This is a genomic window from Epibacterium sp. ABZ3_068, assembly GCF_056159265.1.
The window spans coordinates 3,765,200-3,820,348 of record NZ_JBSWUV010000001.1 but is presented as its reverse complement, the minus strand read 5'-3'; the positions used below and the strand labels follow the sequence as shown (position 1 = coordinate 3,820,348).

Genomic DNA, 55,149 nt, shown 5'->3' with positions numbered 1-55,149 from the left:
ATCGGTCACTCTGATATGGCACCAGGACGCAAGTCTGACCCTGGTCCCAAATTTGACTGGCCGCGGCTTGCGCGTCAGCAGATGGCCTCCCTCTCTGGTGGGGGGACCACCCAAAAGCCGGACTGGACCAGCTTTCGTGCTGCCGCGCAACAGGCGGGATTTACCGCACCTTGTGACGATCAAACTCTTTTGGCAGCCGTGCGTCTGCGCCATCGCCCTTATGCCAGCGGCCCTCTGACAGGTGCGGACTTCACGGCTCTGCCAATCGTGTAACAGCTTTCATCTTTTTAAAAATACTTTGGGGTGAATGCGTGCAGCGCACGCAGAGGGGCAAAGCCCCAACGACCCCTGATCCGCATTGACCCCACTTGAAATTGCGCGTAGTCCAGCCCTCGCACAGAAGGCCGGACGGCCGCGTTGCAGCAATGCGCGAGGAAAGTCCGGGCTCCACAAGGCAACGGTGCCGGGTAACGCCCGGGCGGGGTGACCCGACGGAAAGCGCCACAGAAAACAGACCGCCCTGCATGTCAGGGTAAGGATGAAACGGTGGGGTAAGAGCCCACCGCGCTTGTGGTAACACAGGCGGCACGGCAAGCCCCACCAGGAGCAATGCCAAATAGGGTCCCCGCGCGGGCAGGTCGGGCAACCGATACCGACGCTAGGTATGCTTTGACCGAGAGGGACCGGGTTGGCAGCTAGAGGCGTCTGGCAACAGGCGCCGCAGATGAATGGCCGTCCAGGGGCGTTTTGCGCCCCGGACAGAACCCGGCTTACAGGCCTTCTGTGCTTTATTCCGCTCGATCAGAGCCCCGGCAGGGCCATGTGGGAGATGTGGCCATAACAATGCCCTGTCCGGGGCCCGAATCTGACGCGAAGTGTGCATACCATTCCCACAATTCCTTCAAACATTTGGATAAAGAATGCGCCCCATACTTTTGCTCTTTGCAGCTTTTCTAACAGGCTGTACCCAAACATATGCGCCCACACAAAAGGCGCCACAATCACTGTCCAGCGCTAGTAAACTGCATACCCCGCTGTCAAACCGCAGTTGGCTGTTCTACAAAATTTCGGCACCCGCTCTGCAAGATCGGCAAAAGGTGGTGGAAGTAGAAATTCTTTACCGCGAAAATTACACGCGGAGCGTCAAAAGCCCGGCGGTACCGGTTTTGGCCGAACATCTGGCAGCCTTTCGTGCAGCGCGACAGACTGGTACCGGAATGGAACAGGCAATTGTCGACATGGCCAGCCGCATTGCGCGCCTGACCCGCTGCTCAGAAGGGCAAATTGAGTTGGCGCGACCAACCACACGCTATCGAGTGCCACCAGAGCATTTTGCAGATGTGCTGGGGTCTGATGCCAATGTCTTCAAGGACATAAAAGGCAAGAGCACGCCTATTCCGGTTCCGCCAATTAAGGCGCACTCGGCCGGTGGAACCGTGCGTTTGGTGTGTGACTTCACCAAATCCGAAGTGGCCAAAGCGGCAGTTCGGCCCAATGTGTCCCCCGCTGATCTTAAAGCCTTGGTGGCAGGGCGGACCCATCGCAGTTACAGTACAGCCCATGGCACTCAGATTGAGTATCTGTCTGCCGATGGCACAGCTTACCTGTGGTACCCAGGGAATACGCGCGCCGTTGTTGGCAACTGGCAGGTCGAAGCCAATGATGCCAATCCCAAAGAAGGCGTCATATGCTTTGTCTATCATAACGCATATAACCCGGTTTTGGGCACCAGCGGTAAGAGGCATTGTCTGAGGGCCACGACTTTTACTAGGCAACATCCTGAGTCCCGAATTGGTGATGTCTTTCACCTTTCCTCCGGACAACTTCCATATGTGATGCCGAAGCGAAATTTGTCTTTTGAGGCCTTGGCGCGCATGCAAAAACAATAGCCTGTGCATATGTGTTGGGTTTGTGGATGAAACGGTGGAAATTACGCCTTACCCCTATTGACTCCGCGCCCGCTTCCCTTAAAAGCGCACGCTCATATGGAATTTACCGAGAGGCCCCTGCCTTTTCGGACGCAGGAGAAGCACCATGGCGAAGCCGACGACCATTAAGATCCGCCTGAACTCGACCGCGGGCACGGGCCACTTCTACGTGACCAAGAAAAACGCACGCACCATGACCGAAAAAATGGTTGTGCGTAAGTACGACCCGGTTGTGCGTAAGCATGTCGAGTACAAAGAAGGCAAAATCAAATAAGCCTTCTGATCCGGTCAGGATTAAATAGAAAAGGGTCGTGCCTCTGGCGCGGCCCTTTTTACATGCGTAGCCATACTGAAGTTCAGTGATGCCTAAAATGCACTTCATTAATACATCGCAAACGCAAGGGAATAGCAGCTAGTTTCAGGCATGCTTTCGCCAGCTGTGCAGATTTCTCGGCCTTCGGGCGACGGAAATTGGGCGCAGCAACGTGGAGTAGATGTTATGAGACGATTGACTGTTTTTCTTGTTCTGGTTGCCGCCGTGATGGTGGCAGAGGCCTCGTTGATCCGACATCCGCGTGCGACCTCTGTGGTGCCTGCGGCCTTGCAACCAACCTCTGTCACCGTTCGCCCCTTGCTGGGGGAGGGCGCTGCTAAAGTTGTAGCTCTGCCTGGATAAGGCTGGGCGTGAGCCCCATGGCCTGCATCAGCCTGGCAGAGGCCGTATTAAACGGCGCATAGGTCGTCACCAGTGTTGTGGCACCTGAAGCTGCTGCCGCGTGCTTTACGGCCGTGACAAGCGCCTTTGCGATCCCCATTCGGCGCATCGCACCTGCAACCGCAATATGATGGAGCATGACACGCGTACCACCCAGCGTGACCGGCAGTTTGGGGCGCGCCTGCACCTCATATATCGTGTACCCCAACAGGGCTCCCGTGGGGCTTTCTGCGACCAACGCGTGTACGGTGTCCTCGGCCAGCCAGCTCTCTAGCCAAGCTTGTAGATCGGCTTCATTTGGATTGGCTGGGTGACGTTCAGGTTGATGTTCTACATGCAGTTGGTGCAATTCCTTTAACAACGGCACCAACCGAGCTGCATGTTCTGCGGGAAGCTGTGTGATCTTCATTCGTATTTCAAAAGCGGTGCTTCTGCTCCTTGGAGTTCTTTGTTCAAACAAAAGAAAAGGGCGGGTCCAACTGGCCCGCCCCTCGCTGATCCGAATTTTATGGTCGCTTATTCGCGGCTACCAAACAGCTGGAGCAGGAACATGAACATGTTGATGAAGTCCAAATAGAGGCTCAGCGCGCCCATGATGGCCGCTTTGCCCAGCCACTCCTGATCGCTGGAATGCGCCATCTGCAGGTAAGTGTTCTTGATGTTCTGAGTGTCATATGCGGTGAGGCCCGCAAAAATCAGTACGCCGATTGCAGAGATTGCGAACTGCAGACCGGAAGACTGCAGGAAGATGTTGACGATAGATGCAACCACCAGACCAATCACACCCATGATCAGGAAGGTGCCCATTGCAGAGAGGTCTTTCTTGGTCGTGTAACCCACCAGTGACAGGCCAGCAAAAGCGATCGAGGTGATCAGGAAGACCTGAATGATAGACGCACCGGTAAAGACGAGGAAGATCCAGGAGATCGACAGGCCCATCACGGCTGCAAAGACATAAAATACCAGCTGTGCAGAGGCGGCTGACAGGCGGTTGATGCCTGCGCTGAAGCCAAACACAAAGGCCAGCGGGGCAAACATGATCACCCATTTCAGGGGAGATGCAAAAATTGCATAGCCCAGGCTGGTCAGGTACGTGTCCGCGTTCAACTGCGCCGCGGCAGCCGAAGGATCGCTGGTTACGGCCAGATTGGAGATCGCCCATGCCGCAGCAAAGGTGATCAGCATGCCAATCGACATGGTGCCGTAAACTTTGTTCATGTGGGCGCGCAGGCCCTCGTCGATCTCAGCCGCGCGTGTGCCCGCGGCGGACCGGATGTGGTCAAATTGTGCCATGTTCAATGGTCTCCGTCGCATAAAAATTCTACTACGCGGGGTCCCGCGCAGCGTTACGACAGATATTGGGTGAACAGGGCCAAGGTTCAAGTGTTTTCCGCAGGTCTGCGGCATCAAAACACTCAAAAGATATGCAAGTTTGCGCAACGGCTCACAAAAGCCGGGGTGACCTTTGATGTCACCCCTTGGAGCGCACTTCTTTTTCAGTCACTTAGCGGCAGGGCAGGTCCCAGATCGGGCGCGCCGCTTCGGCCAGGGCTTCTGTCCGGCTTATCCCGATATCGGCCAGCTCTGCATCGCTCATGCGGGCCAACTGGGCGCGCTGACGGCGCAGGGCCGCAAGTTCTCCAAAAATCGCAAAGATGGAACGCCGGGCAGGGCGCAAAGATTGAGCAGTCGACAAATAAGCCATGGTTAACTCCTGATTTAAGATTTGATGAATTTCGTCCTTTCATCAATTTGCTTGATACATATGGCAAAACATGACAGATTTTAAAAACGAATGTTTTTGATGGTTTTCATCAGGGGGCGTGATGGTTCGGAATTTAGATATCACTACACTTCGGTCTTTTGTCGCTGTTGCGGACAATGGTGGTGTGACACGGGCGGCGGGGTATTTGCATCTCACGCAATCTGCGGTTTCGATGCAGTTGAAACGTCTTGAGGAGCTGTTGGATCTGCAGCTTCTGGACCGCAGCGGGCGCACCATTGCCTTGACGTCGGCCGGGGAGCAGATGCTTGCCTATGCCCGGCGTATGGTTGCTCTGAATGACGAGGTCATGGCCCGGCTGACGGATCAGGCGTTCGAAGGAGAAGTGGCATTTGGTGTGCCCCATGATGTGGTTCACCCGGTCATACCGCGGGTGCTGAAATTGTTTAATGCCAGCTATCCCCGGGTGCGTGTGAATCTGGCCACTTCAAACACCCGCCATCTAAAAGAAGAATTCGCCAAAGGTGCGTATGATCTGATCCTGACAACAGAGAGTGGCGCGCGCGAAGGGGCTGAGACCATCCACGACATGCCTTTGCGTTGGGTGGGAGCTCCGGGCGGTACAACTTGGCGCCAACAGCCTTTGCAGCTTGGGTTCAGCCGAAACTGTATTTTTCGCGGTGTTGCAGTCAAAGCGTTGGACGAGGCCGGGATTCCCTGGGAAATGGCACTCGACAGTGAATCTGATCGTACGGTCGAAGCAACAATCAGCGCCGACCTTGCGGTGGGGGTTCTGCTTGAGGGAATGCAACCGGATCATCAGGAGTTGGTTGATTCAAATGGGGCGCTGCCAACCTTGCCCATCCAGCACATAAATCTTTATGGCGCGGACAAGGTTCGTGCTCCCTATGTGGGTGAACTGGCCAAGCTGGTTCGCCAGGGATTCGGCGATATGCGCCCGGCCTCTTTGCGGCTGGCAGCCGGGTAATTCAGAGATCAGGGGGCTTCGGCCCCCTCCATCGTGATGACAACTTTACCTGTGGATTTCCGGCTGCGTAACAGTTCAAGCGCCTCTTCAACCTGTGCCAACGGAAGCTGGTGGCTGACATGCGGGCGCAACGTGCCGTCCGCAAACCAGTCAAACAGCTTACCCAGGCAGCCTTGCACCACGGTCGGGTGGGATTTGAGGAGCCCCCCAAAGTAAAGACCAATTACGGTGAGATTCTTGACCAGCAGGTGGTTCGCAGGGATCTGAGGCACATCCCCGCCCGCAAACCCTATGGGCAACAGGCGGCCTCCGGGATTGGTGGACCGGAACGCGGCGTTCCATACGTCTCCGCCGATGGTTTCGTAAACCACATCTGCTCCGCCGAGCTCCTTGACCGCGGTCCGTAGATCTTCGGAGGCATCAACCAGAATATCCGCACCCGCGGCCTTGGCCACTTGCAACTTTTCTTCTCCGCGCGCATGCGCAATTACGCGCGCGCCCATTCGCTTGCCAATTTCTACTGCAGTTAAACCAACGCCTCCGGCCGCACCGGTTACCAATAAGGTTTCTCTCGGTTGCAAACGCGCACAATGGTCAAGGGCGAGTAAACTTGTTCCATAAGCGATTTGAAATCCGGCAGCCTCAGCGAAACGCATTGCATCCGGAAGTTGAACGGCTCGCTTCGCATCAAACACACCAAATTCTGCCAGACCGCCTTGCCCGCCGAATACCGCCACCCGCATGCCAACCTTAAAATCGGTGACGTTTTTGCCAACCGCGTCCACCCATCCGGCAATTTCCAACCCGGGGACAAACGGAAGGGGAGGCGTGTCCTGATAAGTACCCTTAATCATAAGGAGATCTGCGAAGTTTAATCCGCATGCCGCAATCTTTACGCCGATTTGTCCTGGTCCTGGCTTTGGTGCTTCCAGTGTGGTCAAATTCACTGTGTTTGGCGCTGTGACTTGATAGGCATGCATCATTATTCGTCCTAGGGTTGCGTTGATGTCGCACGGAAAGTGATTCGTAAAAAGGTTATCAGACCATCTACCTTTTTGCGCTGCGGCAAACCGTAATCTGCTTGTCATACTTAAATAGCGCTACGAGATATCGAAAAAATTCCCATGCAAAATCATTATCTTGTTGTGCTCACCCGGCATGGGGAGCCATCCAAGCTTGAATTCAACCGTAAAGAGCGTAAACTCTGCCGCGTGGTATGCTCAGATTAGGGAATATGGGGAATTCCTAGTCGACGGCGTTAGTTCGGGTGTGGGTCCGAGGTGGCGAGCTTCGGCTGTGATCTGAGCTTCTGCGGTGGAAAACGACTAGGAGAAACCCATGGCTCACCCTGTGGATGTACATGTAGGAAAGCGAATCCGTCATCGCCGATGGCTTATTGGCATGACGCAACAACAATTGGCCGAGAAGGTCGGCATTAAGTTTCAACAAATTCAAAAATATGAAACTGGCGCAAACCGCGTCAGCGCATCTCGACTTTGGGATATTTCCGATGCGCTGGACGTGCAAGTCAGCTTCTTCTTTGAAGGTCTTCAAGATGATCAGCAAGCCTCCGGTGGTGGTTTGGTTCCTGACGATCTGATGACAGACAAAGAAGCGCTGGACCTTGTCCGTTCGTATTATGCAATTCCTGAAAATCAGCGCCGTCGCTTGTTTGAGCTGGCGCGGGTTCTCAGCGACGTTGCTTAATTCGCGCTAATTACTGCACCCCCGATTAATTCACTTACACTTCGGGGATAAGACACTTGAAAATTGGGCGGTTCGGTGGCACCCGTTGGTGCATGACCCGAGCCGCCCTTTCTGATCTTGAGATTGCGCACAAACTGGCCGATGTGGCCCGTGCTGCAATCCTTCCATCCTTTCGCAACCTTGGCGAAGAAGCTGAAAACAAGCTGGACACTGGCTTTGATCCAGTCACTGCGGCTGATCGTGCTGCGGAACAGGCAATGCGTGCTGTTCTGGCAGAGTTTCGTCCCCAAGACGCTATACTTGGCGAAGAATTTCCAAATGTTGACGGCACATCAGGGCGCACCTGGGTTCTGGACCCGATCGACGGCACCCGAGGGTTTATCAGCGGTACTCCGACTTGGGGTGTGTTGATTGCTCTGTCGGATGCCAACGGGCCGTTTCTGGGAGTGATTGATCAGCCCTACATCGGTGAACGGTTTGTCGGCACGCCGGATCTTGCTGAGATGAGTGGCCCCTTTGGTATACGTGGGCTGAAAACGAAACCCACCCAGGATCTGGCACAGTCCATCCTGTTCACGACATTTCCAGAAGTCGGTACAGTGGATGAACGCGCGGCGTTTGAACGCGTTTCTGAACAGGTGAAACTGACCCGTTATGGCATGGATTGCTACGCCTATGCTCTGTTGGCGGCAGGGCAGGTGGATCTGGTGATCGAAGCTGGCCTGAACGCCTATGACATTCAGGCACCCATCGCGGTCATACAGGCGGCAGGCGGTGTTGTGACGGACTGGGAGGGCAATCCGGTGCATGACGGAGGTCGCGCTTTGGCGGCGGCTTCACCTGAACTGCATGCCGCAGCGCTGAAGCTCTTGCAAAAGGCTTGAGCCGGGCAGCCGTTGCGCTACGATATCACTGATCTGAGTCCTTTGCCCGTCTTCTGTCGGATCGTCATCACACTTCTTTACCGAAGCGGGCGTTGCAAAGGAGTGTAGCTATGCGCAATGCAGCGCCATCTGAAATTCTATTGAAGAACGCTGATGTGGTTGTCACGATGGATGACAATCGCCGCATTCTGCGATCAGCAGATATCCTGATCGAAAACGGTGCGATTGCGGCCATAGGGCAGGGGTTGTCGAGTTCTGGAACCGTTGTTTCAGCCCAGGGCTGTGTTGTGACGCCTGGTTTGGTCAACACCCACCACCACCTCTATCAGAACCTGACCCGTGCGGTGCCTGGCGCACAGGATGCGCTGCTCTTTGGCTGGCTGCAGCGACTGTACCCGATCTGGTCACGCCTCACGGCCGAGGATATGTTTCTGTCCACCCAACTGGGGCTTGTGGAACTGGCGCTGTCTGGCTGTACACTGTCTTCGGACCACCTTTATCTGTATCCCAACGGCGCGCGTCTGGATGACACCATCGCCGCCGCTCGGGAGGTTGGCCTTCGGTTTCAGCCCACACGCGGCGCTATGAGTATTGGCGAAAGCGATGGAGGTCTGCCTCCTGATGCATTGGTGGAACGCGAAGACGCGATTCTGGAGGATATGATCCGGGTTGTGGATGCCTTCCATGATCCGAGTGAAGCCTCGATGGTCCGTGTCGGCCTTGCGCCTTGTTCTCCGTTTTCCGTCAGCCGTGATTTGATGCGGGATACCGCCCTTCTGGCGCGTGACAAAGGTGTGATGCTGCACACCCATCTGGCTGAAAACGAAGAGGATATTGCCTATTCCCTCGCCAATTTTGGTTGTCGCCCCGGTCAGTACGCCGAAGATCTGGGCTGGACCGGCAGTGATGTCTGGCACGCTCATTGTGTCAAACTCGACGGACAAGAGATTGATCTTTTTGCCCGAACCCGCACCGGTGTGGCCCATTGCCCCTGTTCGAACTGCCGCCTTGGCTCTGGTATTGCTCCTGTACGCGCGATGCGCGATGCCGGGGTTAACGTGGGATTGGGCGTCGATGGATCGGCCAGCAATGATATGGCGAGTCTGATCGGCGAAGCCCGTCAGGCCATGCTGTTGCAGCGGGTCCAGAATGGTGCCGACGCGATGAGCGCCTATGAGGCGCTGGAACTCGCGACCCGCGGCGGAGCTGATGTTTTGGGGCGGCCAGAATGTGGCCGCATCATGCCAGGAAAACGTGCGGATCTGGCCGTCTGGGACACTAAGACTGTTTCAGCCAGCGGGAGCTGGGATCCCGCAGCCCTGGTCCTTGCGGGGGCTGCCACGGTCAAACACCTGTTTGTCGAGGGGCGACAGATTGTCGATGACGGGCAGATCACAACCCTCAATCTTGACGATCTGGTGGCGCGCCATTCCACCCGTGCAGAAGAACTGGCGAGGCTTAGCGGCTAAGTCAGCGGCTTCGTTCTGCGCAAATCAGGATGCCAGATCTAAAGCAGCGGTCCTATATTGGCTGCCCTGCGACATAGACCTGTGCAATGGCACGATCGTCACCCATCATGATGGTTGCAAAGACGGCCTCCCAAAGATCCTCGGCGCGGGTGCTGCGCTGCGCAATCGCTGGCGTGGAGGCGAGATCCAGCACCACAATATCAGCCTCCATACCCGGTGCGATATTGCCGATCTTCTCTTCCATCCGCAAAGCACGGGCCGAGCCTTGTGTCGCCAGCCACAGCAGTTCCGCGGCATGAAGGGGACGCCCGCGCAGTTGCCCGATCTCATAGGCAGCAGCCATCGTGCGTAACATGGAAAAGCTGGAACCGCCGCCTGTATCCGTGGCCAGTCCAATGCGCTGCCCTTCGGCCATCAACCCGCCCATGTCAAACAGGCCAGATCCGATAAAGGTGTTCGATGTCGGGCAATGCACCAGTGCCGCGCCAAACTCTCGCAGCCGATGGCGTTCGCGATCTTCGAGGTGGATTGCATGGCCGTAAATCCCTTTTGCGCCCAAAAGGCCAAACATTTCATAGGTATCCAGGTAATCGCGCGCATTGGGGAAGAGCGATTTCACCCAATCGATTTCATCCGTCTGCTCGCTGAGATGTGTCTGCATCAGACACTCCGGATGCGCGCGCCACAGGGCGCCTATCGCCTCGAGCTGTTCAGGTGTGGAGGTTGGAGAAAAACGCGGCGTGATTGCATATTCCAGCCTGCCGACCCCATGCCAGCGCTCGATCAGCGCGTTGCTTTGATCATAGGCGCTTTGGGCTGTGTCACGCAAACCCTCGGGGGCATTGCGGTCCATGCAGGTCTTGCCTGCCACCGCGCGCAGTCCGCGTGACTGTGCGGCGGTAAAGAACGCATCAACGCTTTCGGGATGGATTGTACAAAAGCTGCAAACTGTGGTGGTGCCATGCGCAAGTGTCAAATCCAGATAGCGCCCGGCGATGTCATCGGCATAGGCACGATCCGCGAATTTCATTTCCTCTGGAAAGGTATAACTGTTGAGCCAGTCTATCAGGCGCTTGCCCCAGCTGGCGATCATCGCGGTCTGCGGATAATGGACATGGGCGTCAACAAAACCAGCCATGACCAGATCGTTGCCGTGATCCTTGACCACCGCTTCCGGAGCCTGCGCCTTCAGGAAATCCAGATTGCCTACTTCCGCAACATGGCCATCGCGCAGCAGGACCGCCTCATGCAGTTGCGCGGCATCAGAAGGTTCATCCCTGTCAAAGGGTGAGGCCGTAAATGACAGCACCTGACCCTTTATGATAAATTCTTTGCTCATCGCCATATGACCTTTCCTTGCCAAAGCGCGGTCCACAGGATACCTCCGACACTGTTGCTGGTAAATCGTGGTATTGCCATTGTTTTCCGGTAACTGCTTCTTCTATCCTCTACCAAAGACAAGCGGGGGCAGCGCGAATGAGCAGCAACAAGGAAACAGCCGTTTTCGATGACGTGAGCGAAGAGCCGTTCGAGCTGAGTCGCAAGCTTGTGGCTGGGATCCTCTATGCTGTGGATGCCAAGGATCGCGAAACGCTGATCCAGTTGATGGAGCCGCTTCATGCAGCGGACATTGCTGACCTTCTGGAGCAGATCAACGCCTATGACCGCCGTCGTCTGATCCAGCTATATGATCGCGAATTCGACGGTGAGATCCTGTCGGAACTTGATGAAAGCATCCGCGAAGAGGTTATCTCCCTTCTGCAGCCGCATATTCTGGCGGAAGCGGTTCGGGAATTGGAAAGCGACGATGTCGTCGACCTTCTGGAGGATCTGGAAGAGCCGCAGCAAGAGGCCATTCTTGGCGCGCTTGAGGATTCCGACCGGGTTGCTGTTGAACAGTCGATGGCCTACCCGGAGAACTCCGCTGGCCGGTTGATGCAGCGCGAGGTGGTCATGGCTCCGGACCATTGGACCGTGGGGCAGGTGATCGATCACATGCGCGCCAGTGAGGAGCTGCCGGAGCAATTCTATCACGTGGTGGTGGTGAACCCGCGTATGCATCCGGTGGGCAATGTGACCCTGGGACGGATCATGGCCACCCGCCGTGACGTACCGCTGATGGATCTGACCGAAGAAACCTTTGAAATCTTCCGCGCCGATATGGATGAGGAAGACGTGGCTTATGCCTTTAACCAATACCACCTGATTTCTGGTCCTGTGGTGGATCAAGAGGGGCGTCTTGTCGGGATGATCACCATCGACGACGCCATGGTTGTTCTGGATGAGGAACACGAAGAGGACATCCTGCGTCTGGCCGGTGTGGGTGAGGAAAGCTCCCTTTCGGACAAAGTGGTTGAAACCACGCGACGACGTTTTCCGTGGTTGGCGGTCAACCTGGTGACGGCGGTTCTGGCATCCATGGTCATCGCCCAGTTTGAGGAAACCATCGCCGGTTTTGTCGCTTTGGCCGTTTTGATGCCAATTGTTGCCTCTATGGGCGGAAATGCGGGCACCCAGTCTCTGACCGTGGCTGTGCGCGCACTAGCCACCCGCGACCTCACGGGCTCTAACGTCTGGCGGGTTATCCGGCGGGAGGCTCTGGTCGGGCTTGTAAACGGGGTGATATTTGCGGCCGTAATGGCGGTTGTCGGCATCATCTGGTTCAACTCTCCAGCTTTGGGAGGTGTGATCGCCGTCGCAATGGTCATCAATCTGGTCGTCGCCGGCCTTGCCGGAACCGTGATCCCGATCATATTGGAACGGCTCAATGTTGATCCGGCCTTGGCCTCCGGGGCCTTCGTGACCACGGTGACCGATGTGGTTGGTTTCTTTGCCTTCCTGGGCCTCGCTGCACTAGTGCTGATTTAGGAGAGTGGGATGACATACGCTTCTGAAGATCTGAGAGCGCAGAAAACCGCTGCACGCAATTCTGCGTTTGCCCGCCGCAAGGCTGCGCATCAGAACCACCGTCCCGGGGTTGCAGGGCATCTGTCGGAAGTGCTGGCAGGGTATCGCGGTGTCCCCTTGGCTGGTTATATGCCAATCCGGACTGAGATCAGCCCCTTGGCGGCCATGGCTGAAGCCGCCGCGCATGGCCCTGTTGGTGTGCCGGTTATTACCGGGGAGGGGCAGCCCCTGAAGTTCAGCCGCTGGGAGCCTGAAGGTGAGATGCGCGATGGCCCCTTTGGGGCGCAGATCCCGATGGTAGATGATTTTTTCGAACCGGAAATCCTGATCGTACCTCTGGTGGCCTTCGATCTGAAGGGGGGGCGTCTGGGGTATGGGGGAGGCTTTTATGACCGAACGCTGGAGGCCCTGCGCGCCAAGCGCCCGACACTCGCCATCGGCTTTGCCTATGGGGCGCAGGAAGCAGCCGATCTTCCCCTTGAAGGGACAGATCAGCCGCTGGATATGATCGTGACGGAAGCGGCGATCCATGATTTTGCCCGCAACAGCCCGGTTTGGTGCGAAAAACTCCCTTAAAGCCAAAGCCAGCCCTTGCCGCCTGCCGCCTCTCTCCGTAGGGAAGGGGAATGCGTATTTTGTTTCTAGGCGATGTGATGGGCCGCGCGGGGCGCAAGGCCGTCATCGAGGGGCTTCCCAAGCTGCGGGAAGACTGGAAATTGGATTTTGTCATTGTGAACGGCGAAAACGCCTCCAATGGCATGGGGCTGAATGGTGAGCACGCCAAGGCGCTTTTGGCGGCTGGGGTGGATTGCCTGACGCTTGGAGATCATGCCTTTGACCAAAAGGACATGTTGCAGTTCATCGAAAGTGAAAGCCGTATCATCCGGCCCCTGAATTTTGCCAAAGGAGCGCCAGGGCGCGGGCATCGCCTGTTTACGGCTCCAGGAGGGCGTAAGATTCTGGTTCTGCAGGCGCTGGGGCAGGTCTTTATGAAGCGGGCCTTTGATGACCCTTTTGGGGCGGTGGAGAGCGTGCTGAAGTCACACCCCCGCGGCGGTCTGGCTCAGGCGATTGTTGTTGACATGCACTGTGAGGCCACGTCGGAAAAAATGGCGATGGGACATTTCTGCAATGGCAAGGCCTCGCTTGTGGTGGGCACCCACACCCATGTGCCCACAGGTGACGCGCAGATCATGTCAAACGGCACGGCCTATATGACGGATGCTGGTATGTGCGGCGATTATAACTCTGTGATTGGGATGGAAAAGGGCGAACCCATGCGCCGGTTCCTGACAGGCATGCCAAAGGGGAGATTTTCTCCAGCCGAAGGGGAGGCGACCCTGTCTGGTGTCTATATTGAAACTGACGATCGCACAGGTGCAGCCACCAAGGTTCGGATGGTTCGCCAAGGCGGGCTTTTGCAAAGCGCAGGTGCACAGGATTAAGCCATCGCCATGACCGTCAGAAACAGGGGGGCGCTCCCGCCCGTGTCGGACCATTCACAGAATGATCCTCCCCCGTTGGGCCGAGCGCCGCGCTGGTGCGCGGCGCGGCAGCACACGCCTGTAGCGCCTTGCCGCAGCCGTGGAAAACCATTCGCCCATTCTGTGCGGAACCGCTTGCTCTGGACGGCCGGATCCGTCACTGTTCTGGACGGCCTATATGATACCTATGCTCAGCCCAGCGGCGTCGCTGGGCCACAAGATGTTCAACTATTTGGGCGATGTGACGCGACATGACTTTCCTTCAGTTTGGTGCCTCGGGTGATGCGATAATCGCGCTGGCGATTGTGCTGATCATGTTCATTGGGTTCCTGCGTGAGATCTACCCGACGGAGGTTGTCGCGCTGCTTGGCGTATCGCTGATGCTCTTGACCGGCGTGCTGCCCTATGAGGCCGGGATAGCGGTGCTGGCGAACCCGGCCCCCTGGACCATTGCCGCGATGTTTATCCTCATGGGGGCATTGGTGCGCACCGGTGCCCTTGAAGCCTTTACACAAGTGGCGCGCAGGAAGGCAGAAGTCAGCCCCAAGATGGCGATTGCTATGTTGATGGGGTTTGTGGTTGCGGCTTCGGCCGTGGTCTCCAACACCCCTGTTGTTGTGGTGATGATCCCGGTCTTCATCCAGATCGCGCGTACGCTTAATGTTTCGGCTTCCAAACTGCTGATCCCCCTGTCTTATGCGGCGATCCTTGGGGGGACGTTGACGTTGATCGGCACTTCCACCAACCTTTTGGTTGATGGTGTGGCCCGTGCGCAGGGCCTGGAGCCGTTCTCGATCTTTGAGGTGACCCCGCTGGGCATCGTCCTTGTGGCCTGGGGCATGATCTACCTGCGCTTTGTTGCTCCCCGGCTGTTGCCTGATCGTGACAGTATGGCGATGCTGCTGAGCGACCGGTCAAAGATGAAGTTCTTTACCGAGGCGGTGATCCCGCCTGACAGTAACCTTGTCGGGCGTGAGGTGACGGGGGTTCAGCTTTTCAAACGCCAAGGCGTGCGCCTGATCGATGTTGTGCGTGGTGATGTCTCATTGCGCCGCAACCTCAAAGGGGTGGAGCTGCAGGTGGGCGACCGGGTGGTTCTGCGCACCCAGATGACCGAGCTTTTGAGCCTGCAACGCAACAAAGAGCTGAAACGGGTGGATCAGGTGTCCGCAGTCGAAACCACCACGGTGGAAGTCCTGATTACACCCGGCTGTCGCATGGTTGGGCGTTCCCTTGGGGCGCTGCGCCTGCGTCGTCGCTATGGTGTTTATGTGCTGGCAGTTCACCGGAAGAACCAGAACATCGGTGTGCAGATTGATGATCTGGTGGTGCGAGTGGGGGATACGCTGTTGTTGGAAGGCGCGGCTTCCGATATTCAGCGCCTTGCGGCCGATATGGATATGGCCGAGGTCTCGCAACCTTCGCAGCGGGCTTACCGGCGCAGCCATGCTCCGATTGCAGTGATTTCTTTGTTTGCCATTGTCCTTCTGGCGGCCTTTGGCGTTGCGCCGATCCTGATGTTGGCGGTGCTGACTGTGGCCGCGGTGCTGGCAACCCGCTGCATCGACGCGGATGAGGCGTTCTCTTTTGTCGACGGGCGGCTCTTGGCACTGATTTTTTCAATGCTGGCCATCGGAGCGGCGCTGGATCATTCGGGGGCGGTCAGCCTGATAGCAAATGCCATCGCGCCGGGGCTTTCGATGCTCCCACCTTTCCTTGTTGTCTGGGCAGTTTATCTGTTGACCTCGGTCCTGACCGAACTTGTGTCCAACAACGCGGTGGCTGTGGTGGTGACACCCATTGCAGTTGGATTGGCGCAGGCGATGGGGCTGGACCCGCGTCCCCTGGTGATTGCAGTGATGGTTGCGGCGTCCGCCTCGTTTGCAACGCCTATCGGGTATCAAACCAATATGCTGGTTTATGGCCCGGGTGGTTACCGTTTCTCGGATTTCCTGCGCGTTGGTATCCCTCTGAATTTCAGCGTCGGGCTGCTGGCATCGCTGCTGATCCCATTTATCTGGCCGCTTTAAGCAAAAAACCAAATTAAATTCCCCGTAAAAACACAGTGAACGTCTGGAATACCTGCCCCTGAAATTGCACATTTTCGTCCTATATGAGGGTCAAGTGTGTGTTGAGTGGGAAAACGAATATGAAATCGATACCGTCTTTTGTCGCTTTGGTTATCAGCGGCGGGTTGGCAATTGCGTTTGCATCGCTTCTGTTCTGATCTACAGGTTTGAACGCAAGGTGCAGAGCGTGATTGTGACGCAAAGATGTTTGGATTGTGTCTGATCCAATCGTTCCGCCACCTGGGGAGGTTTGCGGACTTAGATCACATTGGCCAGAATACTAAATTGGCCAGAATACCAAAATTGCGGGGATGGTGACTGTCACCACCAGGATCTCTAGCGGCAGGCCGATACGCCAGTAATCGCCAAAGCGATAACCACCGGGGCCCAACACCAGCGTATTGTTCTTGTGTCCGATTGGGGTCAGGAAAGCGGCAGAAGCCGCAACCGCAACAGCCATCAGGAACGGATCGGCAGACACGCCCAGTGAATTTGCCATCTGAATACCAACCGGCGCTGCCACAATGGCCGTGGCCGTATTGTTGAGAACATCCGACAGCGTCATCGTCACGACCATCAACACCGCAAGGATTCCCCAGGCCGGCAGGCCATCGGTCAGCGTGATCAGGCCCTGGGCCAGAATCTCGGTCCCGCCAGACGTCTCCAAAGCCGCACCCAGCGGGATCATTGACCCCAAGAGAACCACAACCGGCCACTCCACATGGTCATAAAGCTGGCCAATCGGCAGGATACCCGTCAGAACATAGGCCACCATAACCAGCCCAAGAGCGACCGGCAGATAGACGACACCAAGCGAAGCCGCCAATACCGCCGCGCCAAACAGGCCTATGGCCAGCCAAGTCTTATCGTTTGCGGTCACATCCAACCCGCGGTTGGCCAGGGGCAGGCAACCCAACCACTCTATCACGTCCCGTGCCTGTCCACGTGGGCACAGCAACAGCAAAATGTCTCCGGCCGCAATCTCGCTCTGGCGGATGTGGCCCCTGATCCGTTTGCCCTGACGGGAAACTCCCATCAGAACCGTGCTTTGACGCCAGGCCAAGCCCACGGACTGAGCTGTACGTCCGGTGATGCGCGCGTCTTCCGTTACCACCACCTCCACCAACTCCAGACCTTCGCCTGCCGCGTCCAGTTTTTCTTGCCGCGCGGCATCCGAAAAATCGAGCGCAAGGGCGGAGCGGAACTCGTCCAATGCCTCGGGTGAGGCTTCAAGCACCAGCGTATCCCCGTCCTGAAGCACTGCCCCAGCCGCCCGGCCATACCGCCGCTTGCCCTGGCGGATCAGACCCAGGATGGCCACATCTGCCTGTTCCGCCTCAGGATAAAGCGTGCCCAGTCGCTTTCCAATCAATGCTGAACCTTCGGGGACCGTGAGCTCGGCCATATAGGGTGCAATATGGGTCGCATCGCTTTCGCCGTTCTCGCGCTGGGGAATCAAACGCCACCCGACCAGCGCCACAAACATCAGGCCCACTATAGCCGCGATGCCCCCCACGGGCGCAAAGTCAAACATGTGAAACGGCGTGCCCAGCTGTTCCTCGCGAATGCTGGCGATGATGATATTGGGCGGCGTCCCGATCAAGGTAACCATACCGCCCAGAATGGTCGCAAAGGACAGCGGCATCAGTGACAGACCTGGTCCACGACCTGCTTTGCGCGCGGTCTGAATGTCCACCGGCATCAACAAGGCCAGCGCCGCCACGTTGTTCATAAATGCCGACAGAACCGCGCCGACACCGCCCATGATCCCGATATGCGCGCCCAGACTGCGGCTGGCATCCACCAGACTGCGGGTTATCAGATAGACCGCGCCGGACCGCACCAGCCCGGCCGAGACGATCAGAACCAACGCCACCACCAGCGTCGCCGGATGGCCAAAACCCGCAAAGGCATCCTTGGTGGGAACCAGTCCCAGCACCACCGCCACCATCAGCGCTCCAAAGGCGACCAGGTCGTAGCGGTAACGCCCCCACAGCAGCAAGCCAAAGACAACGCCAAAAAGGCCGAACAACAGGTATTGATCAAAGCTCATGGCGTCACCTTACGCATGCCAAACGGGGGGGCAAGGGGACAAACTCGGTGTTGTCACCATCGAACTGGGGCAGGGCGGCTTGAAACACCCGGCCAAGGGCGGCTATATGAACGCCAATTCGGATAAATCTGACTATCAACGCAAGGATGCACCATGGCAGGCCACTCCAAATGGGCAAACATCCAGCACCGCAAAGGTCGCCAGGATGCCGCACGTTCCAAACTCTTCTCCAAACTGGCCAAAGAGATCACCGTCGCCGCCAAGATGGGCGACCCGGACCCTGACAAAAACCCGCGCCTGCGTCTGGCCGTCAAAGAAGCCAAAAGCCAGTCGGTGCCCAAGGATGTGATCGAACGCGCCATTAAAAAGGCCGTTGGCGGAGATGCGGAAAACTATGACGAGATCCGCTATGAAGGGTACGGCCCCAATGGCGTTGCCGTCATCGTGGAAACCATGACCGACAACAAGAACCGCACAGCATCGGTTGTGCGCTCCACCTTCACCAAAAACGGCGGCAACCTGGGTGAAACCGGCTCGGTGGGCTTTATGTTCGACCGCAAGGGTGAGGTCACATACCCCGCTTCTGTAGGGGATGCCGACACTGTGATGATGGCGGCCATCGAAGCGGGTGCCGAAGATGTCGAAAGCTCTGACGAAGGGCACATCATCTATTGTGCGGATACGGACCTGAACGAGGTGTCCAACGCACTGGAAGCTGAGCTTGGCGAATCTGAATCCACCAAGCTGATCTGGAAGCCGACCACCACAACCGAGCTGGGTCTGGAAGACATGCAAAAGCTGATGAAGCTGGTGGACGCTCTGGAGGACGACGATGACGTCCAGCGGGTCACCACCAACTTTGAAGCCTCTGATGAGGTAATGGAACAGCTGTAAGCCGTTTCCGTAGATTCGAATTCCTTGAAAGGCCTGCGTTTTTACGTGGGTCTTTTTTGTTGCAGACGGGCCGCCGACCGGGCTTGGCGCGTTCCACATTGTTCAATACCGCCGCAGGGCCTGTTTCAGCCGCAAATCCGACGAAAGGAAACGGGCCTCTCCAATCCGGCGGTGCGGTCAGCTGAAAATCACTTCGGGCGCGATGACCTGACTGATCAGCCCGCCCGTGTTCACCGAGCTATAGATCGACCTGGGCGGACGAGCCGCGCCGTCCACACTGCGGCATACCCATTTTCTTTCTTCCATTGATTTCAACGATTGAGACAGCGCCCGATCTGTAATTGTCGGCAGGTGGCGTTTGATCTGGGTGAAATGGCTGGGGTGATGGAGCGAGGTCAGAACCGGTAATGTCCATGATCGGCGAAGCAGGGGCCAATCTTGCGCAGGGGAGACTTCGTATATTTTATTGGCGACGGCTGCCACTGTCCGCCCCAGCTCCGTCAGCCGAAATTCTGGCCGCAGCGGATGGCCGTAACCGGGGTTGCGTTCGATCAAGCCCAGCTCGATCAAATGTTCCATGCTTTGGGCAAAGGCCGTCCTGCCTGCGCCCGTCGCAGCCAAAAGAGGTGCCTGCCGCCCGGCGACACCTGAATGGAGGCTCGACAATATGGGCATGGCCCAAGCCTTCGAGGTGATGTTGACAAAGGTCGTTATGTCCATAAAGTATAGTTAGTATATTTTTAAAAAATAGGGAAGACCATGTCACTTGTTTCTGTAGATCAGACCATCACCATCGCGCTGTCCGTCAAAAATCGTCACGAAAGCGCGGCATGGTATGACGCCATGCTTGGATTTGAGCTGATGTACCACGCCGATGACGCAGGCTGGTCCGAGGTTCGGACAAACACGCCCGGTGTCACCATCGGTCTTGGAGAACACACCAAACCAGCCCCCGGCAATTGCGTGCCAGTTTTTGGGATCGCCGATCTGGATTCTGCCCGGGAGAAGCTGGAGCAGGCCAAAGTCAAATTTGATGGCGAAACGGATGTCGTTGAGGGCATGGTCAAAACCGCAACTTTTTACGATCCCGATGGCAATGCGCTGATGCTTGCGCAGGATTTGTCCGGAGCGAGCGCCTAAAGCACTGTTGTCATGCGGCCTTTCCCGCGGACATTGTATCAGGCAGGCGGGGTGTCAGCTGTGCTTGCCGATACTGCCTTCTCGCTGTCCTGTACCGCCTTGGATCACTTTTTACACAGCCAACCGTGCGCGGGGAGGCGAACCCTCTGCGATTCCCCCGACGTTTCGATTTCGCGATGCGTTGGCGCTTGATCTGGATCCGATGTATGTTGTTCCGGAAAGCCCGCAAAAACCACCTCAGACATGGATGTGTAGAACGCGACAATGGACAAGCTCTCGGTCATGAATGCCTTCCGCCGGATTGTCGAGCGCGCCAGCTTTGCGCGGGCGGCGGACGATCTGGGGGTTTCGCCTGCTCTTCTTAGTCGCGAGGTCAAACTGCTCGAAGAAAGCCTGGGCACGGTTTTGCTCACTCGCACGACGCGGTCAATGTCACTGACGGACGCTGGGCGGCTTTATTATGATGAAGCGACCAGTATCCTGGATGCAGTGTCTCGGGCTGAGGCACGCATACGCGACGGGGTGGGCGCGGTGCGCGGCCATCTCAAGGTGAACGTCTCCAGTTCTTTTGGTCAGGCCGTCATTGCACCGATGTTGCCCGGTTTTTTCGAAGAGTATCCTGAGCTGCGACTTACATTGTCGATGGATGACAGGGTGGTCGACATCGTCGAGGGTGGCTTTGATGTTGCCATTCGCATCCGGGCCGAGATGCCAGATTCAGCCCTAGTGGCCCGCAAGATTGGCACGATGCGGCAGAAAGTCTTTGCTGCGCCCTCCTATCTGGAACGGTTTGGTGTTCCAGAGGCCCCACAGGACATAGAAAACCACCGGGTCATCGGTTTTCTGTTGGCCCATCACCTGACCAGTTGGACCCTTTGCGGGCCATCCGAAACGGTCACAATAGAGCTGGATCCGCCGGTTCGGGTCGGCAACAGCCTTGTTCTGCGTGATCTGCTGATTGCGGGGCAGGGCATCGGCACCTTGCCTGAGTTCATCTCAAACGGTGCGGTCGAAAGGGGCGAACTGGTTCCTGTGTTGCCCGACTGGGAACTGCCTGCGCCGGATATTTTTGCTGTCACCGCTTCGCGCCTTAGTGTGGACGCCAAGGTAACGGCGTTTCTCGACCATCTGAGCGCGGCGGTTCGTGCCTGACATTATTCAATCAGCGTAAAGAATGAAGTCAGCGCGGGATGGTTAATCTGGGCGGCGTCATCCGCCATTTTCTGGGGCAACGAAACACAATGCCCTGAGAGGTTCCCATGACACGTATTCTCGTTCTCTACTACTCCAGCTATGGCCACGTTCGCGCACTTGCCCAAGCCGAAGCGGATGGCGCGCGCTCTGTAACTGGAACACATGTCGATCTGCGCCGTGTACCGGAAACCGTTCCCGAAGATGTCCGCCAGAACGCAGGCTTTCTGGAAGACGATACACCGGTTGCCGCGCCTTCTGACCTTGAATCCTATGACGCGATTATCTTTGGGACCCCGACATGTTTTGGCATGATGGCAGGTCAGATGAAGTCCTTCCTTGATCAGGCGGGTGGTCTTTGGGCGCGTAATGCACTGGTCGGCAAAGTGGCGGCGGTCTTTGCGTCGACCGGATCCCAGCATGGCGGTCACGAGGCAACGTTGCTGTCCACCCAGATCCCGCTCCAGCACTTCGGAATGATGATTGCAGGAATGCCTTACACGTTCGCGGGCCAAAAAACGGCTGAGGCAATCATCGGCGGTGCGCCCTATGGTGCGGGCACAATTGCCGGTGCGGACGGGTCGCGTACGCCATCCGAGACGGATTTGGCAGGGGCACGGTTTCAAGGTGCCTATGTCGCCCGGATTGCTGCGCGTCTGGCCGGGGAAGACTGGAAGGCAGCGGCCGCGTAATGCCCGTTGTGGTCCTTGAATTCTGCCCCCGATACGAGCCGCCGTGCGGTCAACATTTTATCAGGGGCGCGATCAAGGTCGGCAGAGATGCCCCCCATGGGCTTATCGGCCCATTGGGCCGGGGGTGGAAATTGGGACCTGCCAAAATCCACGCCGCGGTCCCGTTCACCGATTTGCGGTGACTCTCAAAAGGAAAAGACCCCATGACACGCAGCAGCGATATTCTTCTTACGGCGCTTGCCCCAGCCATTTGGGGAAGCACCTATCTCGTTACAACCGAAGCCTTGCCTGCGGGCTATCCGGTGACCCTTGCGGCCTTGCGTGCCCTGCCTGCCGGGCTCTTGTTGCTGGCTATCACCCGGTGCCTGCCGCCCCGCGAATGGCTTGGTCGCGCCTTTCTGCTGGGGAGCTTCAATTTCGCGGTGTTCTGGGTGCTTCTTTTTGTTGCGGCCTATCGGCTACCTGGTGGGGTCGCGGCGACACTTGGCGCGTTACAGGCGATGATGGTTATTTTTATGGCGCGGGGGTGGCTTGGCACTCCGGTCAAGGCGGGGGCGGTTGCTGCGGCGGCTACAGGAGTTCTCGGCGTGGCATTACTGCTGATCGGACCCGAAGCCGCGCTGGACCCCATCGGCATTGCTGCCGGTCTGGGCGGAGCGGCCTCCATGGCGGCAGGCACCGTTCTCAGCAGGAAGTGGCAGCCGCCGGTGTCCGCGCTGAGTTTCACAGCCTGGCAGCTGACTGCGGGTGGTCTTCTGCTGTTGCCGCTTGCGCTGATCATAGAGCCGCCTTTACCACCCCTTTCGGCGCTGAACATAGCTGGCTTGGTCTGGTTGGGTCTTATCGGCGCGGCGGCAACCTATGCGCTGTGGTTTCGTGGGGTCGCCCGGATCGAACCCGGCGCGGTCTCTATGCTGGGTATGATGAGCCCGGTGACGGCGGTGCTGCTCGGCTGGGCGGTCCTGGGGCAAGCTCTTACGCTTTTGCAGATGCTTGGTGCAGGGGTCGTGCTTGTCTCTGTCTGGGCGGGGCAACGTGCAAACCAAAATCTTGATAGTGTTAGAAGAAAGCGACAAGATCCAAGGCATGCGGGTTTGATGCGCGATGTCTGAATTGAGGAGGTACCATGTCTGAACGCGGCTTTACTGTGCGTGCGCTGGGCGAGATTGCAATCCGGTGTATCGACCTCAACGCGATGGTTGCTTTCTATCGGGATGTGATTGGGCTCGACCTGATGAACGACCCGGCGAGCAGCAGTATCGTGTTTTTTCGGATCTCTGAGGGGTTTGCCGGCCATACCGCCGTGCTTGCCCTGTTCCGGCATGACATCGAAGGGGCAGGGAACACACAGGCGGCAAACCGGCCCCCAGCCACCGGACCCGGATCCTCGCTCCATCACATCGCGCTCAGCTTGCCCTGGGACGAGCAGGACGCGGTGATCTCCTGGTACAAGACGCTGGGACAGGAATACCAAGTCGAGACATTCGATTGGGTCGGGTGGCGGGGTGTCTTCACCAAAGACCCGGACGGCAACACGGTTGAACTTGTCGCAAAGTCACCGGAGCCAAGCGCAGGGTGACGCATCATTCCATGGGGCCAACCTGCGCTCTGAGAAAGTCGATCATGGCGCGGACCTTCTGTGGCAGGTAGGTTCGGTTTGCATAAAGCATCCAGCCGGCCGTGTCGAAATCCATCAGGGCACATTCATAGTCCGGGAAGAGGTCTATCAGAGTTTTATCCCGAATGTCCGGATCAATCAGCCAGTTTGCCAAGAGTGCGACGCCAAGCCCCTGTTGGGTCGCGCTGCGCAGCGCCAGAGCATTGGAAACCTGCACGTTGCCATGAACGGCGACCTCAAACGGGTCTTCTCCCTTGGCTCGAAACCGCCATGTGTTTGCCATGCCAGGCAGCGCAAAACGCAGACAATTGACCTTTGCCAGATCTGCGGGATGTTTCAACGGGCCGTGTGCGGCGATGTAATCCGGGCTTGCAACGACGCGGTAGCGTGTTGTCATCAGACGTGTCGAGACCAGATCGCCCTTTGGTGCGGGGGCCAGGCGGATTGCGAGGTCAATGCCATTTTCAACCAGATCCAGATTGGCGTCACTGCTCTGCAAGTCGATCGAAATATCCGGATATTGTGCCTGAAACCCCGGCAATAAAGGCACAATGACCCGTTCAGCAAAAGCAACCGAAGCAGTCAGGCGCAAAAGGCCTGTGGGCTTGCCGCGCATGCCGCGTGTCTGCTCACGCGTTGCCTCAAGCTCCTCGATCAGCGGTTGGATACGTGTCAGATAGGTTTGCCCCTCCTCGGTTACCGTTAGCCGACGGGTGGTGCGCTGAAAGAGCCGGATGCCCAGATCAGCCTCGACGGCCGCAACGGTGCGAGACACAGAAGAAGGGTCAACGTCCAGGGTGCGGGCTGCTCCTGCGATACTGTTGTGTCGTTGTACAAGCAGAACTGTTCTGAGAGATGTGAGATCCATTCATGTATTTTGCGCATGAATATCCTGTTGCATCAATCATTTTTGGAAGTTTCCGCAGGCTCTAAACCCGCCTTACGCACCCGTCTTATGCATTGGCAGGAGGTTAGAATGCCCACAGGTCTTCGTTTCCAAAGCAGGTCTCTGAAGGCCTGTCGAAGCCAAAGCAGTACGGATGCCGGTGACAGCCTGTCTTTCATTCCCTCGAAAAGGAAAACCCCATGAAAAGATTCATAAAAACCGCATTCGCATGCACGCTGATCTGCGCCGCGTCTCTGGCTCAGGCTGAGCAACAGGAATGGACGCTTGATCTTGGCCATGCCTATATTGGCTGGGAAATTGACCACATGAACATGTCCAACACTGTCGGCCGTTTCAACGATTTTGACGGGACGTTTCTGATTGATGAGGCGGATCCTGCGAATTCTGAAATAACGTTCCAGATCCAGGCTGCGTCGATTGACACGAACCACAACGGTCGCGACAACCACCTTCGCAATGCCGATTATCTGGATGTCGCAAAGTTCCCGGAAATCACCTTTGCGTCCAAGGACATTCAGATGCTGACACCAACGACGGGTATCCTTGTCGGGGATCTCAACATGCTTGGCGTCACGGCACCAGTCGAGCTTGATTTTGAAATGGTCAATCGCCGCAAGTATCCCGATTTTATTCCCAATTACGATGAGGTCGAAGTTGTCGGTTTTCACGTGACCGGGGACGTGATGCGCCTTGATCACGGGATGGATTTCATCGCGTTTCTCGGCTCTCCGACGGGCTTTAAGATCACGCTTGATGCGCGGTTCGATCTTGTTCGCTGTGACAGCGTGCCAGAGACCAATGTCCCCTGCCACTGGGGGCGAGTTGCCGGGTTCAAGGGACCAAGCGAGTAACTTTCTAAGGCAGCATCGGGTGCACCTGTGTGCCTTTCAGAGCTGCGGGGCGGACTGCCGAAAATGGCCCAGTGAATGTCCGGCACCTCAACCGTTGATCGCGCTTACGAATGCCGCCGCTTTGGCGCATTCCCAGGCGCGATCAATGAAGCGGGCTTCAAGCGCAGCACCTGTTCAAGACAAACGCAAAAGGAGATTGGAATGGAATACCTCAGGAACAAGGTCGCCGTTGTAACCGGCGCAAGCCGCGGCATCGGCGCGGCTGCCGCACGCTATTTGGCTCAAAATGGCGCGCAGGTCGTGCTTGCTGCTCGATCGCAAAACGCGATTGAGGGCATCGCCGATGCCATTACAAAGAATGGCGGAACCGCACGTGCATTTGCCTGCGATGTCAGCGACCCCAAGGCCGTGGCTGCCCTGATGGAGTACGCGCAGGCGACGTTTGATCGCATCGACATACTGGTGAACAACGCAGGCCTTATTGATCCCATTGCGCGCATCGAGGACAGCGACCCCGAGGCCTGGGGCACTATCATCGATGTGAACGTAAAGGGCGTGTATCATGGTCTGCGTTACGCGCTTCCGGTCATGCGGGCGCAAGGGAGCGGGACAATCATCAATATCTCTTCCGGCGCGGCCAATTCCTTCCTTGAAGGCTGGTCGCATTATTGCGCAAGCAAGGCTGCGGTCTTGCGGCTGACGGGCGTGGCGCACAAGGAACATTCAGGGCATGGCATCCGTGTGCTTGGCCTCAGCCCCGGTACGGTGGAGACGGACATGCAGGTTTCGATCAAGCTATCCGGTCTCAATCCGGTGAGCCAACTTGACCCGGCATCTCATATACCGCCCGAGTGGGTGGCGCAGGCAATTGCCTATCTCTGCGGACCAGATGGTGCGACATACGCAGGACAGGACTTTTCACTCAAGACCGAAGAAGGCCGCCGCGCGGCCGGGCTGCCCGGCCTTTGAGCTTTATGCGGCAAGCGGCCATTTGCGAGAAGGTTCTGAATGGCCGCATTGTCAAACATGCAAACAAAACACCGCAAGTGTCGGCTCACTCATAAAAGTGCGAAATCTCCGTCAGTGGTTTCTTGATCTTTGCCACGGCTGGAACTGTTGCATCTGCGGCCGGGTGGCCAACAGCGATGATCATTGTGGGTTTTTCCGCCTCCGGCCGCCCAAGGGCCTCGTTGAGGAATTTCATCGGGTTGGGCGTATGGGTCAGCGTGGACAGTCCCGCCGTATGCAAAGCTGTCAGCAGCACACCTGTTGCGATTCCAACGCTTTCAGGAACATAATAATGTTTGTACCGCGTGCCGTCGTCAAAAGTGCCCCACCTCTGTGCAAAGACGACAATCAGCCAGGGGGCTGCGGTCAGATGTGGTTTTTCCGCCGTTGTGCCAATGGGTTCCAGCGCCTTGATCCATTCATCCGGCGCTCCACCCTCATAGAAATTGCGTTCTTCCTCCTCTGCCTCGGCGCGGATCCGCGCTTTTAGGGTCGGGTCCGAAATCGCGGCAAAGAACCACGGTTGGTGATTGGCTCCGGACGGGGCCGAGCCAGCAGCGCGGAGGCAATCGGCAATCACCTCACGCGGGACCGCTTGGTCGCGAAAGGACCGGATGGAATGACGTTTTTGCATATGAGCCAGAAATTCGCTGGCACGGGCGCGCATTTCCTCATTGTTATAGTCAAGACGATCCGGCAGCGGCACCGCCTCATAGGTCAGTATGTCCTTGGAAAACATCCGGCGTCTCCTCCTTCGCTAGATCTGCTCCAATCGCAGTTTTGCAGACTTCAACACGGCTTTTGTCAGAGGCGCAAGGGCAGGGGCCATCACCCGGCTGACTTGCCACGTCAGGTTGATCGCCAGGGTGCTGTCGGGTTTCAGCGCACACAGATCCCCACGTGCCAGAAGATCCCGCACCAGAGGTTGGGGGTTCATGCCCCAACCGACCCCGGCGCGGGCAGCGTCGATAAATGCCTGTGTCGACGGAAGGTAATGTTCCGGCGGTGTCAGGCCCGAGCCCAGATTTACCTCCATCCAACGCCGTTGCAGCTGGTCCTTCTGGTTAAAAACCAGGCAGGGTGCATGTCCGATCGACTTGGCCGTCACCCCGCTCTGAAACCACCGCGCCATGAACTCCGGGCTTGCGGTCGCCTCATAGGGCAGCGCACCAAGAGGGCGCATGTCGCACCCCGTCACTGGGGTTGTCAGTGCCGTTACCGCCGCAGAGACCTCGCCCCGGCGCAGCCAGTCAGCACTGTGATCCTGATCATCGATCACAAGATCAAACAACAGCCCTTCCACACCAGCCATGGCATGCACAAACCAGGTCGCCAGACTGTCAGCGTTCACCGCGATGCGAATGCGGGACGGGCGTCGCCCCGGATCAAATCCCAGATCCCGCCTGAGGGCGGCCGCCAGCAGCCCCACGTCTTCGGCGTGTTTGGCCAATCGCGCGCCCACAGGGGTCGCTGTGCAAGGCTGTCCGCGATGCACAACGCTTGCGCCCAGACTTTCCTCTAACGCTTTGATCCGCTGGGAAATGGCTGAAGGCGTCACATGCAGATCCTGCGCAGCCATTTCGAACGACCCCAGTCTAAGAACAGCGGCCAGGGCATCCAGTTGATTTTGATCGAGCTTCATTAGTATAACTTATTTAAGGTTAGGAGTATTAATTGGATTAATTTTATCCCAGGCAATAGTCAAATCCAGACACTCGCAGCTCAGGATACAGACATGCCCCCAAGCCTTTATGCCGGATTTGCCCTTGGCCTCAGCCTCATTGTTGCGATCGGCGCGCAGAACGCTTTTGTGTTGCGGCAGGGCTTGCGGCGGCAGCATGTGCTGCCTGTGGCGCTGACCTGCGCGGCTTCTGATGCAATCTTGATTACTGCCGGTGTTCTTGGCTTTGGGTCATTGGCTAAACTGGCCCCCTGGTTTGAACCGGCCATGCGGTTTGGCGGGGCTGCGTTTCTGTTGTGGTATGGGGCACGCAGCTTTTTGGCTGCCTGGCGTGGTGGCGAAGCCTTGACGGCGCAGGACGGCGAGCAACAGCGGCTCTGGCCCGTTCTTGCGACCACATTGGCGCTGACGTGGCTGAACCCACATGTCTACCTGGATACGGTTGTGTTGCTTGGCGCGATCTCTGCCCAATATGATGACCCCATCAGCTTTGGCATCGGGGCGAGCGCGGCCAGCTTCGCCTTCTTTATGTGCCTTGCCTTTGGTGCGCGGCTTGCCGCACCGGTTTTTGCCCGGCCTCGGGCCTGGCAAGCGCTTGATCTTCTGGTGGGGATGGTCATGTGGGCCATCGCGCTGCGCCTTCTGATGGGATGAACCAAAGCGCTGGCGCGCGGGGGCTCAACTCCCGCACCAACGGATACTGTATTGTATCGAAACACGACGATCCATTTCCTGAAATTTGTAAGGATGTTAACAATCTGGGCATTCCTCCCACTGCGAGTCCCCCATGACACTGACCGCCGACACCTCGCCCGAAAATGCCCCCATGCGCGGGGTCTTCTGGATGTTGGTCACAGGGTTGCTCTTTGTGGCGGTGACGGTTCTGATCAAGACAATGCACGGGCGCATCCCACCTTATGAGAGCGCTTTTCTGCGCTATGTGCTGGGCCTGGTCTTCCTTTTGCCAATGGCGCGGACGCTGTTGACTGCAAAATGGAGCCCACGTCTGCACGTTTTCCTGGGCGTGCGCGGCATCCTCCATGCGATCGGCGTTGGCGGCTGGTTTTTCGCGATGGCCCAGATCCCGCTGGCCGAGGTGACTGCCATTGGCTATCTCACTCCGATCTTTATCTCAATTGGTGCTGTTTTTCTGCTTGGGGAGTCCATGGCTCTGCGCCGGATCGCTGCCATCTGCGTTGCGTTTATAGGTGCGCTGGTCATCCTGCGGCCCGGCGTGCGGGAGATTTCGCCTGGGCATCTGGCCATGTTGGGAACCGCGCTGGTCTTTAGCATGTCACATCTGATGGCAAAAATGGCCATGCGGGATGCTACACCTGCGATGGTGGTTGGTATGCTGTCGATCTGGGTGCCCATCGCTCTTTTGCCACTGGCGCTTGGCAATTGGGTTACCCCCACGCTTCATGATCTGGGGCTTTTGTTCCTTGTGGCCTGTTTTGCCACCGGTGGTCATTATACGATGATGCTGGCTTTTGCCGCAGCGCCAGTGACCGTGACCCAGCCGGTTACCTTTCTTCAACTGATCTGGGCGACCCTGATCGGTACCCTCTTCTTTGGAGAAGGCGTGGACATCTGGGTGGTTTTGGGTGGTTTGATGATCCTTGCGGGTATTACCTATATCAGTTGGCGCGAAGCGGTTCTGAAACGTCGCGCACTCACCCCGCCTGCGGCAACGGCAGAGTTGCCTTGACGAAAATTTTATGAAGATCCATACGTTATGGAAAGAATTTAAGCTATAATGTTTATCTATACCAATTGTCTGCGTCTTATACTTGTTACAAAAAATCGGTAACGTCCCATCCTGCCGAGGAGGGTGCAATGCGTTGTTTTTTCAGGAAAATGATTCTGTTGACCGCGATGCTTTTTCCGGGGGCGGCATGGGCTGGATTTCACGTTTGCAATGACACAGGCGCCGAACAAGCCATTGCCATATCTCACAAACAAGGCAAGAATTGGCACAATCAAGGCTGGTGGACGGTAGAGGCGGGCGCTTGCGTTTCTTTGCTGACCCACGATCTGACGTCCCGCTTTGTTTATCTGCGCCTTCGGGATCGGGGCGAACGGTTCCTGCACAACTCTGTCAAATTCTGTGCCTCTGATACGGATTTCTCCGGAACGGGCAGCGATCGTTGTCCCGCGCAGCGTCTGCTGCCGTTGGAATTTGCGCGCGTGGATGTCGGGCGCGGTGTCTCGGATGCAACGGTGCAGATTTCATCACTATTGCGTGATGTTGAAAAGCAGGACAGTAAAATCCTTGCACTGGAAGCAGTCTTTGAATCCTGCCGTCCGATCCCAGGCTCTGCCGGTGCGATCTGTTCCTTTGTCGGCCGCGACCGGGAGATCTTTACCCGATTAACGGATGAGACACCGCGGGTCGCGCACCGGACCTTGATGCATATGCACCCGGGGGCGCCGGTCCGGTTGAAGGGGCGTAAAGTGCAAGAATATCTGAAAACGCTGGAAATCGCCGTTCTCTCGGTTGATCGCCGCCCTGCGGACGCAGCGCATGAGCTTCTCATCAATTTGCAGGGCAGTTGGATTTCGGATAGCGATCCCAATGACAGCTTTACCGTCGATGGGGCGACCCGGTCGAGCTTTTACCTCGGGGCGGTGACCACGCGGGAATTCATCTCGGTGTCAGATCAGTGTCGAGAGTTTGTGTTTGAAGGCCACGCGCTCCATTCTTGGAGCAAGGATGACACTCAGGGCCTTTGTTATCAGATCGTCGAACTGAACAAGAAAACCCTGTCCTTACGGTTCTTACCCAGCGGCCGTGACCTGTCTTATCACCGCCAGCCAAATGGCTGAGATGTCAGCGAATGACGAGGTCCACAACCTGATGCGCCGCTGCCCGCGCCAAGGCGGGGTTTAACGCCGCCTCAGATTGTGCGGCCTGCAGCCAGACACCATCCATATAGCTCTGCAGCGCCTGCCGCGCGGGTTCTACCTGATCTGGCGACACCAGATGATGCAGTTCCGCGACAAAGTGGCTGCGCACGCGGGATCGGTTGATTCGATGCAGGCGCGACAAACGGGGTGAATAAGGCGCGTTTGCCCAGAATTGCATCCAGATGCTGCACTGTTCGACCGTAAACAGCGAGTCCGCAAAATTGGCATCCATCACCGCATAAAGGCGCGCCTGCGGTGTGTCGGCCCGTGCGTAGCCTAAAATCATGGCTTGTTTCAATTTGGTCAGAAGATGGCGCATCGTGGCCTCCATCAAACCTTCCTTGGAGCCAAAATAGTAATTGATCGAAGCCGCCGAAGCGTCTGCTTCGCGCGCAATTTCTGCCATAGTGACAACGCCATAGCCGTGGCGATGTACGGCCACAATCGTGGCTTCAATCAGTTCTTCATTTCGGATGTCGCGAATTCGTTTCCTGCCCATGGGCAGAGTTTTAAACGTTTGGGAATCGGTTTCAATCCCTGTTCTGCGAAGTCAAAAATTAAATGATCATACAAAATTTGGTTTCGAAAATCAGGTAAATCTGATATGACATTAGTCCAAGTCCAAAAACAGCGCCCCACCAATCCGGGCAGGGCGCATAACAACTGGGAGGACTTGATGACCCTTTTGATTTCCTTTGGGATCCTTCTGGCCTTTGCGCTGGTGATCTTCTGCACTGTCAAATGGTGGAACGTCTCTGTCGTCGGTGTGACACCGGTTCCGCTCTTTACCTTTATCGCGATCCTCTTCACCTCCGGTCTGGATGTGGGGCTGATCATGTTCCCGCTGGCTTGGGATTTCCCGCTTTATGCGGATACCGCGGGCGAGCCCGCCTATGGCTTTACCAACCCGCTGGCATTGGAATTTGGCTTTTGGGGCTTTTTGATCTGGGGCTTTTACTTCCTGACGACCTTCTATTTCTGTGTGATCGAGCCGAAGGTGAAGTTCTTTGAGATCCCGCTGGTCAAGCTGATCAACAACATCGTCATCATCGGCACCTGTGCCTTCACCGGCGCGTTGTTCCTGATCTACCTACCGTATTACGCAACATTCATGGGTGACGGCGAAACCGTGATCCCGGCCTTCTATGTGGTGACCTTCCTGGTGATCCTGACGGCGGCCTTCTCATCCACGGATATCAAATACGTCCGCGTCCTCTCGGTAGGATCGACCCTCCTGTTCCTGGCCCTGATCCTGGGCATGTGGGCCTATGCCGGCATGGGGCTGGGCGAGTTCTTCAGCACCGCATCAAACATTGGCGGCTACTTTACCAATATCCACAAGTTCATTCTGCCACTGACCGATTACCATGAATTCTACCTGTTCTGGTGGTTTGCATGGTCCATCATGATCGGTCAGTTTACTTCGCGCTTTGTGGGTGGGTTGAAAACCTGGCAGGTGCTGGCAGCGTTGTTGATCTTCCCGTCGATCCCGCTCGGTATCTGGTTCTCGGTGCTTTATTATTATCACCTGAACGAGATTGCGACGACCACGATGATCAATGTCTCAATGGTTGCGGTCGGTATTCTCTTTGTGATCAACTCCTTTGACTCCTTGATCCGCCTTTATACCGACAACCTGAACCTTTCGGCAAAACGCTTTGGCACCGTGCCATATGTAGTCGGAAATGCAGTGGTTCTGTTCGGTTTGACCCTCGCATTCCAAAGCCAGTGGTTGCAGATCCAATGGATTGGCGGTGTTGTGATCGGCCTTTATGTCGCTTGTATTGTCTATATCATTGTCACCAAGCGGTCAGAGGTGATGGCGATCACCGATAGCCCCGAGGAAAACACCCTCGATTTTGAGAAGATCAAGGCGGTGCACTAACGCTGCACTCTGATCGCAAAAATATTTGGGCTTTCCCCGCATAAGCGGGGACTGCCTCCCAAAAACTCAGAAGCGTTCAAAAGGACCGTTCCTTATGTCACAAAATATCCTGATCCTCATGGTGGACCAACTGAACGGTACTCTTTTTCCAGATGGTCCAGCTGAGTTCCTGCATGCGCCAAACCTCAAAAAGCTGGCCGCTCGGTCTACGCGTTTTGCCAATGCCTATACCGGGTCCCCGCTCTGTGCTCCGGGGCGGGCGGCATTTATGTCGGGCCAACTGCCGTCGCGCACCGGTGTTTACGACAACGCGGCTGAATTCCGCAGCGACATCCCGACCTATGCCCACCACCTGCGCCGTGCGGGCTATTACACCTGTCTATCGGGGAAGATGCACTTTGTCGGACCGGATCAGCTCCACGGGTTTGAAGAGCGCCTGACCACAGACATTTACCCGGCCGACTTTGGCTGGACGCCGGACTACCGAAAACCGGGTGAACGGATCGACTGGTGGTATCACAACATGGGTTCCGTTACCGGCGCCGGGGTCGCCGAAATTTCCAACCAGATGGAATATGACGATGAGGTGGCCTTTAACGCCACTCAGAAGATCTATGATCTGAGCCGTGGCAAAGACGATCGCCCCTGGGCCTTGACAGTCTCCTTCACCCACCCGCATGACCCATATGTGGCGCGCAAGAAATACTGGGATCTCTACGAAGACTGCGAACATCTGTTGCCGGAAGTTGGCGACCTTGGCTACGAGCAGCAGGATGCCCATTCCAAACGCATCTTTGACGCCAACGACTGGCGCAGCTTTGATATCTCAGAGGAAGATATCAAACGTTCGCGTCGCGCTTATTTCGCCAATATCTCTTACCTCGACGATAAAATCGGCGAGATCCTCGAGGCGCTGGAAAGCACGCGCCAAGACAAGGACACGATCATCTTCTTTGTCTCTGACCACGGCGATATGCTGGGTGAACGCGGCCTGTGGTTCAAGATGTCCTTCTTTGAAGGCTCCGCCCGTGTGCCGCTTATGATCGCTGCGCCGGATCTGCCTGCCGGGCTGATCGAAACACCAGTGTCGACCATCGACGTTACTCCGACGCTTGGTGCGCTGGCCGGTGTGGATATGGCTGAAATTGCCCCTTGGACCGACGGCCATAACCTTGTGCCATTGGCCCAAGGAACGCCGCGCGAGGAACCCGTGTTGATCGAATATGCGGCTGAAGCCTCCTATGCGCCGCTGGTGTGTTGGCGTGAAGGCAAGTGGAAGTACAACCGCTGCGCGCTCGATCCCGATCAGCTGTTTGATCTCGAGGCGGACCCCAAGGAGCTCAACAATCTGGCGGAAGATCCTGCCTTTGCAGAGGTGCTTGCGGAACTGCGGGCCAAATCCATTTCCCGCTGGGACCTTGAAGCCATTGATGCGGATATCCGGGCCAGCCAAGCGCGCCGCTGGGTTGTCTACGAGGCCCTGCGTCAGGGTGGGTATTACCCTTGGGACTACCAACCGCTGCAAAAAGCGTCTGAACGCTACATGCGCAATCATATGGACCTCAATGTTGTCGAAGAAAACGCCCGTTTCCCGCGCGGCGAATGAAACACGTTACGTCAGAAAAGATATACCCATGACACATCCTGCACAGCCCAAAGCCAGCCATTTCATTAATGGTGCCTATGTCGAAGACAGCGCCGGCGCCGAGATCCCGGTGATCTACGCCGCCACAGGTGAACAGATCGCCACCGTCCATGCCGCAACCCATGCGATTGTGGAGCAGGCGCTGGCCTCTGCCAAAGCAGCGCAAAAAGAATGGGCCAAGATGACCGGCACCGAACGCGGTCGCATCCTGCGCCGCGCGGCCGACATCATCCGCGACCGCAACTATGAACTGTCGGTGCTGGAAACCTATGACACCGGCAAGCCGCTGCAGGAAACGCTGGTGGCCGACGCGACCTCCGGCGCGGATGCGTTGGAGTATTTTGGCGGTCTCGCCGCCAGCCTGACCGGTGAACATATCCCGATGGGCGAAGATTGGGTTTACACCGTGCGCGAGCCTTTGGGCGTTTGCGTTGGCATCGGCGCTTGGAACTACCCGACCCAGATCGCCTGCTGGAAAGGCGCGCCGGCGCTGGCCTGTGGCAACGCAATGGTGTTCAAACCGTCTGAGACCACCCCGCTTTGTGCCCTCAAAGTGGCGGAAATCCTGGTCGAGGCCGGTCTGCCCGCAGGTCTGTACAATGTGGTCCAGGGCATGGGCGAAGTGGGCGGCGCGCTGGTCAGCGATCCACGTGTCGACAAAGTCTCGCTCACCGGCTCGGTGCCCACCGGCAAAAAAGTCTATGCCGCGGCAGCAGCAGACATGAAACACGTCACCATGGAATTGGGCGGTAAATCCCCCATGATCGTCTTTGAAGACGCCGACATCGACAATGCGGTGGGCGGTGCCATCAACGGCAATTTCTACTCCTCGGGGCAGGTGTGTTCCAACGGCACCCGTGTCTTTGTGCACAAAGACATCAAAGAGAAATTCCTCACCCGTCTGGCCGAGCGTACAGCGAACGCCAAATTGGGCGACCCCATGGATGAAAACGTGAACTTTGGCCCGATGGTCACGGAAAACCAGATGAACATCGTTCTGGGCTATATCGAGAAAGGCAAAGCCGAAGGCGCCCGTCTGATCTGTGGCGGCCAACGCGCAGATATGGACGGCTACTTTATCGAGCCAACCATCTTTGCCGATGTCAAAGACGACATGGTGATTGCCCGCGAAGAGATCTTTGGCCCGGTCATGGCGGTTCTGGATTTCGAGGATGAGGATGAGGTGATCGCCCGCGCCAATGACACCGAATTTGGTCTGTCTGCCGGTGTCTTCACCAAGGATCTGAGCCGCGCCCACCGGGTGATCGGCGCGCTTGAGGCGGGCAGCTGCTTTATCAACTCCTACAATGACGCGCCGGTCGAAGCGCCCTTTGGTGGTGTCAAAGCCTCAGGCGTTGGACGTGAGAACTCCAAAGAAGCCATCCAGCACTACAGCCAGGTGAAATCGGTTTATGTGCGCATGGGTGACGTCGAAGCCGCGTTCTGATGGATTTTGCGCCGCTTCTGTCCGCCAAAGGCCCGATCCCGCTGCATGCCTTTGCAGCTTTCGCGGCCCTTGGCGTCGGAGCGGCGCAGCTTGCCCTGCCCAAGGGGACATTGCCCCACAGGCTGGCAGGCTGGTTTTGGGTTGGGGGCATGGCCGTGGTGGCTGTCTCCAGCTTCTTTATCAATGAAATCAGGCTCATTGGCCCGTTTTCCCCGATACATCTCCTGTCTGTGCTCACTCTGGTGGGGCTCTGGCAGGCCGTGCGCACCGCGCGCCTTGGGCGGATCGACGCCCATCGCCGCCACATGCGCAACCTCTTTTTCTACGCGCTGATCCTCGCGGGAGCCTTCACGCTGCTGCCAGGGCGGATCATGCACCAAATACTGTTCTAGGAGCCAAAATGAACGCGGATTATGTGATCGTTGGGGCGGGCAGCGCAGGCTGCGCGATGGCCTATCGTTTGTCAGAGGCTGGGAAATCGGTGCTGGTCATCGAACATGGCGGCACGGACGCGGGCCCCTTTATCCAGATGCCGGGGGCGCTGTCTTATCCGATGAATATGTCCCGCTATGACTGGGGCTATAAATCCCAGCCGGAACCGGGTCTGAACAACCGCGAGCTGGTGACGCCGCGCGGCAAGGTCATTGGCGGCTCGTCCTCGATCAACGGTATGGTCTATGTGCGCGGTCACGCGGGCGATTATAACCACTGGTCCGATGCGGGCGCGCAGGGCTGGGCCTATTCCGACGTTCTGCCCTATTTCAAACGGATGGAAAACTGGCACGAAAGCGGCCAGGGCGGCGATCCAGACTGGCGCGGCACAGACGGCCCCCTGCATATCTCGCGCGGCCCCCGCGACAACCCGCTGCACGCGGCCTTTGTGGAGGCTGGACAGCAGGCCGGATACCCGGTGACCTCTGATTACAACGGCGAGCAGCAAGAGGGCTTTGGCCCGATGGAGATGACCGTCTACAAAGGTCAACGCTGGTCCGCCGCCAACGCCTATCTGAAACCGGCGCTGAAACGTGACAACTGCACCCTGATCCGCGCCTTTGCCCGCAAAGTGGTGATCGAAGACGGTCGCGCCGTAGGGGTCGAGGTCGAACGCGGCGGCAAGGTCGAAGTGATCCGCGCCAATGCCGAGGTGATCCTGTCGGCTTCCTCGCTGAACTCCCCGAAACTCCTGATGCTTTCGGGCATCGGCCCGGCGGCACATCTGGCGGAACACGGGATTGATGTGATCGCCGACCGCCCCGGCGTCGGCCAGAATCTGCAGGACCACCTTGAGTTCTATTTCCAATGGGCCTGCACCCAGCCGATCACCCTGTTCAAATACTGGAACCTCTTTGGCAAAGCCCTTGTGGGGGCCCAGTGGCTGTTTACCAAAACCGGGCTTGGTGCGTCCAACCAGTTCGAAAGCGCGGCCTTCCTGCGCTCTGACAAAGGCGTGGACTACCCCGATATCCAATATCACTTCTTGCCCATTGCCGTACGTTACGACGGTCAGGCAGCAGCCGAAGGCCATGGTTTCCAGGTCCATGTGGGCCCCATGCGCTCCCCCTCGCGCGGCAATGTCACCCTGGCGTCGGCAGATCCCAAAGACGACCCCAAGATCTTCTTTAACTACATGTCCACCGAGCAGGACTGGATCGACTTTCGCAAATGTATCCGCCTCACGCGGGAGGTCTTTGCCCAGGATGCGATGAAACCTTTCATCAAACATGAGATCCAGCCGGGTATGGACCTGCAAACCGACGACGAGTTGGACGGGTTTATCCGCGAACACGCCGAAAGCGCCTATCACCCCTGTGGCACCTGCAAGATGGGCAGTGTCGATGATCCCATGTCCGTGGTCGACCCCGAATGCCGGGTGATTGGCGTGGACGGATTGCGCGTCGCCGACAGCTCCATCTTTCCGCGCATCACCAACGGCAACCTCAACGGTCCGTCGATCATGACAGGAGAGAAGGCCTCCGACCACATCCTGGGCCGCCGCCTGCCATCGTCAAACGCCGAACCCTGGTTTAACCCCAATTGGCAGACCAGCCAGCGGTAAAAAAGCTCTGCGAAAACCCATAAATCGCACACCTCTTTGACCCGGATCAAATCCCCGTGTGGGGCAGGGCAATAGTCTATCTCCGAAAGATCAAAGAGGAGAGACGCCCATGTCCCACACACCCCATGAACTGGCCGCCGAGTTTCCGGACAAGGTCGAAACCATCAGCACGCTCAAGTCGTCTGACAAGCATTTCGCCCATCTGGCCGACAAATATCATGAGGTGAACCGCGCCGTGCACCGGGCGGAGACCAAAGTGGAACCCATCAGCCAAGAGGCGGAAACCGACCTGCGCAAACAACGCGCCGCACTCAAGGATGAGATCTGGTCGATCCTGTCAGCCGCCTAAGGCGCGCATCCTGAACAAAGGACGTCACTGAAAACCAAGCCGGTGCCAAGCTAAAACTTGGTGCCGGTTTTTTGCGTTTGCCGCCCACACGAAGAAGTCGGCTTGGAGCCCAAGGTTGCCATGGGTCTTGTAAGAAAATGCTCCTGCGTAAGTCTATGAACATAGGCTGGACGCCCTCCACATCAGCGAATATCCATTGTCCGTATTGTGAGAGTTATGGTGGAGCGCGATGATGAGTGGTTTTATGTTCTCGACATCCTATTTTGTCATTTCTGCGTTGAGCTGCTCCGTTGCTGCGGTCCTGCTGCCTATTCAGATTAGTGCAAACGGGAACCTCAGCTATATTGTGCAAGCAGCAATCGGTTCGGCGCTAACTCTGTTCCTTTTGGCTGGGTTACTGGCTGTCAGTTTCAGAATGTTAAATGGCGGCGCTGATTTGCGGCGCGTAAGCGCAATCGTTCTTGTGTTTCTACTGTCAATTATTGGGATTGCGCTTTCCCAATTCATCGGTGGTGCATTTGGTTTTCTCATAGATTGGCTCTTGAATGTTTGGGTTCCTCTAGACGCCTTCATCTTCATGGTTACATACGAAACGTTGGGGTATACAAATTCAGCCTATGCGCTCGACTATTTTTCGTCATTGTACATGGTCCTATCGATGGCTGTTTTAGGAGCAATTTTTGGATTGCCATTGGCCCGTATTGGCAATGGTATTCTGTTTGCAGACGCGTGGAACCAACGTGCCGGGAAAAAATGGATACTCTTTAAGAGGTGCGGTGCCGGTGCCTTGGGCATCTGGGTTATTTGGGCAGCCGTAAGTTTAATCGCCCATTCCATTTTTGTAGCACCTACACTTACCAAGTCAGAAATTTCTGTTTCTGATGGCAGCATCAGTCAGTTAACGTTTTACCAACCGACTTTGCTCGAGACGTCTTTCGGCTTTGGTATGAATTTGATGTTGTTCTCGCTTGCTGTGGGGTTTGTCGCTTACTGTGCGGAGCAAGTAAGGCAACAGTTTGGATAGGCGAGCGCTGCACCAAACCCTCTTTCAAAAGACTAGACAGCAACATAGTCCGCACAGCTCCCATCCATTGCGCAATCCTTTGGAGATCTTCTTGCGCATTCCACACATCCTGCTCTCTCAGTTGACCTCATAGGGCAACGTCCCGCGCTGGTTGGTGTCCACTTGCAGACGGCGTTCCAAGGGGGGGACAGACCTCTGGTGGCAGGTGCGGCGTTCGCAGATGCGGCAGGAGATGCCGATGGGTTCATAAGCTGCGTCATTGTCCACATCCATGCCATCGGCATAGACCAGCAGGCCCGCGTGTTTGACTTCGCACCCTAACGCAATGGCGTAACGGCGCAACGGCGCGCCAAACCGGCCCGAGGATTTGGAAACATCCCGCGCAAGCGAGATATAGCGTACCCCATCCGGGGTCGTCGCCAGCTGGCGCAGGAACTGCCCTGGTGTTTCAAAGGCGCGGTGCACATTCCACAAGGGACAGGCCCCGCCAAAGCGCGCAAACTGCAGCCTTGTGGCCGAATGACGTTTGGTGATTGTGCCGGCCTGATCCACGCGGACAAAGAAGAACGGCAACCCTTTGGCGCCGGGGCGCTGCAGGGTGGACAGACGGTGGGCGACTTGTTCGATGGACGCCCCAAACCGCGTCGACAGCCTCTCCAGATCGTGGCGGTCTGCCTGAGCCTGTGCCAGAAACCGGCCATAGGGCATCAGCGCGGCACCGGCAAAATAATTCGCAAGGCCGATCTTGGCGATGGCACGGGCTTCCTCGCTTTGGAACTTGGCGAAATCCAATGTGGCTTCCAGCAAGTTGTTTTGCTGCAATAACGCCACCTGCATCAGCAGCTGAAAGACTTGTGTCTCGGGGGCGGCAAGCTGTGACAGGTGCAGGATCTTGCGCTCTGCATCATAGCGGCGCACCCCTTCCATATCTTGCAATTCAACCGTGACCCCAGCGCGTTCCAGCGTTGAAATAGCGGTGGCGCGGATCTCTGCCGGGGTTCCTGCGGTATGGCTGAACCGCTCTGCTGCATGGTCTACCGCGTCGATATAGTTGTCGCAATAGTGAAAGAAATCGCGCACCTCTTCCCAGGGCGACGCCTGCAGCCGCGCATCCTCGCGTCCCAGGGCCTCATCCAATGAGGCCAGCCGTTCATGGTTCTGACGATAAGCCTGATGCAACGCCAGAAAGGCGCGTGCCAATGCGGGGGCGTTGGACGCCGCAAGCCGCAAATCAGCCAGAGGCGGCATGGTCTCGGCAAAGACCGGATCGGCCAAAGCTTCCCGCATATCGCTGACCAGCCTTTCGCTGTCACCGGTCGACAGCTCGGTCACATCCAGCCCGAACTCCTGCGCCAGCGCCAGCACAACCGTTGTCGAGACCGGGCGATTGTTGTTCTCCATCTGGTTCAGATAGGGCAGGGAGACCCCCAGTTTGGCGGCGAAATCCTTTTGGGTCAGGCTGAGCTTGGCGCGCATCTCACGCAGCTTTGCCCCGGCATAAAGCTTTTGGGTGGCCATCTGTGGCATGCCTTTGCAAATTCAGGTCGCGCGGATTGTAGAATTGCAAACCAGTCGGGGCAAGCCCCGGACGTCCTGGCGGCCCGGGTTCAATGGTCGCAGAGCTAAGGACTTAGATCGCCAGTTTCAATCTTTGCTCGCGCCGGATCACCGTAAGGATCGACAGCATTCCGCCCACGCCGGTCAGGAACATGATGGTCAGCAGGGGGATGGGCGTTGACCCTTCTACCAGAACCCGGCCTGCCAGCGCCGAGAGCAGAGCGCCGACGCCGATCATCACAGCGCCAGCCAGCCCGGATGCGCTGCCCGCCAGTTTCGGCCGGACCGAAATTGCCCCCGTGGTCGCATTGGGAATGGACATCCCATTGCCAAGTCCAACAAAATTCATCAGGCCAAAGAACGTATAGACCGTTTCCATCCCAGCAGCCGTCAAGGCAATCGACAGGCCCACGCCAAACAGATTGATGACGCAGCCAATCAGAACCATTGTATTGATCCCAAAACGGCGGGAGTACCGGCCCGATATGAAGTTGCCAAAGAAATACCCCAACGCTGGTGCGCCCATCATGAGCCCCAGCACGTCCGACTCAAGACCGTAGACTTCGGTGCCCACAAAGGGTGCACCCCCGAGATAGGCAAAGAATGTACCCGACGACAGGCCGCAGGCCAGCGAATAGCCCCAGAACCGGGGTGATTGGAGCAGCTCGGGATACTCACGAAACTGCCGCAACAGACTCATGCCGCTTTTGCTTTTGGTCTCACCAAAGTCGCGATACGCCAGCAGCCAGACCATCGCTCCCAGCAACAAAAGGATCCAAAAGTTGGCCGTCCAATGAAGATAGCGGTCGATTGCCCCACCGATGGCCGGGCTGATCATCGGCACAATGGCCATCCCCATGGTGACATATGCGATTTGACTGGCGGCCTTGTCGGTTTCATGCACGTCCCGGATGGAGGCGCGGCTGATGGCCAATGTGGTGGCCACAATCGCTTGCCCCATGCGAAAGACCAGAAAACTTACCGCGGTTGGTGCAAAGATGCAGCCCACAGTCATGACCATAAAGGCAACCAGACTCCACAGCATCACCGGTCGCCGCCCCATCTGGTCCGACACCGGCCCGACCACGATCTGGACCACCGCGCTCAGCCCCAGATACAGCGAGATCGACAGCTGCATGACCCGATAGTCGACCCCGTAATCTGTCGCCATGCTGGGCAGGGAGGGGATGAACATATTCATGCTCAGCGCGCCAATGCCCGCCAGCAAAATCAACGTAACAACGTGAGCAGGGGTTTTAGGGGTCATATCGGGACTCGAATGTGGAGTAGGGTAGTTAACAAGTAAATAAACTGTACCGGTGAGTTTAGTTACCGCTGACATGCAAGTCCAAAGTTTTTCCTGTGCTTTGGCGCGCATATCCTTGTGAATTGCGGTGGGGCGCATGATCGTGAGGCATTGTCATAGTGGTAAAATTTGCAGTTATTCAAATTTGCAGTGCTCGCCCGCAAATGATTTGCAAATTTGCGAGTTTTGGCTTTGGTCAAACAACAGGCACGTCTATGGTCCCTCATGAATCTAAGAGGGATCCCGGCCATGAAAGACATCCTTGCTGAACTCGAAGAGCGCCGCACCGACGCGCGCCTCGGCGGTGGACAAAAACGTATCGACGCACAACACGCACGCGGCAAGCTGACCGCCCGTGAGCGGATCGAGCTTCTGCTGGATGCGGATAGTTTCGAAGAGTTTGATATGTTCGTCTCCCATCGCTGCACCGATTTTGGCATGGAGAAAAACAAACCCGCAGGCGACGGTGTGATCACTGGCTGGGGAACCATCAACGGGCGTCAGGTCTATGTCTTCAGCCAGGATTTCACGGTTCTGGGCGGCTCGGTGTCAGATACCCACGCGATGAAAATCTGTAAAATCATGGATATGGCCATCCAGAACGGCGCACCTGTGATCGGCCTCAACGATTCCGGCGGTGCTCGTATTCAGGAAGGTGTGGACGCGCTGGCCGGCTATGCCGAGATCTTCCAGCGCAATGTCATGGCCTCGGGTGTGATCCCGCAGATCTCTGTCATCATGGGCCCCTGTGCCGGTGGCGCGGTATATTCGCCCGCGATGACTGACTTTATCTTTATGGTCAAAGACACCTCTTATATGTTTGTGACCGGCCCGGATGTGGTGAAGACCGTCACAAACGAGGTTGTCACAGCCGAGGAGCTGGGGGGCGCCTCCACCCATACCAAGAAGTCATCAGTGGCAGATGGTGCCTTTGAAAACGACGTCGAAGCCCTCGCCGAAGTGCGCCGCCTGGTGGACTTCCTGCCGCTGAACAACCGCGAAAAGCCGCCTGTACGTCCGTTCTTTGACGAACCCGGTCGGATTGAAACCAGCCTGGATACGCTGATCCCGGAAAACCCGAACCAGCCGTATGATATGAAAGAGCTGATCCTGAAAGTTGCCGACGAAGGTGATTTTTATGAGATCCAGGAAGACTACGCCAAGAATATGATCACCGGTTTCATCCGGCTCGAAGGGCAGACCGTGGGCGTTGTGGCCAACCAGCCGATGGTGCTGGCGGGCTGTCTGGATATCGACAGCTCCCGCAAGGCCGCGCGGTTTGTGCGCTTCTGTGACTGTTTTGAAATTCCGATCCTCACCCTGGTGGATGTTCCGGGCTTTTTGCCGGGCACGTCTCAGGAATATGGCGGCGTTATCAAACATGGCGCAAAGCTGCTGTTTGCCTATGGCGAAGCGACTGTGCCAAAGGTCACCGTGATTACGCGCAAAGCCTATGGTGGGGCCTATGACGTGATGGCGTCCAAACACCTGCGCGGCGACTTCAACTATGCCTGGCCAACGGCGGAAATCGCGGTGATGGGGGCCAAGGGCGCGACCGAGATCATTCACCGTGCTGATATCGGTGATGCAGACAAGATTGCGGCACATACCAAAGATTACGAGGACCGGTTTGCCAATCCGTTTGTTGCGGCAGAGCGCGGCTTTATCGACGAGGTGATCCAGCCTAAATCCACCCGCCGCCGCGTCTCGCGCGCCTTTGCGTCTCTGCGCAACAAAAAGCTCGAGAACCCGTGGAAGAAACACGACAACATCCCGCTTTGAGGATCGACCATGGAACAAGATGCGGGCACAGTTGCTGTGACGTTTGGGCCGGACAAGTTGCCGCTGGATTATCTTGATTTTTTTGAGATGGCCAGCGACAGCGATGTGCGAGAAGCGATGCTTGCCGTGTTCCGTTCGCATCTTGGAAGCGAACTTCAGCAGCGCGAGCCAACAAAGCGTGAGGTCAACTGGATCCGGGAAACGGTGGCGCAAATGGTGTCTCTTACAGCTCAGACCGAAGCGGGAACGCCAGATGACTATATCGTTGAGCTCTGCGATGGAGATGAGCCGTTTTTCGGAGAGGTTTCACCCTCCCAATGCTCCGCATTCGGTTTCGAAGACGACACTTGGGAAAGCCAGGCTCCGCAGCGGATTGGTATAAGTTAAATGAGAAACCGCAACTGGCATATCCTGCGTGAAGACGGCGAACCTGGGCAGATCGTGACCCTGTGTCGTGAGCGCCCGGCGCGGTTTGATGTGGTGGCCGAAACCAACCTGCCCACAGGGAACCCGGTACGGTTTGCGCATCAGATCCGGCAAGATATGTGGCGCCTGCTGCAATCCATGCGGGGCTTCTCTCCCGTGGTGCGTCTGACGCAGAATCACACCGGCTGGCGGGTCGAGGCTGGTGGGCGTGTGTTGGGTAAGGTTCCTCCGGCGGCCAGTGCACGAATCCTCGAACTTTTGGAAAATCAATCAAAGCGGACCCGATGGGTTAACAACGCGAATCGCACAAGGGGAGGGGAATGATGCATCTATGTTGTCATGTTTTTGTGACCTATCTCTTTGGTAATGTTGATGTGTTCAACTTGAGCGGGAATCGTGCGCCTATCGTGTCACCTATCGTGAAAACACGTAATTCTTATCGAATCACGTTTACGATGTTTGACAATGGGGACGAATCGCGGCCATGATCACCCCACGCCTTTACAGCACAGCGCGCGCGGCCAGCGCAGCGCCTGCAGCCCCGGCTGGAGGAGGCCCGATTTATGGGTGCCGGGGCTGCGGATTTATCAAAATCACCGCAGCAATTTTTGCCATCCTTGGTTGTGCAAGCCCGCTTCGTGCTGCCAACGAACTTTTGGGACAACAGGTCGCAGTTCCGTCAGGGCAGGCGGTCTACCTGTCCGAAGTGTTACAGGATGAAACACCAGGTGCGCTTTGGCTCAGATTTCGTTTTATTGCACCTGCCATCGACCGGTCCCACGGGAGCGTAGATCCTGAAGAGGCGGCCTCAGATATGGATCACCTGTGCCAGTCCGTTGCGCTCTCTTACCTTCGGGATCACAGGTTAAAGCCCGAACGCATCTCGATCTCACTGTCGGACCGCCAGATTCCTTTTGGCGAAAGCGACCCGGACGCGACCCAATTCTTCGAACTCTACAGCGCCCAAACCGGTGGTCAGGGTGCCACCTGCCTGTGGGAGGCCTTCTGATGTCGTCTCCCCATCATAAACTTGCGCCTAAACCCGTCCATTGGCAGGATTTTGCGGCTTTGCCGTCACAGGCACAGCCTCTTGTGCACTGGGGATGTTTATTTGGCTGCACCTCATGTAACATCGGCGCGGGTTCGGACAATCGGACCCACCATCATTGGTTGAGGCGCGCGGGGCCATTTGGTTTCGCCGGTTTCACGCAAGTTATCAGGAGACTGAAATGTCCAAGAGCATCAAACTGTTCGCCGTCGTTGGCGTTCTGGCAACCGTTGCCGCCTGTGGCAGCCGTCAGGAAGAATTCGTTGTGGTCGAGCCCGAGCCCATCTCGCAAGAGCCCGCCTACACCGGCAAATACAAATAAACCCTTCAGGGGTCCGGCCCTGCGGCCGGCCCCAGCCGCTCCGCGGGGTGCCGGACGAAAGGCACCACCATGCTAAAGCATCGCGGATTTCCCGGCAGACTGGCCGGAACAGACTTCCAATTCACCATTCGTCGCGCCAATCCCAAAGGGGCAACCCCGTTGGTCGCGCGCGAGCGTTTCCCGGATCGCAGACCGCCCGACCGCAAAGCGGATGCGGGGTTTATGCTGGCCTTGTGGGAACAATTCGGCACTGAGCCATTTGAACGTGGCAACCTGGATGCCGGACGTCTCAGCTGGTTGTTTGGACGTGAGGTCGTTGCCGTCGACGAAGAGTTTGACCCGACCGATTACGAAGCGCTTCTGCAGATAGACGAGGCCGTGGCCCGCGCATCTTTCCCCGAGATCTTTGACGGGAAGGGGAACTGGTAATGCCGGTGCGGCTGTTCCATATCCTCTCCGACCGGAGCAGCCACGCCGCGCGCGCCCCATGGGCGGGGCTTCGCCCAGGCCGCGTGTCATTTGCGCAGAGTTTCGCACAGAGTCTCCCGGCCGATGCCAGCTGCTTGTGTGGGCAGCCTTTGCCTGCGACCACTGTGTCATCCCTTTGGACGACGCAGAAAGGAACGAAGCAGTGCACAGAACAAAAGGGCGTATCCGCTGGGCGCTGGCACTTGTCAGCAGCCTGGGTCTTGCGGCCTGTGGCGAGACAACTGGCGAACAGGCAGCCATTGGCGCCGCTGCGGGCACCGTCGGTTCGGCGGTTATTCAGGGCAACCTGCTTACCGGCGCTGCCGTTGGCGCTGCCGCAAATGTCATCTACTGCAAAGAATACCCGCGCCGCTGCTAAGGGGCGCGTAACTTTCAACACGACCAACATTCGCATGGACGCCGCTGCCCGAACCCTCGGGCGCGGCGTTTTTGCGTTCAGACCAATGAGCCTAAGGAGAGCCGATGTTTGACAAGATCCTGATTGCCAACCGGGGGGAGATTGCCTGTCGCGTCATCAAGACTGCGCGCAAAATGGGGATCAAGACCGTTGCCATCTATTCGGACGCTGACAAGCAGGCGCTGCATGTGCAGATGGCCGACGAAGCAGTCCACATCGGCCCGCCGCCTGCAAACCAGTCCTATATCGTCATCGACAAGGTGATGGAGGCGATCAAGTCCACCGGCGCGCAGGCCGTACATCCGGGCTATGGCTTCCTGTCGGAAAACTCCAAATTTGCCGAAGCTCTGGCCAAGGCGGGCGTTGCATTTGTCGGCCCCCCTGTGGGCGCCATCGAAAGCATGGGGGACAAGATCACCTCCAAGAAAATCGCCCAAGAGGCCGGTGTGTCCACCGTTCCGGGCTATATGGGGCTGATCGAAGACGCGGATGAGGCGGTCAAGATCTCCAATGAAATCGGCTACCCGGTGATGATCAAAGCCTCCGCCGGCGGCGGCGGCAAAGGCATGCGGATTGCCTGGAACGACGAAGAAGCCCGCGAAGGCTTTCAGTCCTCCAAAAACGAAGCGGCCAGCTCCTTTGGCGATGACCGGATCTTTATCGAGAAATTCGTCACCCAACCGCGCCATATCGAAATTCAGGTGCTGTGCGACAGCCATGGCAACGGCATCTATCTGGGCGAACGCGAATGTTCGATTCAGCGCCGCAACCAGAAAGTTGTCGAAGAAGCTCCAAGCCCCTTCCTCGACGAAGACACCCGCAAAGCCATGGGTGAACAGGCCGTCGCATTGGCCAAGGCCGTGGGCTATGCCTCTGCGGGGACCGTGGAATTCATCGTTGACGGGGAAAAGAACTTCTACTTCCTGGAGATGAACACCCGACTGCAGGTGGAACACCCGGTGACCGAGCTGATCACGGGCGTCGACCTTGTGGAACAGATGATCCGCGTGGCGGCCGGCAAAGAGCTGACCATGTCCCAGGATGACGTCAAGCTCACCGGTTGGGCCATTGAAAACCGTCTTTATGCTGAAGATCCCTATCGCAACTTCTTGCCCTCAATCGGGCGTCTGACCCGTTACCGTCCGCCTGCGGAAACTGCCGCATACACCCCTGGCGTTCAGCCGGGTGATGCTGGAGACATCGTGGTTCGCAACGACACCGGCGTCTATGAGGGCGGCGAGATCTCGATGTATTATGACCCGATGATCGCCAAGCTCTGCACCTGGGCACCAACCCGCGACGCCGCGATCGAAGCGATGCGCACCGCATTGGACAGTTTTGAGGTCGAAGGCATCGGTCACAACCTGCCGTTCCTGTCGGCGGTTATGGATCATCCCAAGTTCATCTCGGGTGACATCACAACCGCCTTTATTGCCGAAGAATATCCGGACGGTTTTGAAGGGGTAGAGCTGCCCGACAGCGATCTGAGACGCATCGCAGCTTCCTGCGCCGCCATGCACCGGGTTGCCGAGATCCGGCGCACGCAGGTCTCTGGCCGGATGGATAATCACGAACGCAAGGTCGGCGATGACTGGGTTGTTTCGGTTCAGGGGCAGGTCTACCCGGTCTCGATTGCTGCGGACGCTCAGGGCTCCAGCGTTTCCTTTGAAGATGGCACGTCCATCCGTGTCGCCTCCGATTGGACGCCCGGAGATCAGCTGGCCACGGTGCAGACGGATGACAGCGAACTGGTGATGAAAGTGGGTAAGATTACCCAGGGCTTCGCCATCCGCAGCCGCGGCGCCGATCTGAAGGTTCATGTGCGCACCGCACGTCAGGCCGAACTGGCCCAGCTGATGCCAGAGAAGCTGCCACCGGACACCTCCAAGATGCTGTTGTGCCCGATGCCGGGGCTCATTGTGTCAGTTGGCGTCGAAGTTGGCAACGAAGTTCAGGAAGGTCAGGCGCTTTGCACCGTAGAAGCCATGAAAATGGAGAATATTCTGCGGGCGGAAAAAAAGGGTGTCGTAACTAAAATTAACGCGAGTGCTGGCGACAGTCTTGCTGTTGATGACGTTATCATGGAGTTCGAATAATCCAATGACTTGCGCCGTGCGCCATAACTCGTTGTCTTCGTGTGGTTTTTCCGCGCGCATGACACGTGGGCGCGCGGCGCGACGTGATTTCGGGCGCCGAATCCAGCGCTCGACAAATCATTTACATCAATTTTTAGGCTTAACACCCTGTAAACAAATGGCATTTACCTTTGAGAAAGACCTTGGTGGGCAAGGGATGACTCAGGGGCGAAGTGGGTGCCCCAGTCCAATTACAAGTAACTGGAGGGGTAAAGTGCCACACAACAAGATGTCCTGGTCGTTGGCCAGGGCCAGGCGCCTCTCGGCCGCACGTTGCCGAACCGCCGCGCGTACCATTGGTGCCGGGCTTATCCTGTTGGCCGTCGCTGGATGTGCCAAACAAAAAGAAGAAGATGTCCGCACCCGCCTTGGCGACTGGGTGAACCTTGGGGAAACCCTCTATTTCTATGCCGACACAGGATGTTCGGCGGCGGTGTTCGATTTGAAATCCACCCGGATTTCGTCCACTGTCACGCGCGCCCGCACCCTGCAAAAGGGGCAAAAGGTCTTGGATCAGCGGCAGCCTGTGTTTTTTGACATGAAGGGCGAGAGCCCGCATTCAGTGACCCAGCAGTTGATGAATGCCAGCCTGCACAAGGGGCTTGGCCTTATCTCATCTGGTGTGGCTGCCAAAAACTGTATGACCGAAACTTTGCAAACCTATTACCTGCGGGCGCTTTTGGATGAAAACGCCGATCTGGTGTTTGACCCGGAAGACGAGGCCATGATTGTGGTGGATGGCGAAAACCGCTGGCTGTTTTACGCACGGGGAGATGGTAAGTGAGCTATTCGCCTCGCCGTTCCTCTATTTCGCGTACCCGAGACGGGATCTTGTCGATGGTCCTGTTTAATTCGCGTACCGTCCAGGGGAACGGCTTGCGCAGCTTGACGTCGCCGTCCTTGCCAACCAACACCAATTGGAAGCCGCGCGGGCGCAGTTTGCGCCGCAGCGCTGACTTGGCGCTTGGGTCTGTATCGGTCAGAACAACCACATCCCGTTCACGCAATTCATCCTCTTGCGCATGCAGCTGTTCCATCTGTTCTTGGAATCGCGGATCCGCATCGGTGTCTGCAAAAACCACAATTGGGCGCTTTTTCCATAAAAATTCGCTCAAATTTGATTCAAAATCACCCAGAAACAAAGCGTCTTCGGATGGCGTGCTGCCATCACTGGCCAGGGCTTCCGGCGCAAAGAACGGGCCGAGAAAAACAGTCAAAACAATAGGGTATAGGGATCGCATGGTGCCTCCTGTTGTATTCAATATATGCCATAATGGCCAAAATGCGATGGGGGATCTAAAGAAGCCCCGAAAAAAACACATGGTGTTAACCAACTTGGAAGGACCTGCGGAACAAGCTGGCAACAGTTTCGCAACGTTTGCTGCTTTGACAGCCTCCGGCAGAAGGACCGGTCCGACCATGAAAGTGATTTTGCATATCGGCGCCCATCGCTGCGCCACCACCACGTTTCAGGAATACATGCGCCAGAACCGCGCTCAGGCCGCAATGGAGGGTGTTGGCTATTGGGGACCGCAGGTCACCCGTTCGGGCCTGTTTCAGGGGGTTCTGCCAGGGCCGCAGCTTCTGCCCAAAGGGGACCCGGCAAAACGTGCCAGGGGGCGGATCAAGCTCAAACTGGCCTCAGAGCGCGCGACAGGCTTTGACCAATTGCTGATTTCGGATGAAAACATCCTCGGTTCCATGCGTCAGAACCTGCACCTTGGGACGCTTTATGCAGATGCGGGCGACCGCCTGAGCCGTTTTGGTGAGGCGTTTGACGGCGAGCTTACCGATCTGGTCCTCAATATCCGGGCTTTGGATCACTACTGGACCTCGGCGTTGACGTATGGTGTGGCGCGTGGCTTTCCGTTCCCGACCGAACCCATGCTGGACCGCTTTGCAAAGTCCCAACGCAGCTGGCGCGATGTGATTACCGATATCGCCACGGCTTTGCCGAACGTGAACCTTTGGGTGCAACCCTTTGAAACCTTTGGCGGTCGCCCCAATGCTCAGCTGAACTCCATGACGGGCATTCGTGCCCCGCGTGCCCACGCCCGCATCCGTTTGGCACGCTCCCCGCGGGTTGAGGAGCTTTCGGCCTATCTGATGGACGAAGACGCCGCCAAACTGGCCGATCAATTTGGCCTGTGGCGCCCCTTTAATGCCGAACAATCCGCTCTCCTGCGTGAGGCTTATGCGGATGACATCATGTGGCTGGTCGGCGGTGCCGACGGGCTGGCCCAGATTGCAGAAGACAATAATCAAGACCAAGCGGAAGACACAAAAACATTCCGCCGAACACTGACACGAGGAAGGCCCAATGACCAAAACCGACGATTGGCGGGATCTGGCTGAAAAAGAGCTGCGCGGACGCCCGCTTGACGACCTGACCTGGAACACGCTGGAAGGCATCGAGGTCAAGCCGCTTTATACAGAAGAGGACACCAAGGAGCTCGGCCATATGGGCTCTTTGCCGGGCTTTGGCCCCTTTACCCGCGGCGTCAAGGCGACCATGTACGCTGGTCGCCCCTGGACCATCCGCCAATACGCAGGCTTCTCCACCGCCGAGGAATCCAACGCATTTTATCGTCGCAACCTGGCCGCAGGCCAGCAGGGGGTCTCGGTCGCTTTTGACCTGGCAACCCACCGCGGCTATGACAGCGATCACGAACGTGTGGTTGGCGACGTAGGCAAGGCGGGCGTGGCCATCGACAGTGTCGAGGATATGAAAATCCTCTTTGATGGCATCCCGCTGGACAAGGTCTCCGTGTCGATGACCATGAACGGCGCGGTGATCCCGATCCTTGCCAGTTTCATCGTCGCCGGTCAGGAACAGGGGCACGATAAATCGCTTCTGTCCGGGACCATTCAGAACGACATTCTGAAAGAGTTCATGGTCCGCAACACCTATATTTATCCGCCGGAACCGTCGATGCGGATCATCTCGGATATTATCGAATACACCTCAAACGAGATGCCGAAATTCAACTCCATCTCGATCTCTGGCTACCATATGCAGGAGGCGGGTGCGAACCTGGTTCAAGAGCTTGCCTATACGCTGGCCGATGGGCGCGAATATGTGCGCGCGGCAATGGAAGCGGGCATGGACGTTGATAAATTCGCCGGTCGCCTGTCGTTCTTCTTTGCGATTGGCATGAACTTCTTTATGGAGATCGCCAAGCTACGCGCGGCGCGGACGCTCTGGCACCGGGTGATGACCGATTTTGGCGCAAAATCCGAACGCTCCAAAATGCTGCGCACCCACTGCCAGACCTCGGGCGTGTCCTTGCAGGAGCAAGACCCCTATAACAACGTGATCCGCACCGCCTATGAGGCGATGTCGGCGGTGCTGGGCGGTACGCAATCCCTGCATACCAACGCGCTGGATGAGGCGATTGCACTGCCCACGGATTTCTCGGCCCGGATTGCGCGCAACACCCAGCTGGTTCTGCAGGAAGAAACCGGCGTCACCAATGTGGTCGACCCGCTTGCGGGCAGCTACTATGTTGAAAGCCTGACCAATGATCTGATCGAAAAAGCCTGGGCCTTGATGGAAGAGGTCGAGGAAATGGGCGGCATGACCAAGGCGGTGGCCTCGGGTATGCCCAAGCTGCGGATCGAGGAAAGTGCAGCGCGCCGTCAGGCAAATATCGACCGCGGCGACGAGGTGATTGTTGGCGTCAACAAATACCGCAAGGACAAAGAAGACCCGATCGACATTCTGGACGTGGATAATGTCGCCGTGCGGGAAAGCCAGATCGCCCGGTTGACGCAGATCCGTGCAACACGGGATGAAGCGGCCTGTACGGCTGCGCTTGATGAAGTGACCCGCCGCGCCAAAGAAGGCGGCAACCTGCTTGAGGCGGCGGTCGAAGCCGCCCGGGCGCGTGCATCCGTGGGGGAAATCAGCATGGCAATGGAGAAAGAGTTCGGCCGCCACTCGGCGGAGGTGAAGACTCTGGCAGGCGTCTATGGCGCGGCCTATGAGGGCGACGAAGGCTTTGCAGCGATACAGAAGTCCATTGAAGATTTTGCCGAAGAAGAAGGCCGCCGCCCACGGCTTCTGGTGGTCAAAATGGGTCAGGACGGACATGATCGCGGGGCCAAGGTGATTGCCACGGCCTTTGCCGATATCGGTTTTGACGTGGATGTAGGACCTTTGTTCCAGACACCGGAAGAGGCTGCGCAGGATGCGATTGACAACGACGTTCATGTGGTCGGGATCTCCTCGCAGGCCGCCGGTCACAAGACACTTGCGCCCCAGCTTGTGGAAGAGCTGAAAAAACAAGGGGCAAGCGACATCATTGTGATCTGCGGTGGCGTGATCCCGCAGCAGGACTACGCGTTTCTTTATGAAGCAGGGGTGAAGGCGATCTTTGGTCCTGGGACCAATATTCCTGAAGCAGCCCAGGACATCCTGAAGCTGATCCGTTCGGCCCGCAGATAAGCTGACATCTACGCGGGCAGGGGAGTGCTCCCGCGCCCGCAGGGTGCAACGCCCTTTGGGCCTTGCACCCTTCTGTGCGGCCTTGGGCATGGCAGGCGCGCCGGGGTTCCCCCGGCGCGCCTGTCGCACAGCGTAACCGGCACACGCCGCTTGGAGCGATGAAAGCGCCTGCCTCCTTTTTAGGTTTTTTTGCCGCTCCGGATTGTGCTGGTTGAGGCTTTAAGTTGTTGAAAATAGGTGAATAATTCAGATGCTGTGCAGCAACCTTGATCCCGTGTGTCGAGTAAAATCAGAGGTTGGCAGGGGCTGAAAGGCGCTGAAATATTCCAGCATACCGTGTTGCAGTTGCGTGCTTCGTTCACGGGTCAGGATCGGTTGCCGCTCGGCTGCTATTTCAGTTGTCAGCTTAAAGAGCCCGTTGTTGCACATGCTGCCAGACGTCGATGGCCGTCGTATAGCTTCTGATCACCGTATCCTCATTTGTGAGGTTAACGGATCAAACACTGCTCTCGGCGTGTCGCCGGGTGCCTCTGTTATCTCTCGTGAAACGGCGCGTGCATACCTGCGGGATAGAGGCTTGGGGGCCGTCCTCCCTGTGGGGGTGAACACATTCTCTGGGTGCTTAATCGATTAGAAATAGGCGCTGGCGATGTCGATTATGTGTTCTACATCGCTGCCAAGGTCAAAGAACATTGGCAAACGCACCAGTGTGTCCGAGACTTGGTTTGTCACGGACATCCCTCCTGAAGTGCGGGCAAATTTCTGTCCTGCTGGTGCGCTGTGCAGTGGCACGTAGTGAAACGGGGCGGTAATCCCGTGGGCCTTCATATGTTCGATAAAGGCTGTCCGGTCCTGCAAGTTGCGCATGCGCAAATAGAACATGTGACCGTTGCCTGTGTTGTAGTCAGCCCATTGGGGCAGGCCCACACGTTCGGCTGCGGCCAGATCCGCAAAGGCTTCCATGTAACGGTCAAAAATCGACAGTCGGCGCGTGTTGATCATCTCTGCCATGTCAAGCTGCGCATAGAGATAAGACGCAATCAATTCTCCGGGCAGGAAGGAGGAGCCCAGATCAACCCATGTGTACTTGTCAGTTTGGCCGCGAAAGAACTGGGAACGGTTGGTGCCTTTTTCGCGAATGATCTCAGCCCGCTCGGCCAGTTCGGTTCTGTTGATTGTCAGCGCGCCGCCTTCGCCGCTGATAATGTTTTTGGTCTCGTGAAAACTGAAGGCTGCAAGATCGCCCAAAGAACCGCAGGGACGCCCCTTGTATGTAGACCCAAGCGCCTGCGCCGCGTCTTCGACCAAGAGGGCATTGCGTGATTGGGCAAGTTCCTGCAGCAGGTCCATGTCCGCAGAAAACCCTGCGTAATGAACGGCAAAGATCGCTTTGGTCTGTGGTGTCAATGCGGCCTCGACCGCCTTTGGGTCCATGTTCAGTGTCACCGGGTCGATATCAACAAAAACAGGTGTTGCGCCCCGCAACACCACCGCATTGGCGGTGGAGACAAAGGTGAAAGAGGGCATGATGACCTCGTCGCCGGGGCCAAGATCTCCGAGAATTGCCGCCATTTCCAGGGCCGCGGTGCACGAATGGGTGAGCAGCGCAGTCTTGGCCCCGGTCATCTCGGCGATGCGGGTATTGCAGCATTTGGTATAGTAGCCGTCCCCTGACAATTGACCGCGCGATATCGCGTCTCGCAGATAGGAAACTTCGCGTCCAATCAGAGCCGGGCGATTGAAGGGGATCGATTTCATCAGCTTTCCTTATCTGCAGTGCCAGGTGATGTAGCGCATTCCGGCCTTGGTCTTTTTGCCTGTACAGCAACCATCGGCAGGGCCTCTATTGGGTGCCAAAGCGATCCTGCGTGAGCGCGATAAAATCTGCAACGCTGTCCCGGCCTTTTTTCTCGAGCGCATTCAGATGTTCCAGCACCAAATGACGCGTTTTCTGCGCGTGGGCAATATCGTCCAGACCATAGGCTACACCGACGGCACCCATTGGGTGATCTGCGACC

The 55,149-nt window shown here is 57.1% G+C and carries 57 protein-coding genes and 1 other RNA gene (2 of these 58 only partly in view); 42 read left to right on the top strand and 16 right to left on the bottom strand.

Annotated features, from left to right (window positions below; all coding sequences use genetic code 11):
- The 5 genes from ACXAEW_RS18390 to ACXAEW_RS18370 all read left to right on the top strand — a co-directional run.
- Nucleotides 1-273: the final stretch of an N-acetylmuramoyl-L-alanine amidase gene (locus ACXAEW_RS18390; protein WP_474942717.1), read on the top strand. 444 nt of this gene lie to the left of the window's left edge; 273 of the gene's 717 nt are visible here — the last part of the coding sequence; the start codon falls outside the window, past its left edge; the stop codon is at nucleotides 271-273.
- A 123-nt stretch (nucleotides 274-396) separates the two neighbouring features.
- An RNA gene (gene rnpB / locus ACXAEW_RS18385) (RNase P RNA component class A) lies at nucleotides 397-789 on the top strand.
- A gap of 311 nt (nucleotides 790-1,100) precedes the next feature.
- Nucleotides 1,101-1,889 carry a hypothetical protein gene (locus tag ACXAEW_RS18380; protein WP_474942716.1) on the top strand — a complete coding sequence of 263 codons (789 nt, stop codon included), beginning with the start codon at nucleotides 1,101-1,103 and terminating at the stop codon, nucleotides 1,887-1,889.
- Between the two features lie 145 nt (nucleotides 1,890-2,034).
- Nucleotides 2,035-2,202 (top strand): 50S ribosomal protein L33, encoded by a 168-nt coding sequence (gene rpmG / locus ACXAEW_RS18375; protein WP_007814563.1) that lies wholly within the window; start codon nucleotides 2,035-2,037, stop codon nucleotides 2,200-2,202.
- 225 nt (nucleotides 2,203-2,427) lie between these two features.
- Nucleotides 2,428-2,604 carry a hypothetical protein gene (locus ACXAEW_RS18370; RefSeq protein WP_474942715.1) on the top strand — a complete coding sequence of 59 codons (177 nt, stop codon included), beginning with the start codon at nucleotides 2,428-2,430 and terminating at the stop codon, nucleotides 2,602-2,604.
- On the opposite strand, the gene ACXAEW_RS18365 is transcribed toward ACXAEW_RS18370, so the two are convergent.
- The 3 genes from ACXAEW_RS18365 to ACXAEW_RS18355 form a co-directional block, all read right to left on the bottom strand.
- Nucleotides 2,579-3,052, bottom strand: coding sequence for an N-acetyltransferase family protein (locus tag ACXAEW_RS18365; RefSeq protein ID WP_474942714.1), 474 nt, complete (start codon nucleotides 3,050-3,052; stop codon nucleotides 2,579-2,581). The two genes, ACXAEW_RS18370 and ACXAEW_RS18365, sit on opposite strands and share 26 nt — an antisense overlap.
- A 107-nt stretch (nucleotides 3,053-3,159) precedes the next feature.
- Nucleotides 3,160-3,936 (bottom strand): Bax inhibitor-1/YccA family protein, encoded by a 777-nt coding sequence (locus ACXAEW_RS18360; protein WP_474942713.1) that lies wholly within the window; start codon nucleotides 3,934-3,936, stop codon nucleotides 3,160-3,162.
- Between the two features lie 211 nt (nucleotides 3,937-4,147).
- Entirely contained in the window at nucleotides 4,148-4,348 is a 201-nt protein-coding gene (locus tag ACXAEW_RS18355) for a DUF1127 domain-containing protein (RefSeq protein WP_474942712.1), read from the bottom strand.
- Between the two features lie 121 nt (nucleotides 4,349-4,469).
- Between ACXAEW_RS18355 and ACXAEW_RS18350 the strand changes: the two genes are divergently transcribed.
- Nucleotides 4,470-5,354 carry a LysR family transcriptional regulator gene (locus tag ACXAEW_RS18350; RefSeq protein WP_474942711.1) on the top strand — a complete coding sequence of 295 codons (885 nt, stop codon included), beginning with the start codon at nucleotides 4,470-4,472 and terminating at the stop codon, nucleotides 5,352-5,354.
- An 8-nt stretch (nucleotides 5,355-5,362) separates the two neighbouring features.
- Here ACXAEW_RS18350 and ACXAEW_RS18345 read toward each other — a convergent pair whose 3' ends face one another.
- Entirely contained in the window at nucleotides 5,363-6,334 is a 972-nt protein-coding gene (locus ACXAEW_RS18345) for an NADPH:quinone oxidoreductase family protein (protein ID WP_474943068.1), read from the bottom strand.
- Between the two features lie 358 nt (nucleotides 6,335-6,692).
- Between ACXAEW_RS18345 and ACXAEW_RS18340 the strand changes: the two genes are divergently transcribed.
- From ACXAEW_RS18340 to ACXAEW_RS18330, 3 genes are all read left to right on the top strand, one after another.
- The gene (locus tag ACXAEW_RS18340) at nucleotides 6,693-7,061 is read left to right on the top strand and encodes a helix-turn-helix domain-containing protein (RefSeq protein WP_474942710.1); all 369 of its coding nucleotides are present in this window, start codon (nucleotides 6,693-6,695) and stop codon (nucleotides 7,059-7,061) included.
- Between the two features lie 92 nt (nucleotides 7,062-7,153).
- Nucleotides 7,154-7,945: a histidinol-phosphatase gene (gene hisN / locus ACXAEW_RS18335; protein WP_474942709.1), complete on the top strand. Its 792-nt coding sequence runs from the start codon at nucleotides 7,154-7,156 to the stop codon at nucleotides 7,943-7,945.
- A 110-nt stretch (nucleotides 7,946-8,055) separates the two neighbouring features.
- Nucleotides 8,056-9,414, top strand: coding sequence for an 8-oxoguanine deaminase (locus tag ACXAEW_RS18330; RefSeq protein WP_474942708.1), 1,359 nt, complete (start codon nucleotides 8,056-8,058; stop codon nucleotides 9,412-9,414).
- A gap of 52 nt (nucleotides 9,415-9,466) precedes the next feature.
- Here ACXAEW_RS18330 and guaD read toward each other — a convergent pair whose 3' ends face one another.
- Nucleotides 9,467-10,753 (bottom strand): guanine deaminase, encoded by a 1,287-nt coding sequence (guaD, locus tag ACXAEW_RS18325; RefSeq protein ID WP_474943067.1) that lies wholly within the window; start codon nucleotides 10,751-10,753, stop codon nucleotides 9,467-9,469.
- A 137-nt stretch (nucleotides 10,754-10,890) separates the two neighbouring features.
- On the opposite strand from guaD, the gene mgtE reads away from it, so the two are divergent.
- The 4 genes from mgtE to ACXAEW_RS18305 all read left to right on the top strand — a co-directional run bounded on the left by mgtE (nucleotide 10,891) and on the right by ACXAEW_RS18305 (nucleotide 15,835).
- A complete protein-coding gene (gene mgtE / locus ACXAEW_RS18320; protein ID WP_474942707.1) occupies nucleotides 10,891-12,282 on the top strand; it encodes a magnesium transporter in 1,392 nt (463 codons plus the stop codon).
- Between the two features lie 9 nt (nucleotides 12,283-12,291).
- Nucleotides 12,292-12,897 (top strand): 5-formyltetrahydrofolate cyclo-ligase, encoded by a 606-nt coding sequence (locus ACXAEW_RS18315; protein WP_474942706.1) that lies wholly within the window; start codon nucleotides 12,292-12,294, stop codon nucleotides 12,895-12,897.
- A gap of 50 nt (nucleotides 12,898-12,947) precedes the next feature.
- On the top strand, nucleotides 12,948-13,766 hold the full coding sequence (locus ACXAEW_RS18310) for a TIGR00282 family metallophosphoesterase (protein WP_474942705.1): 819 nt from the start codon (nucleotides 12,948-12,950) through the stop codon (nucleotides 13,764-13,766).
- Nucleotides 13,767-14,056: 290 nt separating this feature from the next.
- Nucleotides 14,057-15,835, top strand: a complete 1,779-nt coding sequence (locus ACXAEW_RS18305; RefSeq protein ID WP_474942704.1) for an SLC13 family permease — start codon at nucleotides 14,057-14,059, stop codon at nucleotides 15,833-15,835.
- A 319-nt stretch (nucleotides 15,836-16,154) separates the two neighbouring features.
- Here ACXAEW_RS18305 and ACXAEW_RS18300 read toward each other — a convergent pair whose 3' ends face one another.
- Nucleotides 16,155-17,927 (bottom strand): SLC13 family permease, encoded by a 1,773-nt coding sequence (locus ACXAEW_RS18300; RefSeq protein ID WP_474942703.1) that lies wholly within the window; start codon nucleotides 17,925-17,927, stop codon nucleotides 16,155-16,157.
- A 153-nt stretch (nucleotides 17,928-18,080) separates the two neighbouring features.
- Here ACXAEW_RS18300 and ACXAEW_RS18295 point away from each other — a divergent pair, with 153 nt between their 5' ends.
- Nucleotides 18,081-18,821 (top strand): YebC/PmpR family DNA-binding transcriptional regulator, encoded by a 741-nt coding sequence (locus ACXAEW_RS18295; protein ID WP_474942702.1) that lies wholly within the window; start codon nucleotides 18,081-18,083, stop codon nucleotides 18,819-18,821.
- A 177-nt stretch (nucleotides 18,822-18,998) separates the two neighbouring features.
- Here ACXAEW_RS18295 and ACXAEW_RS18290 read toward each other — a convergent pair whose 3' ends face one another.
- On the bottom strand, nucleotides 18,999-19,541 hold the full coding sequence (locus tag ACXAEW_RS18290) for a winged helix-turn-helix transcriptional regulator (RefSeq protein WP_474942701.1): 543 nt from the start codon (nucleotides 19,539-19,541) through the stop codon (nucleotides 18,999-19,001).
- A 39-nt stretch (nucleotides 19,542-19,580) separates the two neighbouring features.
- Between ACXAEW_RS18290 and ACXAEW_RS18285 the strand changes: the two genes are divergently transcribed.
- The 5 genes from ACXAEW_RS18285 (at nucleotide 19,581) to ACXAEW_RS18265 (ending at nucleotide 23,423) form a co-directional block, all read left to right on the top strand.
- Nucleotides 19,581-19,961 (top strand): VOC family protein, encoded by a 381-nt coding sequence (locus ACXAEW_RS18285; RefSeq protein WP_474942700.1) that lies wholly within the window; start codon nucleotides 19,581-19,583, stop codon nucleotides 19,959-19,961.
- A 264-nt stretch (nucleotides 19,962-20,225) separates the two neighbouring features.
- Nucleotides 20,226-21,113: a LysR family transcriptional regulator gene (locus ACXAEW_RS18280; RefSeq protein WP_474942699.1), complete on the top strand. Its 888-nt coding sequence runs from the start codon at nucleotides 20,226-20,228 to the stop codon at nucleotides 21,111-21,113.
- Between the two features lie 107 nt (nucleotides 21,114-21,220).
- On the top strand, nucleotides 21,221-21,844 hold the full coding sequence (wrbA, locus tag ACXAEW_RS18275) for an NAD(P)H:quinone oxidoreductase (protein WP_474942698.1): 624 nt from the start codon (nucleotides 21,221-21,223) through the stop codon (nucleotides 21,842-21,844).
- 203 nt (nucleotides 21,845-22,047) lie between these two features.
- The gene (locus tag ACXAEW_RS18270) at nucleotides 22,048-22,956 is read left to right on the top strand and encodes an EamA family transporter (protein WP_474942697.1); all 909 of its coding nucleotides are present in this window, start codon (nucleotides 22,048-22,050) and stop codon (nucleotides 22,954-22,956) included.
- Between the two features lie 14 nt (nucleotides 22,957-22,970).
- Nucleotides 22,971-23,423 carry a VOC family protein gene (locus ACXAEW_RS18265; protein WP_474942696.1) on the top strand — a complete coding sequence of 151 codons (453 nt, stop codon included), beginning with the start codon at nucleotides 22,971-22,973 and terminating at the stop codon, nucleotides 23,421-23,423.
- Between the two features lie 4 nt (nucleotides 23,424-23,427).
- Here the strand turns inward: ACXAEW_RS18265 and ACXAEW_RS18260 are convergent, their stop codons facing one another.
- Nucleotides 23,428-24,330, bottom strand: a complete 903-nt coding sequence (locus tag ACXAEW_RS18260; RefSeq protein ID WP_474942695.1) for a LysR family transcriptional regulator — start codon at nucleotides 24,328-24,330, stop codon at nucleotides 23,428-23,430.
- A gap of 218 nt (nucleotides 24,331-24,548) precedes the next feature.
- On the opposite strand from ACXAEW_RS18260, the gene ACXAEW_RS18255 reads away from it, so the two are divergent.
- Nucleotides 24,549-25,220, top strand: a complete 672-nt coding sequence (locus ACXAEW_RS18255; RefSeq protein ID WP_474942694.1) for a YceI family protein — start codon at nucleotides 24,549-24,551, stop codon at nucleotides 25,218-25,220.
- A gap of 201 nt (nucleotides 25,221-25,421) precedes the next feature.
- Entirely contained in the window at nucleotides 25,422-26,189 is a 768-nt protein-coding gene (locus ACXAEW_RS18250) for an SDR family oxidoreductase (protein WP_474942693.1), read from the top strand.
- A gap of 85 nt (nucleotides 26,190-26,274) precedes the next feature.
- On the opposite strand, the gene ACXAEW_RS18245 is transcribed toward ACXAEW_RS18250, so the two are convergent.
- Together ACXAEW_RS18245 and ACXAEW_RS18240 are read right to left on the bottom strand one after the other, a co-directional pair.
- Nucleotides 26,275-26,967, bottom strand: a complete 693-nt coding sequence (locus ACXAEW_RS18245; protein ID WP_474942692.1) for a nitroreductase family protein — start codon at nucleotides 26,965-26,967, stop codon at nucleotides 26,275-26,277.
- 18 nt (nucleotides 26,968-26,985) lie between these two features.
- Nucleotides 26,986-27,870 carry a LysR family transcriptional regulator ArgP gene (locus ACXAEW_RS18240; protein WP_474942691.1) on the bottom strand — a complete coding sequence of 295 codons (885 nt, stop codon included), beginning with the start codon at nucleotides 27,868-27,870 and terminating at the stop codon, nucleotides 26,986-26,988.
- Nucleotides 27,871-27,963: 93 nt separating this feature from the next.
- Here ACXAEW_RS18240 and ACXAEW_RS18235 point away from each other — a divergent pair, with 93 nt between their 5' ends.
- From ACXAEW_RS18235 to ACXAEW_RS18225, 3 genes are all read left to right on the top strand, one after another.
- Entirely contained in the window at nucleotides 27,964-28,563 is a 600-nt protein-coding gene (locus ACXAEW_RS18235; protein WP_474942690.1) for a LysE/ArgO family amino acid transporter, read from the top strand.
- A 133-nt stretch (nucleotides 28,564-28,696) separates the two neighbouring features.
- Nucleotides 28,697-29,617: a DMT family transporter gene (locus ACXAEW_RS18230; RefSeq protein ID WP_474942689.1), complete on the top strand. Its 921-nt coding sequence runs from the start codon at nucleotides 28,697-28,699 to the stop codon at nucleotides 29,615-29,617.
- Between the two features lie 149 nt (nucleotides 29,618-29,766).
- Nucleotides 29,767-30,735 carry a DUF1036 domain-containing protein gene (locus ACXAEW_RS18225; protein WP_474942688.1) on the top strand — a complete coding sequence of 323 codons (969 nt, stop codon included), beginning with the start codon at nucleotides 29,767-29,769 and terminating at the stop codon, nucleotides 30,733-30,735.
- 4 nt (nucleotides 30,736-30,739) lie between these two features.
- Here the strand turns inward: ACXAEW_RS18225 and betI are convergent, their stop codons facing one another.
- On the bottom strand, nucleotides 30,740-31,315 hold the full coding sequence (betI, locus tag ACXAEW_RS18220; RefSeq protein WP_474942687.1) for a choline-binding transcriptional repressor BetI: 576 nt from the start codon (nucleotides 31,313-31,315) through the stop codon (nucleotides 30,740-30,742).
- 177 nt (nucleotides 31,316-31,492) lie between these two features.
- On the opposite strand from betI, the gene ACXAEW_RS18215 reads away from it, so the two are divergent.
- The 7 genes from ACXAEW_RS18215 (at nucleotide 31,493) to ACXAEW_RS18185 (ending at nucleotide 39,222) form a co-directional block, all read left to right on the top strand.
- Entirely contained in the window at nucleotides 31,493-32,701 is a 1,209-nt protein-coding gene (locus ACXAEW_RS18215) for a BCCT family transporter (protein WP_474942686.1), read from the top strand.
- Between the two features lie 94 nt (nucleotides 32,702-32,795).
- Nucleotides 32,796-34,307: a choline-sulfatase gene (betC, locus tag ACXAEW_RS18210; protein ID WP_474942685.1), complete on the top strand. Its 1,512-nt coding sequence runs from the start codon at nucleotides 32,796-32,798 to the stop codon at nucleotides 34,305-34,307.
- 28 nt (nucleotides 34,308-34,335) lie between these two features.
- Nucleotides 34,336-35,793, top strand: a complete 1,458-nt coding sequence (gene betB, locus ACXAEW_RS18205) for a betaine-aldehyde dehydrogenase (RefSeq protein WP_474942684.1) — start codon at nucleotides 34,336-34,338, stop codon at nucleotides 35,791-35,793.
- Entirely contained in the window at nucleotides 35,793-36,185 is a 393-nt protein-coding gene (locus tag ACXAEW_RS18200; RefSeq protein ID WP_474942683.1) for a DUF2306 domain-containing protein, read from the top strand. The genes betB and ACXAEW_RS18200 overlap by 1 nt, the downstream gene beginning before the upstream one ends.
- An 8-nt stretch (nucleotides 36,186-36,193) precedes the next feature.
- Entirely contained in the window at nucleotides 36,194-37,849 is a 1,656-nt protein-coding gene (gene betA, locus ACXAEW_RS18195; protein WP_474942682.1) for a choline dehydrogenase, read from the top strand.
- A gap of 109 nt (nucleotides 37,850-37,958) precedes the next feature.
- Nucleotides 37,959-38,198, top strand: coding sequence for an HP1242/YdcH family protein (locus ACXAEW_RS18190; RefSeq protein WP_153214608.1), 240 nt, complete (start codon nucleotides 37,959-37,961; stop codon nucleotides 38,196-38,198).
- 232 nt (nucleotides 38,199-38,430) lie between these two features.
- Nucleotides 38,431-39,222 carry a hypothetical protein gene (locus tag ACXAEW_RS18185; protein ID WP_474942681.1) on the top strand — a complete coding sequence of 264 codons (792 nt, stop codon included), beginning with the start codon at nucleotides 38,431-38,433 and terminating at the stop codon, nucleotides 39,220-39,222.
- 117 nt (nucleotides 39,223-39,339) lie between these two features.
- Here ACXAEW_RS18185 and ACXAEW_RS18180 read toward each other — a convergent pair whose 3' ends face one another.
- Complete coding sequence (locus tag ACXAEW_RS18180) at nucleotides 39,340-40,740, bottom strand: helix-turn-helix domain-containing protein (RefSeq protein WP_474942680.1); 1,401 nt, start codon at nucleotides 40,738-40,740, stop codon at nucleotides 39,340-39,342.
- A gap of 112 nt (nucleotides 40,741-40,852) precedes the next feature.
- Nucleotides 40,853-42,046, bottom strand: a complete 1,194-nt coding sequence (locus ACXAEW_RS18175) for a multidrug effflux MFS transporter (RefSeq protein ID WP_474942679.1) — start codon at nucleotides 42,044-42,046, stop codon at nucleotides 40,853-40,855.
- Nucleotides 42,047-42,334: 288 nt separating this feature from the next.
- On the opposite strand from ACXAEW_RS18175, the gene ACXAEW_RS18170 reads away from it, so the two are divergent.
- The 9 genes from ACXAEW_RS18170 to ACXAEW_RS18130 all read left to right on the top strand — a co-directional run bounded on the left by ACXAEW_RS18170 (nucleotide 42,335) and on the right by ACXAEW_RS18130 (nucleotide 49,468).
- Entirely contained in the window at nucleotides 42,335-43,867 is a 1,533-nt protein-coding gene (locus ACXAEW_RS18170; RefSeq protein WP_474942678.1) for an acyl-CoA carboxylase subunit beta, read from the top strand.
- A 9-nt stretch (nucleotides 43,868-43,876) separates the two neighbouring features.
- Nucleotides 43,877-44,254, top strand: a complete 378-nt coding sequence (locus tag ACXAEW_RS18165; protein WP_474942677.1) for a hypothetical protein — start codon at nucleotides 43,877-43,879, stop codon at nucleotides 44,252-44,254.
- A complete protein-coding gene (locus tag ACXAEW_RS18160) occupies nucleotides 44,255-44,617 on the top strand; it encodes a hypothetical protein (protein WP_474942676.1) in 363 nt (120 codons plus the stop codon).
- 160 nt (nucleotides 44,618-44,777) lie between these two features.
- Nucleotides 44,778-45,302 carry a DUF6497 family protein gene (locus tag ACXAEW_RS18155; protein ID WP_474942675.1) on the top strand — a complete coding sequence of 175 codons (525 nt, stop codon included), beginning with the start codon at nucleotides 44,778-44,780 and terminating at the stop codon, nucleotides 45,300-45,302.
- 220 nt (nucleotides 45,303-45,522) lie between these two features.
- Nucleotides 45,523-45,663, top strand: a complete 141-nt coding sequence (locus ACXAEW_RS18150) for a hypothetical protein (protein WP_474942674.1) — start codon at nucleotides 45,523-45,525, stop codon at nucleotides 45,661-45,663.
- A 69-nt stretch (nucleotides 45,664-45,732) separates the two neighbouring features.
- Nucleotides 45,733-46,092, top strand: a complete 360-nt coding sequence (locus tag ACXAEW_RS18145; protein WP_474942673.1) for a hypothetical protein — start codon at nucleotides 45,733-45,735, stop codon at nucleotides 46,090-46,092.
- 202 nt (nucleotides 46,093-46,294) lie between these two features.
- Entirely contained in the window at nucleotides 46,295-46,510 is a 216-nt protein-coding gene (locus ACXAEW_RS18140; protein ID WP_474942672.1) for a hypothetical protein, read from the top strand.
- 104 nt (nucleotides 46,511-46,614) lie between these two features.
- Nucleotides 46,615-48,645 carry an acetyl-CoA carboxylase biotin carboxylase subunit gene (locus tag ACXAEW_RS18135; protein ID WP_474942671.1) on the top strand — a complete coding sequence of 677 codons (2,031 nt, stop codon included), beginning with the start codon at nucleotides 46,615-46,617 and terminating at the stop codon, nucleotides 48,643-48,645.
- A gap of 253 nt (nucleotides 48,646-48,898) precedes the next feature.
- Nucleotides 48,899-49,468: a hypothetical protein gene (locus ACXAEW_RS18130; RefSeq protein ID WP_474942670.1), complete on the top strand. Its 570-nt coding sequence runs from the start codon at nucleotides 48,899-48,901 to the stop codon at nucleotides 49,466-49,468.
- A 1-nt stretch (nucleotide 49,469) separates the two neighbouring features.
- Here ACXAEW_RS18130 and ACXAEW_RS18125 read toward each other — a convergent pair whose 3' ends face one another.
- The gene (locus ACXAEW_RS18125; RefSeq protein ID WP_474942669.1) at nucleotides 49,470-49,925 is read right to left on the bottom strand and encodes a DUF4174 domain-containing protein; all 456 of its coding nucleotides are present in this window, start codon (nucleotides 49,923-49,925) and stop codon (nucleotides 49,470-49,472) included.
- Nucleotides 49,926-50,103: 178 nt separating this feature from the next.
- Between ACXAEW_RS18125 and ACXAEW_RS18120 the strand changes: the two genes are divergently transcribed.
- Nucleotides 50,104-51,039, top strand: coding sequence for a hypothetical protein (locus ACXAEW_RS18120; RefSeq protein ID WP_474942668.1), 936 nt, complete (start codon nucleotides 50,104-50,106; stop codon nucleotides 51,037-51,039).
- Nucleotides 51,005-53,131, top strand: a complete 2,127-nt coding sequence (scpA, locus tag ACXAEW_RS18115) for a methylmalonyl-CoA mutase (protein ID WP_474942667.1) — start codon at nucleotides 51,005-51,007, stop codon at nucleotides 53,129-53,131. The genes ACXAEW_RS18120 and scpA overlap by 35 nt, the downstream gene beginning before the upstream one ends.
- 630 nt (nucleotides 53,132-53,761) lie before the next feature.
- Here the strand turns inward: scpA and rffA are convergent.
- Together rffA and ACXAEW_RS18105 are read right to left on the bottom strand one after the other, a co-directional pair.
- Entirely contained in the window at nucleotides 53,762-54,889 is a 1,128-nt protein-coding gene (gene rffA / locus ACXAEW_RS18110) for a dTDP-4-amino-4,6-dideoxygalactose transaminase (RefSeq protein ID WP_474942666.1), read from the bottom strand.
- 85 nt (nucleotides 54,890-54,974) lie between these two features.
- A protein-coding gene (locus tag ACXAEW_RS18105; RefSeq protein WP_474942665.1) for a hypothetical protein crosses the window boundary here: on the bottom strand, nucleotides 54,975-55,149 show its final stretch. Its footprint extends 722 nt past the window's final position; only the last 175 of its 897 coding nucleotides appear in the window; its start codon lies off the right edge, out of view — the gene reads right to left on this strand; the stop codon is at nucleotides 54,975-54,977.

Bases quoted from the DNA above. Each gene is read 5' to 3' on its own strand.
- ACXAEW_RS18280 (WP_474942699.1), top strand. From the start codon at position 20,226: ATGGACAAGCTCTCGGTCATGAATGCCTTCCGCCGGATTGTCGAGCGC.
- wrbA (WP_474942698.1), top strand. From the start codon at position 21,221: ATGACACGTATTCTCGTTCTCTACTACTCCAGCTATGGCCACGTTCGC.
- ACXAEW_RS18285 (WP_474942700.1), top strand. From the start codon at position 19,581: ATGTCACTTGTTTCTGTAGATCAGACCATCACCATCGCGCTGTCCGTC.
- ACXAEW_RS18160 (WP_474942676.1), top strand. From the start codon at position 44,255: ATGAGAAACCGCAACTGGCATATCCTGCGTGAAGACGGCGAACCTGGG.
- scpA (WP_474942667.1), top strand. From the start codon at position 51,005: ATGACCAAAACCGACGATTGGCGGGATCTGGCTGAAAAAGAGCTGCGC.
- ACXAEW_RS18350 (WP_474942711.1), top strand. From the start codon at position 4,470: ATGGTTCGGAATTTAGATATCACTACACTTCGGTCTTTTGTCGCTGTT.
- ACXAEW_RS18340 (WP_474942710.1), top strand. From the start codon at position 6,693: ATGGCTCACCCTGTGGATGTACATGTAGGAAAGCGAATCCGTCATCGC.
- ACXAEW_RS18135 (WP_474942671.1), top strand. From the start codon at position 46,615: ATGTTTGACAAGATCCTGATTGCCAACCGGGGGGAGATTGCCTGTCGC.
- ACXAEW_RS18360 (WP_474942713.1), bottom strand. From the start codon at position 3,936: ATGGCACAATTTGACCACATCCGGTCCGCCGCGGGCACACGCGCGGCT.
- betI (WP_474942687.1), bottom strand. From the start codon at position 31,315: ATGGGCAGGAAACGAATTCGCGACATCCGAAATGAAGAACTGATTGAA.
- ACXAEW_RS18330 (WP_474942708.1), top strand. From the start codon at position 8,056: ATGCGCAATGCAGCGCCATCTGAAATTCTATTGAAGAACGCTGATGTG.
- ACXAEW_RS18200 (WP_474942683.1), top strand. From the start codon at position 35,793: ATGGATTTTGCGCCGCTTCTGTCCGCCAAAGGCCCGATCCCGCTGCAT.
- ACXAEW_RS18245 (WP_474942692.1), bottom strand. From the start codon at position 26,967: ATGTTTTCCAAGGACATACTGACCTATGAGGCGGTGCCGCTGCCGGAT.
- ACXAEW_RS18155 (WP_474942675.1), top strand. From the start codon at position 44,778: ATGATCACCCCACGCCTTTACAGCACAGCGCGCGCGGCCAGCGCAGCG.
- ACXAEW_RS18305 (WP_474942704.1), top strand. From the start codon at position 14,057: ATGACTTTCCTTCAGTTTGGTGCCTCGGGTGATGCGATAATCGCGCTG.
- ACXAEW_RS18180 (WP_474942680.1), bottom strand. From the start codon at position 40,740: ATGGCCACCCAAAAGCTTTATGCCGGGGCAAAGCTGCGTGAGATGCGC.
- ACXAEW_RS18250 (WP_474942693.1), top strand. From the start codon at position 25,422: ATGGAATACCTCAGGAACAAGGTCGCCGTTGTAACCGGCGCAAGCCGC.
- betC (WP_474942685.1), top strand. From the start codon at position 32,796: ATGTCACAAAATATCCTGATCCTCATGGTGGACCAACTGAACGGTACT.
- rffA (WP_474942666.1), bottom strand. From the start codon at position 54,889: ATGAAATCGATCCCCTTCAATCGCCCGGCTCTGATTGGACGCGAAGTT.
- betA (WP_474942682.1), top strand. From the start codon at position 36,194: ATGAACGCGGATTATGTGATCGTTGGGGCGGGCAGCGCAGGCTGCGCG.
- ACXAEW_RS18295 (WP_474942702.1), top strand. From the start codon at position 18,081: ATGGCAGGCCACTCCAAATGGGCAAACATCCAGCACCGCAAAGGTCGC.
- ACXAEW_RS18125 (WP_474942669.1), bottom strand. From the start codon at position 49,925: ATGCGATCCCTATACCCTATTGTTTTGACTGTTTTTCTCGGCCCGTTC.
- mgtE (WP_474942707.1), top strand. From the start codon at position 10,891: ATGAGCAGCAACAAGGAAACAGCCGTTTTCGATGACGTGAGCGAAGAG.
- ACXAEW_RS18270 (WP_474942697.1), top strand. From the start codon at position 22,048: ATGACACGCAGCAGCGATATTCTTCTTACGGCGCTTGCCCCAGCCATT.
- ACXAEW_RS18260 (WP_474942695.1), bottom strand. From the start codon at position 24,330: ATGGATCTCACATCTCTCAGAACAGTTCTGCTTGTACAACGACACAAC.
- ACXAEW_RS18290 (WP_474942701.1), bottom strand. From the start codon at position 19,541: ATGGACATAACGACCTTTGTCAACATCACCTCGAAGGCTTGGGCCATG.
- ACXAEW_RS18165 (WP_474942677.1), top strand. From the start codon at position 43,877: ATGGAACAAGATGCGGGCACAGTTGCTGTGACGTTTGGGCCGGACAAG.
- betB (WP_474942684.1), top strand. From the start codon at position 34,336: ATGACACATCCTGCACAGCCCAAAGCCAGCCATTTCATTAATGGTGCC.
- ACXAEW_RS18370 (WP_474942715.1), top strand. From the start codon at position 2,428: ATGAGACGATTGACTGTTTTTCTTGTTCTGGTTGCCGCCGTGATGGTG.
- ACXAEW_RS18185 (WP_474942681.1), top strand. From the start codon at position 38,431: ATGAGTGGTTTTATGTTCTCGACATCCTATTTTGTCATTTCTGCGTTG.
- ACXAEW_RS18255 (WP_474942694.1), top strand. From the start codon at position 24,549: ATGAAAAGATTCATAAAAACCGCATTCGCATGCACGCTGATCTGCGCC.
- ACXAEW_RS18300 (WP_474942703.1), bottom strand. From the start codon at position 17,927: ATGAGCTTTGATCAATACCTGTTGTTCGGCCTTTTTGGCGTTGTCTTT.
- ACXAEW_RS18365 (WP_474942714.1), bottom strand. From the start codon at position 3,052: ATGAAGATCACACAGCTTCCCGCAGAACATGCAGCTCGGTTGGTGCCG.
- ACXAEW_RS18310 (WP_474942705.1), top strand. From the start codon at position 12,948: ATGCGTATTTTGTTTCTAGGCGATGTGATGGGCCGCGCGGGGCGCAAG.
- ACXAEW_RS18190 (WP_153214608.1), top strand. From the start codon at position 37,959: ATGTCCCACACACCCCATGAACTGGCCGCCGAGTTTCCGGACAAGGTC.
- ACXAEW_RS18265 (WP_474942696.1), top strand. From the start codon at position 22,971: ATGTCTGAACGCGGCTTTACTGTGCGTGCGCTGGGCGAGATTGCAATC.
- ACXAEW_RS18145 (WP_474942673.1), top strand. From the start codon at position 45,733: ATGCTAAAGCATCGCGGATTTCCCGGCAGACTGGCCGGAACAGACTTC.
- ACXAEW_RS18230 (WP_474942689.1), top strand. From the start codon at position 28,697: ATGACACTGACCGCCGACACCTCGCCCGAAAATGCCCCCATGCGCGGG.
- rpmG (WP_007814563.1), top strand. From the start codon at position 2,035: ATGGCGAAGCCGACGACCATTAAGATCCGCCTGAACTCGACCGCGGGC.
- hisN (WP_474942709.1), top strand. From the start codon at position 7,154: ATGACCCGAGCCGCCCTTTCTGATCTTGAGATTGCGCACAAACTGGCC.
- ACXAEW_RS18225 (WP_474942688.1), top strand. From the start codon at position 29,767: ATGATTCTGTTGACCGCGATGCTTTTTCCGGGGGCGGCATGGGCTGGA.
- ACXAEW_RS18120 (WP_474942668.1), top strand. From the start codon at position 50,104: ATGAAAGTGATTTTGCATATCGGCGCCCATCGCTGCGCCACCACCACG.
- ACXAEW_RS18215 (WP_474942686.1), top strand. From the start codon at position 31,493: ATGACCCTTTTGATTTCCTTTGGGATCCTTCTGGCCTTTGCGCTGGTG.
- ACXAEW_RS18315 (WP_474942706.1), top strand. From the start codon at position 12,292: ATGACATACGCTTCTGAAGATCTGAGAGCGCAGAAAACCGCTGCACGC.
- ACXAEW_RS18170 (WP_474942678.1), top strand. From the start codon at position 42,335: ATGAAAGACATCCTTGCTGAACTCGAAGAGCGCCGCACCGACGCGCGC.
- ACXAEW_RS18150 (WP_474942674.1), top strand. From the start codon at position 45,523: ATGTCCAAGAGCATCAAACTGTTCGCCGTCGTTGGCGTTCTGGCAACC.
- guaD (WP_474943067.1), bottom strand. From the start codon at position 10,753: ATGAGCAAAGAATTTATCATAAAGGGTCAGGTGCTGTCATTTACGGCC.
- ACXAEW_RS18240 (WP_474942691.1), bottom strand. From the start codon at position 27,870: ATGAAGCTCGATCAAAATCAACTGGATGCCCTGGCCGCTGTTCTTAGA.
- ACXAEW_RS18355 (WP_474942712.1), bottom strand. From the start codon at position 4,348: ATGGCTTATTTGTCGACTGCTCAATCTTTGCGCCCTGCCCGGCGTTCC.
- ACXAEW_RS18175 (WP_474942679.1), bottom strand. From the start codon at position 42,046: ATGACCCCTAAAACCCCTGCTCACGTTGTTACGTTGATTTTGCTGGCG.
- ACXAEW_RS18235 (WP_474942690.1), top strand. From the start codon at position 27,964: ATGCCCCCAAGCCTTTATGCCGGATTTGCCCTTGGCCTCAGCCTCATT.
- ACXAEW_RS18345 (WP_474943068.1), bottom strand. From the start codon at position 6,334: ATGCATGCCTATCAAGTCACAGCGCCAAACACAGTGAATTTGACCACA.